Source organism: Winogradskyella poriferorum, from assembly GCF_036553625.1.
Taxonomy (GTDB): Bacteria; Bacteroidota; Bacteroidia; order Flavobacteriales; family Flavobacteriaceae; genus Winogradskyella; species Winogradskyella poriferorum.
The window spans coordinates 173,015-230,685 of sequence record NZ_JAZHOU010000003.1 but is presented as its reverse complement, the minus strand read 5'-3'; the positions used below and the strand labels follow the sequence as shown (position 1 = coordinate 230,685).

The following is a 57,671-nucleotide window of genomic DNA, read 5'->3' as shown; positions in this document are numbered from 1 at the left end:
AGAGACTTCTTAGCTGCAGCAATAGCACCTTTTTTATCTCCATTTGCCGCATGAATTAAGGACTGCTGTCTTAGAAACCAAAAACGAGGCTCATCTTTTGTCATTTCTACAGCCTTATCAATCCACTCCATTGCTTGCTCTAAATCTTTACCTTCAGATAAATTATACACAGCTGCAGAATAATAATCATTTGCAGAAGGGCCTGACATTACTTTATTTATGGAAGCTGCTACTTTTGCTTTTGTAGGCACATCAAACTTAACAGCTGCGTATGCTTTTTCCCACATAAAACCAATCATTGCAGAATCATTGGTTAAATCATCAAAAGAAATTGTGAACGTCTCAATATCAATAGGTAATTCATAAACTTCAGCCTTTACTTTAGCAGCAACTTTAGACTCATCCCATTTTTGTGGCGTTCCCCAATTATTAGTATCTGTATAAAAAACAACTTCCCAAGATTTCTCTGAAGGAGTGATAAAAATTGCATAGCTACCTGCCTTTAACTCATTATCGCCTACTGTAACATTATCACTAAAAGTAACAACAGTATTTTTGTTAGCTCCTGCTCTCCATAACTTTCCGAAAGGCACTAAATCTCCGAAGATTTTTCTGCCTCGCATGTTAGGTCTAGAATATTCTACTGTAACATCTGTTAATCCAACCTTCTGCTCTACCTTACTAAAAGGACTAGGTTGTGGTGTCTGTAATTGAGCATTTACAGAAACTGTAAGTGTCAATGCAAATACAAAAAGTATTAGTTTTTTCATTTTTGAAAAGTGTTGATTGTTATTAACGCTAAAATTACAATATAAGCCTACCTAAGAATGTTAATGAATCCTTAAAATGAAACTTTAACAAAAGAAATAACATCTATATAACGATATTAAATTTCTTTTATCGTAATATTGCAATATAATAATTAAAGAGAATAATGGGACTTACTAAATCTGAAATTTTTACAAATGAGCAAAACCAAATTGCCACAGTAGCAAAAGCGTTTGCACATCCTGCAAGAGTTGCTATTTTACAGCATATAATCAATTCTAATACCTGTATCTGTGGTGATTTGGTGGAGGAAATTGGTTTAGCACAAGCTACAATTTCTCAACATCTCAGAGAATTAAAAAATATTGGATTAATCAAAGGAAATATAGAAGGCACTAGTGTGTGCTATTGTATAGATGAAGATAATTGGACTAATGCAAAGGATCTTATCTCTCAGTTTCTGGATTATGAATCTAAAAAACCTAACTGTTGTTAAACCATAATGATTATACATCAATACAAAACATATAATTATGAAAACTGAACAAGAACTTAAAGACATCGTAAAAGAACAATATGCAAAAATTGCCGAGCAAGGTAAGATTGAAAATGCTTCATCTTGTTGTGGTGCCACTACTCCATCCAACAAAGTTTATAACATAATGATGGATGATTACTCCGAAACTAAAGGTTATGTCAGTGATGCTGATTTAGGTTTAGGTTGCGGGTTACCAACACAATTCGCTTTAATACAAAAAGGTGATACCGTTATAGATTTAGGCTCTGGTGCTGGTAACGATTGTTTTGTAGCGAGACATGAAACTGGTAGCAAAGGAAAAGTTATTGGTATAGACTTCACTCCTATTATGATACAAAAGGCACGCATTAATGCTGAAAAACTTGGCTACAACAATGTTGAATTCAGAGAAGGTGATATTGATAATATGCCTGTTTCTGATAATATTGCCGATGTCATTGTGAGCAATTGTGTACTTAATCTAGTGCCTAACAAACAAAAAGTTATCAGTGAAATTTTCAGAGTATTAAAACCTGGAGGTCATTTTAGTATTTCAGATATCGTTTTAGTTGGTGACCTACCTAAAGCTTTAAAAGAAGATGCCGAAATGTATGCAGGATGTGTTGCTGGAGCTATTCAGAAAGAAGAGTATCTCAAACATATTTCTGATCAAGGCTTTGTTAATGTTAATATTCAAAAAGAAAAGCCTATCACTATTCCTGAAGATATCTTAAGCAAGTATTTAGATGAGGAAATGATTAAACAGTTTAACTCTGATAATGTTGGTATTTTCAGTATTACAGTTTATGCTGAAAAACCAGGAAAAAAGGAAAAGAAACCAAAACTTCAATTAGCAGACATTACAAATGATGAGCCTTGTTGTTCACCTGATGGTAATTGTTGTTAAATCATATAAATTCCCCAACTAGGCATGTTATTCTCAAAATTATCAGAAAAAATAGATAGTCTTGATACATCTATAATTTCAGAAGAAAGGAAAGCTGTTTTACAACCTTTAATAGATTTTATTCAATCTAAAGTTGATACAAAGCAGATGATCAATCTCAATTTCATCTGCACGCACAATTCTAGAAGAAGTCACCTCTCACAAGCTTGGGCACAAGCGACTGCCTCTTATTTTGGCATAGAGAACTTGTTTTGCTATTCTGCAGGTACAGAGGCCACAGCATTATTTCCTGTGGCTGCAGAAACACTTTCTAATTCAGGTTTTAAAGTTGATAAACTTTCTAAAGGAAACAATCCGGTTTACAGTTTAAAATACGCTGAAAACGCACATCCTATCATCGGATTTTCAAAAACTATTAATTCAGAATTTAATCCTCAAAACGGTTTTGCAGCCATAATGACTTGCTCTTCGGCAGATCAAGGCTGTCCTTTTATTGCTGGTGCAGAAAAGCGTATTCCTATTACTTACGAAGATCCAAAAATAGCGGATGGCACACCACAACAAGCCGAAAAGTACTTGGAACGTAGCACTCAAATTGCCACTGAAATGAAGTTTGTTTTTTCTCAGATAAAGCACTAATCAAAAATGAAAAAGAAACTAAATTTTTTAGATAGCTACCTTACATTATGGATATTTTTAGCTATGATTTTGGGAATTGGGATAGGTTACTTCTTTCCAAAATTTCCAGAGCTAATTAACTCCTATAGTAGTGGCACTACAAACATTCCTATTGCCATCGGACTTATATTAATGATGTATCCTCCATTGGCAAAAGTTAATTATAGTTTACTACCTAAAGTTTTTAAGGATGTAAAAATATTATCCATTTCATTAGTGCTAAACTGGATTATTGGTCCTGTTTTAATGTTTGTTTTGGCTATACTATTTCTTCAAAATCACCCAGAATATATGGTAGGTCTTATTCTAATTGGTTTGGCACGTTGTATAGCTATGGTATTAGTATGGAACGATTTGGCAGAAGGTAGTAGTGAGTATGGTGCTGGTTTAGTGGCTTTAAATAGTATTTTTCAGGTGTTTGGCTATAGCTTTTATGCTTATCTGTTTATCACTGTGCTACCACCCTATTTTGGTTTTGAAGGTGCCATTGTAGATATATCTATTGCAACCATCGCACAGAGTGTTGCTATTTATTTAGGTATTCCTTTTTTACTTGGCATATTGTCGCGCGTAATACTGGTAAAACTTAAAGATGAAGCTTGGTATACACAAAAGTTTATCCCAACAATTTCACCATTAACACTTATTGCATTGTTATTTACAATTATTGTGATGTTTTCATTAAAAGGTGAACTGATTGTTGAGATTCCTGGTGATGTACTAATCATAGCCATACCTTTGTTAATCTATTTTACTGTAATGTTTCTTATTGGCTTTTTTGTGAGTAAAGTAATAGGCGCACCTTATGATAAAAATGCAGCGATTGCTTTTACAGCAGCTGGTAATAATTTTGAATTAGCTATAGCAGTTGCCATAGCAGTCTTTGGACTTAATTCTGGTCAGGCCTTTACTGGAGTAATTGGACCTTTAGTAGAAGTACCAGCATTAATTCTTTTGGTACGTGTCGCTTTTTGGTTACGCAAAAAGTACTATACCAAATCAAAAGTATAAGCCTAAAATCTGCTTGCTTTATATTGGGAGTTAAATTTTGTTTAACTTTTAATTTATATCGTTAAACATTTTGTATCTTTACATTGTAAATAAACTACAATGGCAAAGAAAAAAAATATAAAACAAGCAGATCTTATTTCTTATTATATGGATTATGTCCTTACACATAGCCAACAACCAAAATCGGTATATGTGTTTGCAAAGGACAATAATTTTGAAGAACAACAATTCTATCAGTTCTTTTCGTCATTTGATGTTTTAGAACAATCCATCTTCAAAATATTCTTTGATAATACAATTACAGTTTTAGAGAAAAGCAATGATTACGCTTCTTTCGACGCGCGAGACAAACTTTTAAGTTTTTATTTCACTTTTTTTGAAATTCTAACAGCAAATAGAAGTTACGTAACTTATGCCTTGGGCGAACATAAAACGTCATTAAAAACGCTACGCACTTTAGCACCTTTAAAACAGCGTTTTACAAATTTCATTGAATTGCTTAACATCAAGACCATTGATTTAAAACAAGAGCAGTTAACCAAACTACAGCAACGCAGCCTAAAAGAATCAGCATGGTTGCAATTGCTTCTAACGATGAAATTTTGGTTAGATGACAGTTCTCCGTCATTTGAAAAAACAGATGTCTTCATTGAAAAATCGGTACGTGCAAGTTTTGACCTAATAGACACAACACCACTGAAAAGTTTAATTGACTTTGGGAAGTTTATTTACAAAGAAAAAATACACAGCAATTAAATGAAGACCATAGATAGCATACCTATATCAAAAATATCTCGTGCCTCAAAACTGGTAACCACAGGTGCAAAAGTTGGTGTAAACTACTTAAAATATTATGGTGATAAGATTACCAAATCTGAAGCCGAAGCCAAAGAACGCCTAAATCAAAATAATGCGGAGGACATCTACGACAGCTTAAAACAACTTAAAGGCAGTGCACTTAAAGTAGCGCAAATGCTTAGCATGGAAAAGAGCATTTTACCACAAGCTTATGTAGAAAAATTTTCCCTGTCTCAATTTTCTGTGCCACCATTGTCACCTCCATTAGTTATAAAAACATTTAAAAAATACTTTGGGAAACATCCTGATGATTTATTTGATACTTTCAATGCAACTTCAGTCAATGCTGCCAGTATTGGCCAGGTCCATATTGCAGAAAAGGATGGGAAAAAATTTGCTGTGAAAATCCAATATCCTGGAGTTGCAGAGAGTATCGCATCAGATTTAGCACTGGTAAAACCAGTGGCTATAAAGATGTTTAATATAAAAGGAAAAGATTCCGACAAGTATTTCAAAGAAGTTGAAGACAAACTTACAGAAGAGACCAATTACAATCTCGAAATAGCACAAAGCAAAGCTGTTGTAGACGCTTGTAAACACATTCCAAATTTGAAGTTCCCAGAATATTATGAAGATTTATCTTCTGAACGTATTATAACCATGGATTATATGGAAGGTGAGCATCTTTCTGAATTCGCCAGTCATAATACAGATCAAGCGTTAGCAACTCAATTAGGTCAAGCTTTATGGGACTTCTATATGTTTCAAATTCATAACCTTAAAAAAGTGCATGCGGATCCGCATCCAGGTAATTTTTTAATTTCTAAAGACGGACAACTTATTGCCCTAGACTTTGGTTGTATGAAATCAATTCCTGAGGAGTTTTATAAACCTTACTTTGAACTTGCGGAAAAAGACACCATCAATAATCCTAAAAAATTCAAAGAAAAACTCTACGAACTTGAAATATTAAGAAAAGATGATTCCGAAGAAGAGATTATCTTTTTTACTGATATGTTTCACGAGCTATTAAGCTTATTTACACAACCATTTCACTCAGAAGAATTTGACTTTTCGGATGCTAATTTCTTTGGAAGAATTACAGAAATGGGTCAGAAATATTCTAAAAGTACAGAATTGCGCAACATGAATGGCAATCGTGGCTCTAAGCATTTTATTTACATTAACCGAACCTTCTTCGGACTGTACAACTTAATGTTTGACCTTAAGGCGAAAAACATCAAAATCAACAATTTTATAAATCTTTAATATGGCAACCTTTAGTATCCAAGACATAGACAACATGCATCATTTGTACCGCATCAACCTAATTAACAGTTGTAGTGGTTACAAATCTGCGAATCTAATTGGTACTAAAGACAATTTAGATGTTACAAATGTTGCGGTTTTTAGTTCCATTACGCATTTAGGTTCTAATCCTGCTTTATTAGGTTTTTTCCTAAGACCAACAACAGTTATTCGAAATACTTATGATAACATAAGGTCTACTGGGAAATTCACCATAAATCATATTCATGAAGATATTTTAGAAGACGCACATCATACCTCAGCGAAATACGATGCACAAATTTCAGAATTTGATACCACTAAATTAGAAGAAGAATATAAAGATAATTTTTTTGCACCTTTTGTAAAGGGTTGTCCGATACAAATGGCCATGAGCTATGTAGAGGAATATGCGATTGAAGCTAATAATACCATACTTTTAATAGGAAAAATCGAAAATCTTTACGTGCAAGACGATTTGTTAGAAAAGGATGGATTTATAAACTTATCTAAAGCCAAAGTAGCCACTATTAATGGTTTAAACGGTTATGCCATCCCAAATTTAAAACAGCGATTAGAATACCAACGACCAAAACCAGAATTTGCAATACCTAATGACTAATGCAAATACTAATTACAGGAACAACAGGCTACATAGCCAAAAGATTAGCACTTCAACTTCTTGAGGAAGGACATGAGTTGGTTTGTTGTGTTCGTGATTTAAATCGTATTCCAGATGAAATTGAAGAACATCCGCAATGTTCTTTTATAAAAATGGATTTTCTAAGTCCAGAACCTAATAAAATTCCAAAAACCATAGAAGCCGCTTATTACCTCATCCATTCCATGGCTACAAATGCCGACGATTTTGAAGATTTAGAACGTCAGTGTGCTCATAATTTTAAAAATCTTGTTGAAGCTACTGAATGTAAACAAGTCATCTATCTCAGTGGTATCGTTAACGATGATTCGCTTTCTAAACATCTAAAGTCTCGCTTACAAGTTGAAGAAACTTTAAAATCTGATAGCTATGCCCTAACAACATTTAGAGCAGGTATTATTGTAGGTAGTGGTAGTGCTTCCTTCGAAATTATAAGAGACATCGTAGAGAAGCTTCCGGTTATGGTTACACCAAAATGGTTGAATACAAAAACTCAACCGCTTGGTATTAGAGATGTACTCACCTACTTATCACAAGCCCTAGGTAAAGAAGTACTTTACAATAAATCCTATGACATTTTTGGTCCTGAAGTATTAACCTATAAGGAAATGCTTTTGCAATTTGCGGAAGTACGTGGTTTAAAACGGTATATCTACACGTTACCTGTTTTAAGTCCAAAACTGTCATCGTATTGGCTCTATTTTGTCACTTCAACATCATTTCAATTGGCACAAGCCTTGGTGGATAGCATGAAAGTAGAAGTCATTGGTAAACCAAGTGATATCAATACACATATAGACATTTCGCCGCTTTCTTATAAAGAGGCTGTTGAATTAGCTTTTCAAAGAATTGAGCAAAACAGTGTAATATCTAGTTGGAAAGACGCAGTTAGTAGTGGACGATTTAAAGACCAGCTTTCAAAACATATAGAATTACCACAGTATGGCTGTTTTAAAGATATACGCTCTAGAACTATAGAAAATGAAGATTATACACTGAATAAAATCTGGAGTATTGGAGGCCGAAACGGCTGGTATAGTTTCAATGGTTTATGGAAAATAAGAGGCTATGTAGATAAGCTCTTTGGTGGTGTTGGACTAAGAAGAGGACGCACGCACGACACTTATCTTGAGGCTGGAGATCCTTTGGATTTTTGGCGCGTACTTTTTGCAGACAAACAAGAAAAACGACTACTCTTATTTGCTGAAATGCGCCTACCTGGTGAAGCTTGGCTTGAGTTCAAAATTGTAAAAGACAAACTCTACCAACGTGCCGTATTTAGGCCAAAAGGACTTTGGGGACGTCTCTATTGGTATATGGTTTTACCATTTCATGCCTTTGTTTTTAAAGGAATGATTAATGCCCTAATAAAACCCGAATGAGAGGTGTAAAAAAGCAACATCTGCCCACAAAAATATGCCCAGTTTGTGAGCGACCTTTTACCTGGCGCAAAAAATGGGCAAAGAATTGGGACAACGTAAAATATTGTAGCGAAAAATGCAGAAAAACGACATAAAAAATCTGATTTGGTTTAGAAATGATCTTAGAACTGTAGATAATACTGTTTTAAGCGAAGCTACTAAAAATGGTAATACTGTTTTTGGTGTGTATTGTTTCGATCCCAAACAGTTTCAAATTGATGCTTTTGGTTTTAAAAAAACAGAAAAATTTAGAGCACAATTTTTAATTGAAACTATCCAAGATTTAAAAGTACAACTTAGTCAACTCAACATAGAATTACTAGTGTATAACGAGCATCCCGAAGTAATAATTCCGAAGCTTTGCAACACACTAAATGTTGAAGCCATTTACCTTCAAAAGGAATGGACACAAGAAGAAATTGACACTGAAAACGTAGTCAAAGCAAACATTGACAATGTGACTTGGCATCACATTTACAATCAATTTCTATTTCATCCTGAAGATATCAATTTTCAGATTTCAAAAACACCGCAAGTCTTTACGGTTTTTAGAAAGAAATTAGAAAAATACGTCAGAATTAGACCTGAGGTTGAAACACCAAAACTACCGGAGAGCAATCGTTTTGAAAATACCACAAACATTCCATCGCTTTCAGATTTAGGCTTTAATAATTTTGGAAGACATCCACACTCAGCATTTCCGTTTAAAGGTGGTGAAACTGCGGCCCAAAACCGATTGGATGATTATTTTTTCAACACCAAAAAATTAGGTTTTTATAAGAAAACCAGAAATGGTTTGGTAGGCAAAGATTACAGTTCAAAATTTTCGCCTTGGCTGGCTAATGGCAGTATATCTGCTCGAACAATCTATTGGAAAGTTAAGCAGTTTGAAAAAGAACATTACAAAAACCAATCCACCTACTGGTTAATTTTTGAATTGATTTGGCGCGACTATTTCAAATACATTTCTCTGAAGTACGGCAACCAGATTTTTAAACTCGAAGGTATACTAAACAAAGATTATAATTGGTCTACAAATCAAACGCAGATTCAACAATGGATAAATGGTGAAACACCGTCTGACTTTGTAAATGCCAATATGATAGAACTTAAAGAAACAGGATGGATGAGCAATAGAGGTCGCCAAAACGTAGCATCCTTTTTTGCTAAAGAGTTAGAGTTAGATTGGCGCATAGGTGCTGCATATTTTGAGTCACTCCTACTCGATTATGATGTGCACAGCAACTATGGCAATTGGATGTATGTAGCTGGAGTTGGTAACGATCCTCGTGATCGTAAATTCAATGTGCAATTGCAAGCCGAGCGTTACGATAGCAATGGAAAATTTAGAAGTTTATGGTTACAACCGAGTTTATTCCTGTGAAAACAGGAATCTCTCTATCGGTAGTAACATCTATCGTTTAAGCTGTATTAAAAGAATTAGACAACCTTCAAGTTTTAAAATTTTGTTGGTCTAAATAAGTAAAGAAATTATAAGACTAAAATAAGATTCCTGCATTCGCAGGAAGTAAACATGAAAAAAAACGACTACATATTACTATTTCCACATCAATTATTTCAGGATTCACCTATTCTTGAAATCGATTCTGCTATTTACCTCATTGAAGAATATCTGTTTTTCAAACACTATAAATTTCATAAACAGAAAATAGCGTTCCATAGATCATCTATGAAGGCTTATGAAGATTATTTAAAATCGAAAGGCAAGACAGTAAATTATATTGAAGCAACTTCAGACGATAGTGATATCAGAACATTGATACCTAAACTCATTGACAATGGTGCTAAAACACTTCATGTCATTGACCCAACAGATAATTGGTTAGAAAAGCGTATTAAATCAAATTCAAAAGACATATCAATTGAATGGTACGAAAGTCCTTTATTTATCAATACAAAAAAAGATCTCAGCTCGTTTTTTAAACCTTCAAAAAAGAAATTTTTTCAAACTTCATTTTATAAAGAACAACGAAAAAATCGAGACATTTTAATGGTTTCCAATGAACCTGAAGGAGGTAAATGGACTTACGATTCTGAAAACCGAAAGAAATATCCAAAAGACAAAACACCACCAAATATTCAGTTTCCTGAACGGTCTGAATACTATGAGGAAGCGAAAACGTACACAGAGAAACATTTTGATAATCACTATGGTGAATTGAATGACTTTATCAATTATCCTATAGATTTTGAATCCTCTGAAGTATGGTTGCAGCAGTTTTTTGAATACCGTTTTCATGAATTTGGTGTGTTTGAAGATGCCATTGTAAAGGAAGAACATTTTTTAAACCACAGTTTACTTTCACCTTTAATTAATGTTGGTTTACTAAACCCTTCAAGCATTATTGATAAAGCCATTGCTTATGCTAAAGACAATGACGTACCCATCAATTCAACAGAAGGTTTTGTTAGACAAATTTTGGGTTGGCGCGAATTTATAAGAGGTGTTTACGAGGTAAAAGGCACAGAAGAGCGCACTAAAAACTTCTGGAACTTTGATCGAAAAATTCCTGCATCATTTTACGATGGTTCTACAGGTATAAAACCCGTAGATGATGTGATAAAAAAAGCACTAAAAATAGGTTATGCACACCATATAGAACGCTTAATGATTCTTGGCAATTTTATGGTGCTTTGCGAGTTCGATCCAGATGAAGTTTACCAATGGTTTATGGAACTGTTTATAGACTCCTACGATTGGGTTATGGTGCCTAATGTGTATGGCATGAGTTTGTTTGCCGATGGTGGTTTAATGTCTACAAAACCATACATAAGCAGCAGCAACTACATTATGAAAATGAGCAACTACAGCAAAGGTGAATGGCAAGACACTTGGGATGGCTTGTTTTGGACCTTTGTGGATAAACATCGTGATTTTTTTGAGAGCAATCCTAGATTAGGTATGCTCTTGGGTAATCTAGATCGTATGAAAAAGGATACGCTAGAAAACCATTTTAATAACGCAGAAAAATTCCTCAAAACACTATAATGACAGACAAACCAAATATTAATGTTGTATGGCTAAAGCGCGATTTACGACTTCAGGATAATGAAGCCATTACTAATGCGCTCTATACTGGCAAACCTACGCTACTTCTTTATGTGTTTGAACATATCTTACTAAACGACAATCATTATAGTGAACGACATTTTAACTTTATTAAAGAATCAATCAATGACCTAAACAAGCAACTAGAGCCATATAACACTAAAGTATTAAGCGTTACAAGCGATATTCAAACAGCATTTAATTTAATTCAAGAGTTCTATAAAATAGATGCCATTTTCTCTCATGTAGAAACTGGCATTTTAGTGACATACAATAGAGATAAAGAATTTACACGTTACTGTCGTAATAACTTCATCCGCTGGAACCAAAGTAAAAACAATGGTGTAGAACGTGGACTAACCAATAGAGACAACTGGTTAGAACAATGGGAAGATTATATGAGTCAACCACTTCTAGAGTTTAATCCAGAAGAAAATCAGTTACTTCATCTTAATGCCATAACAAAATTAGAAAGTGTACTAACAGTTACAGACTTAGACACACCAAAAGACTCAATATTTCAAAAAGGTGGAAGTTCTACTGCTTGGAAATATGCTTCGTCATTTTTTGAGAATCGTCATAAAGACTATATGTTCAACATATCAAAACCAGAAGCATCACGTACAAGTTGCAGTAGGCTTTCGCCTTATATTGCTTGGGGAAATGTTTCTATCCGACAGATTTTTCAAAAAGCTCAAAACCTTAAAGAACAAAGCAACGATAAAAGACATATTGGCGGTTTTTTATCGCGATTACGATGGCAAGCCCATTTTATTCAAAAGTTTGAAATGGAACATACCATGGAAAACGAAAGCGTTAACAAAGGATATCAAAAATTAAAAAAGAGTATTTCCTTAAAATACCAACAAGCCTGGAAGGAAGGCCAAACAGGTTTCCCTCTAGTAGATGCAAGCATGCGTTGTTTAGTAGAGACTGGTTATGTAAACTTTAGAATGCGTGCCATGTTAGTATCCTTTTTTACACATATTTTGTGGCAGCCTTGGCAAAATGCCTCAGAACACTTATCGCAACAGTTTTTAGATTTTGAACCTGGTATTCATTTTCCGCAATTGCAAATGCAAGCAGGTGAAACCGGAATTAATAATCTAAGAATTTATAATCCAACATTAAACGGACTTAAACACGATCCTGATGCTGAGTTTATAAAAAAATGGGTACCAGAACTTGCACATTTAGATGTGCCTTTTATTCACGAACCTTATTTAATGACCGAATTAGAACAAGGGTTATACAACTTTAAATTAGGTGAAGACTACCCAGAACCAATTGTAGACATAAAGGAAAACAGAAAGCGTGCCAGCGATATTCTATGGAATATGAAAAACGATCCAGAAGTTGTAAAAGAAAGTTTTCGCATATTAAAACGACATACACTACAAGATAGAAACAGCCTTTTGCGTCACAACTAAGAAGCTCTCTTCTCATTGTAAAAATAGTACTATCATAATTCCTTGTTAATTTTTGTTTAACTTTTAAGAACAAAGATTAAACATTTTGTATATTTGAGTATGCTAATAGAAACTACACATTATAATTCTGAACACAAACAAATCATTGCAGACCTTGTTGGCAGTCCTTTTAGTTTGGTACAGAAATTGAAATTAAATGGTGTAGGCTCTAAGCGTATGATTATAGACGAAGTTAGTCCTAATTTACAGCAGGTGCTAAACATGGTATCAGATATTAACTATGGTAACATTGAATTACGCCCAAAAGGAATTCTAATTCATATTACAAAAGGCTTAAAAAACTTTACTTGGATTATACCTTATTACCATTTGGTTATTTATAAAATCAATGGTTCTAGCATACATGCGCAAGGAAAATTTGTGCACTTTAGAGCTAACAAAACTTTTAAAGAAAATAAGAAATTTTTTGACAAGTTAATCGACCAAAAAACAAAGTATGATATGCTTTATAAAATGCCCGACACCTTATGGATTTAACACAAAGACATATTGATCGGGTTATTGAAATGGCATGGGAAGACCGAACACCTTTTGAGGCCATAAAATTTCAATTTGATTTAAAAGAGCAAGAGGTTATAACCTTAATGCGAAGAGAATTAAAACCCAGTAGTTTTAGATTATGGAGAAAGCGCGTGCAAGGAAGAGCCACTAAACATATAAAGAAAAGAACGTTCGACAAGGGTAGATTTAAATGCTCACGACAAAAAACAATAACACACAACTCTATTTCAAAACGTTAACTCGTGCTTTGATTTAAGCTTGGAGTACTTAAAGACAGCACATTAAAAAGATGCTATGAAAACGAAAATTATTCCTAACAAAAATGGTCATCAACTTAATGGATTATCTATAGATGATATTGGAGATGACCATTTATTTACTGGTTTAGACACACCAATGAAAGCAAATGCTTTTGAAATGTCTAATGATGAAAAAAAGCAACGTATTTCTATTCTGTTTTCAGAAATAATGGATGTACTTGGTTTAGATCTTACAGATGATTCCCTTAAAGGAACACCAGATAGAGTCGCTAAAATGTATGTAGAAGAAATCTTTTCTGGGTTAGATCCAGAAAACAAACCTAAAGTTGCTCTTTTCGACAATAAATATCAATACAATCAAATGTTGGTTGAAAAGAATATTACATTTTATTCTAACTGCGAACATCACTTTGTACCAATTATAGGAAAAGCACACATTGCTTACAAATCTTCAGGTAAAGTTATTGGACTATCTAAGCTTAATAGAATTGTTCAATATTATGCCAAAAGGCCTCAGGTACAAGAACGATTAACAAATCAGATTGCTAACGAACTAAAAACGGTATTAGAAACCGAAGATGTTGCTGTAATCATCGATGCCAAACACCTTTGTGTATCTTCAAGAGGTGTAAAAGATGACACCTCTACCACAGTAACGACGTACTATGGCGGAATTTTTAATACGCCAGAAAAAATCAATGAAATTCAAAATTACATAAATAATTAAGTTATGGATATAATAGAGCAAGCCAAAGAATTCGAAAACAGAAAGTTTTCATTCAAAACAACAAGCGACAGAATTTTAGCTGCTAGAGAAGCAAAAGACATCATTCTTGGTGTTAATGAGATCTATAAAAAGAAGAAAGATCAAAAACTTATGGACCTTATGAAACGCCTTACAGTTATAAAGCAAAAGATTGAAAAGCGTCTAAAAGGTAAGCCATTAACTGCAGCATAATGAAGAGTATAATTGTTATAGGAGGAAGCAAAGGCATTGGTAAAGCCTTAATTTCGTCTTTGTTTTCTTCTTACGATAACATTATTAATATCAGTAGAACTGAACCAGAAATTTCTAGTGGTAATGTAACCCATTATACATGTGATATTCTCACAGATGATCTACCTGATATTGAAAGTGCAGACGGACTAGTTTATTGTCCTGGAAGTATTAATCTTAAACCTATTAATCGTTTAAGCATTGAAGATTTTCAAGATGATTTTAATATCAATGTTATTGGAGCGGTAAAGGCCGTTCAAAAATATTTACCAGCATTGAAAAAAGGAAATAATCCATCAATTGTAATGTTTAGTACCGTTGCGGCAAAATTAGGAATGCCTTTTCATGCGAGTGTTGCGGCTTCAAAATCTGCTATTGAAGGTTTAACAAAATCTTTGGGTGCTGAATTAGCACCAACTGTTCGTGTAAATGCTATTGCTCCAACTGTTACCAATACAGAATTAGCTTCAAAGCTATTAAGAAATGACAGTATGATTGAAAAAATGAACGAACGTCATCCTCTTAAAAAAATACTTCAACCAGAAGAGGTTGCTGACATGGCAGCATTCTTGTTATCTAATAAAGCAGCTTCGCTATCAGGACAAGTTTTTGAAATGGATTGCGGTATTGTAAGTTTTAAAATTTAGATTATGAATCCGATGAAAGCATTTGTTGGCACATTAAAAGTATCTGACAGGGATATAAAACAAAACGCATTACAACCATTGTATGCAATCAGAATTAATAGTTTACAAGGAAAGCCAGTAGACCTTTCAGATTTTAAGGGTAAAAAAATACTCTTTGTCAATGTAGCTTCTAAATGTGGATTTACACCTCAATACAGAGAACTACAAGAACTTGCAGATAACTATAAGGATCAATTGGTAGTTATTGGTGTGCCGTGTAATCAATTTGGTGCTCAGGAACCTGGTACAGCAGAAGATATTGAAGAATTTTGCCAAGTCAATTATGGTGTATCTTTTCTAATCACCGAAAAGATTAATGTAAAAGGAGATCACCAACACCCACTTTATGAATGGCTTACATCAAAACGCTTAAATGGCAAACAAAATTCTGTAGTAAAATGGAATTTTCAAAAATATCTTATTGATGAACAAGGTGAATTTTTAGATTATTTTTATTCTATTACAAAACCAACCAATTCCAGAATTACAAAATACTTGAAATAGTTATGTTTGGATTGTTTAAAAAAAGTACCGAAAAAGAAAAATTACAAAAGCAATATGAAAAACTTATGGCAGAATGGCATAAGTTATCAACGACTAACAGAGCGGCAAGTGACTTAAAATATACTGAAGCTCAAAAAGTTTTAGAACGATTAGAAGCGCTTAAATAATTTTGCATTGAACAAGAAAATCTTATATTTCATACTCTTTTTAGCTATTAATTTTGGTGGTTTAGCACTAGGTAGCTGGTTAATGAATAATGGTCCGACATCTGATTGGTACTTAGGTTTAAATAAGGCGCCATGGACACCCTCTGGTTGGGTATTTGGTGTGGCTTGGAGTACCATTATGGCTTGCTTTTCTTGGTATTTAGCAGAACTCTTTATACTTAGAGCTTCAAGATATTTATGGATAATTTATATTTTTCAGGTTATACTAAATGTTGGTTGGAACTACGTATTTTTCAACAAGCATTTAACAACAGTTGGACTTGGAATTATTATTCTTCTAACCTTAGTTATACTTTATTTTTTCATAACATTTAGAAGTGACAGGTTAAAATATGCAAAATATCTACTTCTACCCTACATTGTATGGCTATGCATTGCAACATCGCTTAATGCTTATATCGTTTTAAATAATTAAACATGAAAATTTATACCTTACATAAAAAGCAGAATTTACCAATTTCTGTAGACCAAGCATGGGATTTTCTATCTGATCCTAGAAACTTAAAAACCATCACACCAGACTATATGGGTTTTCATATACTTTCTGGTGCAGACAGGCCAATGTTTCCTGGGCAAATTATTCAATATATTGTCACACCTGTTTTAGGAATTAAAACAAAATGGGTAACAGAAATTACCCATGTTAAAGACAAAGAATATTTTGTGGATGAACAACGATTTGGACCTTATTCGCTCTGGCACCATAAACATTTTATAAAACCAATTGAAGGTGGTGTAGAAATGGAAGACATTGTAGATTATAAAATTCCTATGGGTATCTTAGGGCAATTGGCACACCCTATTTTGGTAAAACCAAAACTTGAAGAAATTTTTAATTACCGAACTAAAAAGTTAGAAGAACTTTTCGGAAAATATTAATATGAGCAAAACAGTAAATATATTTTGGTTTAGAAGAGACCTAAGATTAGACGACAACGTAGGTTTTTATGAAGCCTTAAAAGGAGAATATCCTGTTTTACCTTTATTTATTTTCGATTCTGAAATTTTAGATAAACTGCCTAAGGATGATGCTCGTGTTACTTTTATTCATGAAACGTTGCAAGAGATGCGAAATACGCTTCAGAATGAACATAATAGTAGCATAGCCATATATCATGGCAAACCATTAGATATCTATAAGCAACTTACTGAAGAATTTGAAATTAAAACAGTCTACACCAACCATGATTACGAACCTTACGCTAAGGAACGTGATGAAGCGGTTCAATCGTATTTAGAATCACAAAATATTGAATTTAAAACCTTTAAGGATCAGGTCATATTCGAAAAAGATGAAGTAGTAAAAAAAGATGGCGATCCTTATGTTGTGTACACTCCGTACATGCGAACTTGGAAAGAAAAATTCAAGAGTATTGATTTAAAGATTTACTATACCAATTCTTATTTAGATAATCTTATTGAGCATACAAGATTAGCAAATTTAAGTTTATCTGATATTGGATTTCAAAAATCAGATCAAGAAATAGCTCCGTATGATGTTACACCAACTTTAATACAAGACTATGAGGCTACTCGAAATTTTCCTGCCAAAGATGGAACCTCACGTTTAGGTCCTCACCTACGATTTGGTACAGTAAGCGTTCGTAAAATGGTAAAAAAAGCTATCGCTGAGGACAACGAAATATTTTGGCAAGAGTTAATTTGGCGCGAGTTTTTTATGCAAATTTTATGGCATTTTCCACATACAGTAGATAAGGCCTTTAAACCAAAATACGATAGGATTGAATGGAGAAATAACGAAGAAGAATTTAAAAAGTGGTGTGAAGGAAAAACGGGTTATCCTTTAGTTGATGCTGGAATGAGAGAGCTTAACGAAACTGGCTTTATGCACAACAGAGTACGTATGTTGGTTGGCAGCTTTTTGTGCAAGCATTTGCTTATAGATTGGCGTTGGGGCGAAGCCTACTTCGCAGAAAAGTTACACGATTACGAAATGGCAAGTAATGTTGGCAACTGGCAATGGGTTGCTGGTTCTGGTGTAGATGCTGCACCATATTTTAGAATTTTTAATCCTACTTCTCAGATTAAAAAGTTTGACAGTGATCATAAATACATTAAAAAATGGGTTCCAGAATATCAAGAGCTAACGTATCCTAAACCTATGGTAGATCATAAAGAGGCACGTGAGCGTTGTTTAGCTACATATAAGGCAGCATTAAATTAATTACAGCTTTACACAATAAACTGAAAATCTTAGCGTTACAAAAATTAAGACATAATGTCTTAACAGAAATAACCATTTCAATAAACAATTTTAAAACCCTGAAAGATTTTCAGGGTTTTGTTTTATAAAAAAAGCTTCAAATATTATTTGAAGCTTTTAATCTCTTATATTTTATAAGTCCTAATTACCAGAAACACGTTCTATCTTAGCTCCAATAGCTCTAAGACGTTCATCTATATCCTCGTAACCACGATCTATCTGTTCTATATTATGAATGACAGATGTTCCTTTTGCCGATAATGCCGCAATTAACAATGAAATACCAGCTCTAATATCTGGAGACGTCATTGTAGTTGCTTTTAATTGTGACTTAAAATCATGTCCTATAACAGTTGCTCTGTGTGGATCGCAAAGTATAATTTTTGCTCCCATATCTATCAGCTTATCTACAAAGAACAAACGGCTTTCAAACATTTTTTGATGTATTAAAACCTCACCTCTTGCCTGAGTCGCTATTACCAAAACAATACTTAGTAAATCTGGTGTAAAACCAGGCCAAGGCGCGTCTGCAATGGTTAATATAGAACCATCTATATAATTCTGAATTTGATAACCATCAGTATGTGCAGGAATATGAATATCATCTCCTTGCTGTTCTACCGTGATTCCTAATTTTCTAAATACAGATGGAATTTGTCCTAAATCATCCCAACTAACATCTTTTATGGTTAGCTCACTTTTAGTCATGGCAGCTAAACCAATCCAACTACCAATTTCTATCATATCTGGCAGCATTTTATGTTCTGTGCCACCTAAACGTTCTACACCGTCAATAATAAGCATATTAGAACCAATACCCGAAATTTTGGCACCCATTCTATTTAGCATTTTACACAACTGCTGTAAATACGGTTCGCAAGCAGCATTGTAAATTGTTGTTTGACCTTTTGCTAAAACAGCAGCCATAACAATATTTGCTGTTCCTGTGACAGAAGCTTCGTCTAAAAGCATATAGGTTCCTTGTAGTTCATCTGCCTCTACACCATAGAAATAATCTTCTCTGTTGTATCTAAACTTAGCGCCGAGATTTATAAAACCTTCAAAATGGGTATCTAAACGACGACGACCAATCTTATCACCTCCAGGTTTTGGAATATAACCTTTACCAAAACGACCTAATAATGGACCAACAATCATTATTGAACCTCTAAGACCTCTTCCGTCTTCTTTAAATTCAGCAGATTCTAAGTACTTTAAATTAACGTCGTCAGCCTTAAAACTGTATGAGCCTTTTCCGAGTTTTTCAACCTTTACACCTAATTTCTTTAATAAGGCAATCAGCTTATTAACATCGATAATATCTGGAATATTATTAATTGTAACAGTCTCTGAAGTTAACAATACTGCACAAAGGATTTGTAAGGCCTCGTTTTTGGCACCTTGTGGCTTAATTGCCCCTTTTAATTGGTGTCCGCCTTCGATTTTAAATGTACTCATCGTTATTAGTAACGTTTACGATTGTTAGAATATTTCTTTTTAGATTTTTTTCCTCCTTTATTACTATACTTAGATTTTGTACGCATAAGGCTAGATGAATCACTAAGGTCTTCTTCACTATTTTTCAGGTTAATTTTACCATTAGACAATTCATACAAATGATCAAAAATCACTGTATCCTCAACACTATCTTTATTCCAATTGAGGTAACATTTTTTCATATGATTTGCAATGGTATAAATCAATGCCTCCTTCATATCTCCTTCTTCCCAAGTACATGCAACGTCTATCATAGTTTTTATATTATTACCATAAAAACGATACTTTGGATGATTCTGTGGGTATTTTAGAGGATCTGGACCTGCCGTTAATTCTTCACGCGATGGCTTTGGATAGGGTGAATCAGCATCTAATTCAAAATCTGACATAATGAATAACTGATCCCATAACTTATGTTGAAAATCTGGCACATCTCTTAAATGTGGCTGTAGATTGCCCATTACAGAAATAATGGCTTTTGCTAATTTGTTACGTTCTTCTTTAGTTTCTCGCGTTTTAGCATGATTAATCATTTTTTGTAAATGACGACCATACTCAGGAATTATCAAATGTTCGCGTTCTGTGTTGTATTCTAAATTATCAATCAAAATGTAAAAATGTGTAGTAAATTATATAAACCTGAAGTTTCTCGGTTTTGTCGCAAAGTACAAAAAAATAGCTAGGTTCAAGGAAATTTTAAAGAGAAATTACGCCTTCAACTTTTTCACCTACTTCTTTATATTTTGCAATAACTGCATCAGGATTTTTCATTCTTACATAAACAGATACACTGGTGTATTTACCATTTTTAGATGGTCTTGTATTAATTACTGCTCCCAAATGATTAAATAATGCCTTTACTTCTTCTATTTTTGAAGCTTCAGAAGTAACTATAAACTTATATAAATATTCCGTTGGCCAAAGAGCTGTATCTTGTAATTGTGACTTTAACTTTTTGTAAAACTCTTCTGATTTTTTATTCTTGTCCATTATCAATTTTTATTAATGCAAAGATACATCTTACTTTACATTTTTGGTTTTAATATTTTATCACGATTTTTACTGCAAAAATACTGCCAATTTGAGTCCTAAGAAAATCGTTATCACAGGTGGTCCTGGTACCGGAAAATCATCAATAATCAATCATTTAAAACATCGTGGTTTTTTGTGCTATGATGAAATCTCTAGAGAAGTGACGCTACAAGCAAGGAAAGATGGGATAGAACAATTATTCCTAACAGAACCTTTGCTGTTTAGTGAAAAACTTTTAGAAGGTAGACTTAAACAATATAATGATGCTTCTAAAGAAACCGTAAGTGCTGTTTTTTTAGATAGAGGAATACCAGACATTTTGGCTTATATGGATTATATAGGTGACACGTATCCTCAATATTTTAATGATGCCTCACAAAATAATAATTACGATTTTGTTTTTGTGTTAGCGCCTTGGCAAGAAATTTTTACTAGCGATAGTGAGCGCTACGAGAATTTTGAACAAGCCATAGAAATTCATCATCATTTACTAAAAACATATATGAGATTTGGTTATCAATTAATTGATGTACCCTTTGAAACTATAGAAAAAAGGACTGATTTTATCTTAGAGGTCTTAAATTTGTAGTAATGCATGCTATTGAAGTTTTAGAACGTTACTGGAATTATACTTCTTTTAGACCCTTACAGGAAGACATTATCAATTCTGTATTAGCAAATGAAGATACCTTTGCTTTGCTACCAACTGGCGGAGGAAAATCAATTTGTTTTCAGGTTCCTGCAATGATGAAAGAAGGTATTTGCATTGTGGTTTCGCCACTTATTGCCTTAATGAAAGATCAGGTTAATACGCTAAAACAAAAAGGTATTAAAGCCATTGCATTAACATCTGGCATGTCTTACAAAGACTTGGACACACAACTAGATAATTGTATTTATGGCAATTACAAGTTCTTATACCTTTCACCAGAGCGCTTACAACAACCATTAGTACAAGAGCGTTTGCAACTTATGCAAGTAAATTTAATAGCTGTAGATGAAGCCCATTGTATTAGTCAATGGGGAAATGATTTTAGACCAGCTTATAAGCATATTTCAACTCTAAGAGAACTTCACCCTCAAGTTAATTGTATTGCATTAACCGCATCTGCCAAATACAGCATTATAGATGATATTGTTAACAATTTAGATTTTGTTGCACCAAAAATTTACAAAGCATCTTTTACACGAAAAAACATTGCATATCAGGTAGTTGAAACTGAAGACAAATTATTTCAGTTAAAACATACATTAGGTAAAAATCCAGGAAGTTCTATCATCTATGTTAGAAACAGACGTGCTACAAAAGACATTAGTAACTACTTGGAGGCACAAGGCTTTTCTTCAACTTTCTATCATAGCGGCATAACCAATAAAGAAAAAAATGAACGATTACAATTTTGGCTAAGTGAGCAGAAACTCATCATGGTAGCAACTACAGCTTTTGGTATGGGAATTGATAAACCTAACGTAAAAAATGTTATACATTATAATTTACCCGAAAGTTTAGAGAGTTACTATCAAGAAGCAGGTAGAGCTGGTAGAAATGGTCAGTCAGCAAATGCCATAATACTAAAACAAAATATTGATGAGGAACATTTAAAAAATCAATTTTTAAGCACTTTACCATCTACTGACTATGTAAAGAACATATACAAAAAGTTATGCAACTATTTTCAAATAGCTTATGGTGAAGGAGAAAACAGCACGTATCAATTCGATTTTAAAACATTTTGTAGCACCTATAAACTTAATCCTAGCATAACATATAATACACTCACAGTTTTAGATCGTAACTCAATCATAGCCCTAACGCAGCATTTTAACTTTAGGACTAAGATTCAGTTTTTAATTACCAGCAATGCTTTATTCCAATATTTAGAACGTCATTTAGAACTCAACACCTTGGTTAAAGTGTTACTCCGAACTTATGGTGGCATTTTTGATTACGATACTAAAGTGAATCTCAACTTGGTTATTGATAAAACTAGTTTACCTGAAAAAAAGGTGATTCAACAATTACAACTATTAGAAAAAGATGAAGTTATTAGTCTTGAAATGGCGAATACAGACTCTGAAATCACTTTTTTAAAACCTCGAGAAGATGATATTACTATAAATCCTATAATTAAAACTATAAAGCAACAATACCAATTGAAGCATCAACAGGTTGAAGCTGTTATAAATTACGTTAATAATGATACTGTCTGTAAAAACCGACAATTATTAGCATACTTTGGAGAAAAATCAAAAGATAATTGCGGAATCTGTTCGGTTTGTGTTAAGGATAAGTCAAACAATGAAATTAGTTCCTCTAACTTAACCCAACAAATACTTATGGCTTTAGCACAGGAAGATCTATCTTCGCGTCAATTAATAATGTCCATTAACTGTACAGAAAGCACATTAATAGCGGCTCTTAAAACCCTCATTGAAACAAAAAAAATTAAAATTACAGACTCAAACACTTACACATTAATATGACAGAAAAACGCGATTTAAGAATTGTTTTTATGGGAACGCCAGATTTTGCAGTTGCCACTTTAAAAGCACTATTAGAAAATGATTACAATGTGGTAGGAGTTATTACAGCACCAGATCGTAAAGCAGGTCGTGGTCAGAAATTAAAGGCTTCAGCAGTAAAAGAGTTTGCACTAAAACATAATCTGAATATTCTTCAACCTACAAACCTTAAGGCCGAATCTTTTATTGAAGAATTAAAAGCTCTTAATGCCAATCTGCAAATTATTGTTGCTTTTAGAATGTTACCTAAAGTTGTTTGGCAAATGCCAGAATATGGTACATTTAACCTACACGCATCTTTATTACCACAATACAGAGGAGCAGCACCAATACATTGGGCCATTATAAATGGTGAGAAGAAAACCGGAGTCACCACATTTTTTATAGATGAAAAAATTGATACAGGTGCCATAATACTAAGTGAGGAAACAGACATTAGTGAAAACACTACAGTCGGAGAGCTACACGATGAACTCATGACTATCGGAAGTAATCTTGTGATAAAAACAGTGCAACGCATTGAAGAAGGAGATATAACCACAACTATACAGCCAAAATCAGAAGATTTAAAAACAGCTTACAAACTCAATCGTGATAATTGTAAAATTGACTGGTCTAAAGATTTAGATACCATATATAATAAGATAAGAGGATTAAATCCTTTTCCAACAGCTTGGTGTTATCTAGATAATAATGAAGAAGACCTTTTATCCATTAAGCTTTATGGTGTAGAAAAAGAATATGAAACTCATAATTTTGAAGCAGGATTAATTTTTTCTGATAAAACAGAACTAAAAGTTTCATGCCAAGGAGGTTACGTAAAAGTTAAAGAAATGCAGTTACCTGGTAAGCGAAAAATGGATATAAAATCTCTTCTAAATGGTTTTGAATTCTCGAAAAACGCAAAACTTCTGTAAAGCCTTGTTATCATTGAGATAGTGAAAAATCCGATAAAATGCAGTGCTTTATTAACAAATGGGATGATTTATTAACAAAATCGCCGATTTCCCTTGCTATTACTTGCGTGGCTTAATATTACTGATAAATTTGTGTACGGATTTTTAAAAAACATTTTTTTAAAAACTGAATATTTAACAATTTAAATTTAAAATTTATGAACAAAACAGATTTAATCAATGGTATGGCAGAGAATGCTGGAATTACTAAAGCAGCTGCAAAAAAAGCATTAGATTCTATGTTAATTGACATCGAAGGAGCTTTACAAAAAGGAAACAGAGTTTCTTTAGTAGGATTTGGATCTTGGTCAGTTTCTAGAAGAGCTGCTAGAGATGGAAGAAACCCTCAAACTGGTAAAACTATCAAGATTAAAGCTAAAAATGTAGTGAAGTTTAAGGCTGGTTCTGACTTAAGCAACGCTGTAAACTAAGACATTTTTTTCTTAAAATATTAAGCCTGCTCAATGAGCAGGCTTTTTTTTGCCCTAATTTTAGTGCGTTTAAGTTGTTTAAGTGATAAAAAAATTCTAGATTTAGTTAAGATTTAAGAGAATTTTAAATATGAATAAACCCGAAAAAGGCAGTTTACTAATTGCAGAACCATCCATTATCGGAGATATTTCTTTTAACCGAGCAGTGATCCTATTAGCAGATCATAATGCTTTAGGTTCTGTTGGGTTTATATTAAACAAACCTTTAGAATATAACTTAAAAGATCTAATAGAAGGCACAGACTCAGATTTTACTGTTTACAATGGAGGTCCTGTTGAACAAGACAACTTGTATTTTATTCATAAATCACCCGAATTAATTCCTGATAGCATAGAGATATCTAATGGTATTTTTTGGGGAGGTGATTTTAATGTGGTTTTAGACCTTATTAATAGTAATAAAATAACTAAAAATGATATTCGATTCTTTTTAGGCTATTCTGGCTGGGCAGAACAGCAATTACACAATGAGCTAGAATCTAATGCTTGGCTTGTCTCCGAAAACATTTACAATAATGAGATTATATCTAAATCGTGCAATTCTTTTTGGCGCGAAAAAATGCTAGAGCTTGGTGGCGAATATAAAATATGGTCTAACGCACCAGAAAATCCTAGTTACAATTAAGCTCCTAAGCGTATCTTAGCATTTAATTTATTTGTTAGTGCTTTAGCAAGTTCGCATCCATAAGTTTTTTTACGATATTTTGTTATAGGTACTATACCCTTAATAACATTGGTAATAAACAATTCATCTGCTTTTTGAAGTTCAAAAGGACTAATTGAAGCTTCTTCAGTATAAAGATTAACATCTTTAGATAAAATTTCTAAAACTTGCTTACGCATCACACCCTTTAGACAACCATCTTCAAGTGGCGGAGTTTTAATTTTATCACCTTTAACTAAAAATAAATTCCCGTTTAAACCTTCTATTACAGATTTATTGGTATTCAGAACTAAACAATTTTCTAAATCATTCTCCTGTGCATATATGCTTCCCATAACCTGAACAGCTTTATTGTTATTCTTTAAACCAGAAAGCAAACCAGGTGCTATAAAAAAGTCTTTGTACAAATCTACTTCATAAGTTTGCTCATCTTTAACTGAATAAAAAGGCTCGTTAAAAGTATCTGCTACAATGTTGAAAGCTACTTTTGATGTTTTTCCCGGTAGATATTTACCACCTTCACCTCTGTCAACATTTAATCGTACTCGGGCTGAAGTATTTGATAGATTGTTGGCTTCTATTGTTTTTAGAATTTCAGCTTCTAAAAATTCCATTGTAAAATTCATAGGAATATCCATACGCATTATACGCATTGATGCCATGAGTCTAAAGTAATGATCTTCCCAAAAAAAGATTTTACCATTAACTACTTTAAGAGTTTCAAAAAGCGCATCTCCGTACTTATAACCTCTGTTTTCTGAAGTAAAAAAAGATTCTGCAGAGTCTATAAGGCTTCCATTAAAATTTACCATAAAAAAAGTCTCGATTTAGTGTTAAATTAAACCGAGACAAAGATATAATAGTTGAGTTAGTTACTTGTTATCTTGAGCCTAAAACTTGTTTAAGACTTGATATTTGATTATCCCAAAGCATTTTGCCTTCATCAATTTCATCTTCTTCAGCAAAATCAGTTATCATAAGAGAGACATCTTTGGTAATCTCATCCACTTGTATTCTAATTTCAAAATAGTAGCTTGCACCATCTTCTTCATCACTCACCCAACGAAACTTTACACGTTCACCACTCTTTTTAGTTAATAATTTAGCTTGTTCCTCAGAGCCATCCCAAATGAATGTAAATAGCTCACCACGTGAATTTACATTATCGGCAAACCACTCAGAGAGCCCAGAAGGTGTAGATATATATTGGTATATTAAAGAAGGAGATGCTTGAATTACAAACTCCATTTCGTATTTTTCTTTATCGTCCATAGAAGCATTTAATTATTTGCTCAATATATGCAATTATGATACAATTCAAAACTTTAGACAAAAAATATTTTTTTAGAATGTATTGTTTGTGGTACTAGATTTTGTTTATATATTTGCAACCGCAAAAATGGCGAGGTAGCTCAGTTGGTTAGAGCGTCGGATTCATAACCCGGAGGTCTCGAGTTCAAATCTCGATCTCGCTACAAAATCTTAAATTATATAAAATCAACGGTTTAGCTCAGGCTAAACCGTTTTTTAATTTAATTATTTAATTTTAAAATCTATGAAATTGCCCCTAACTATTATTTCGGCATAACAATAGCTTTTATTTTTCTAAGTATAATAAATACATATACTACACATAGTGTCAAAAGAATAGTGACACCAAAAACAGTTATATAACTACCTTCTTCAGAAAACTGAAACAACGTATCTATTTTTTCTAAGTATACGTTTCTTACATAAATCCCTAGGATAATGGCAGGAACTATAGCTAATACTGTTGCTACTGAAATAACTACTTGATAAAACTTTGATATTGATTTGTATGAATACCCAATAGCACCAAGATTTGAAATCATAGCTTTGTTTTTCTGTATTATTAAATTAAAACTTAATAAAATAAAAGCTACGGAAAGGACTAGTATTATTAGTGCTACTGCTATTACAAATACCAATGCAGAATTGAAGAAAAACGAAAGCTTACTGAATTCTAATTTATCTTTATTGATAGAATAATTGTTCTCATTAAAAAATTGTAAAATTCTTTCGTCGGTAGGATTATTAAATGTAACCAACAACCTACTAATCCTTGATTTTTTTGAACGGCCAAATTTGTTGTTTGCATATTCTAAAAACGTTTGTGGTACTAAAATAGAATTGATCTTATTAGAAAAGCCTACTATCCTACTCTTATACACTTCGCTATTAAAGTTTCCAATCACCTTTAAGTTAAAGGTTATTTGTGAAATAGTGTTCTTAGATAAGACTGGCAACCCTTGGCTTTCGGCAAAACCAAAATTGTATAATTTTAGATAATTCTCTGGAATTATAATAGGTACAACCTCATCATTTTCTCCCCAAATCCAATCTTCTGATTCTACATCTATGTAAGCATCTGGAATGCTTTCAAAAAATAAATCTGTTTGAAACAGCGGAATATTCTCTGACTGTTTAGAATATGCTTTAATCCTAAAATCAGCATTGTTAAAAATAGAAACGTCTTTTATAAAAGGTTGTTCTTTTAATTCATCTATCTCTTCTGAAGAAAAATAAATTCGGTCTTTATTTACACTTTTAAATACAGACACTTCTTTACTAATAACTGCAGATTTATCGTTAAAAACATCGGTTTGCTCAGATATTAGTGGCTTTACATCCTGATACAACTGAAGCGTTGTTAAAACAATAAAAACACCTATAAACAAGGTGAGTATATAACCTACTAATTGAACCTTGACGAGGGTCTTTTTTTGAAGTTTAGTTAGCATACTAGAGATTTATAGTTTTATCAAATTCAAAAAAAGGTAAATCATCTAATGCTGTTATAATAACAGATGCTTGTCGTTCTTCTAACTCTTTATTTAAAATACGCACTATAATTTTAATATTAGAGCTATCTAAATGGCTAAAAGGTTCATCTAACAATAAGAAATTAAAAGGTTGACAAAGTGCTCTAATGATTGCTACTCTTTGACGCTGACCAAGAGATAAAGTGGCTACCAAACTGTCGCGTCTATGAGATAATTGCATTTTTTCTATTAACTCATCTATCTGCTCGATAGATTTATAATGCGTTAGCTTATTTTTTAATTGAATATTTTCAAAGAGAGTTAAGCTTGGAAATAACTTAAAATCTTGAAAAACGTAGCTTATTTCTGTTTTGCGTAAATTAAAAATAGAGGCTTCAGTATTACTGTAATCAACCTTACCCGTATAATTATGATTACTGCCATAAATAAAGTTTAATACTGAAGACTTTCCATGGCCAGAATTTGCTTTGATTAGGTACTTTTTGCCTTTCTCAAAGACTACTTCTTTTTGTAAATAAATGTCAGAAGCAGCTAATTCTGCTTCTGACATGTATGTTGGTTTTAAATTATTTAAACGTATTTGCATAAGATTCTATAGAGAAGAATAGCTTTTGAAGCTTTCATCCATAAGCTCTAGTAGTTGTTGCAAACTGTTTTTATCATTGTCATTAGTTTCTAGATTAAACTCTAAGGTAAAGTTATCTATCATTTTTAATTCAATTCCTCTTGCAAAATCTGTCCAAATTTCAAACATCTCCTCTTCTCTATCATTTTGCTCCTCTTTTAGCATCTTTTTTATCTCTTTAGGATAATCATCATAGTTTAAGTTTAGATAAGCATAGTAACCACCTCCTGAAAAGTCTGATAATTTTGAAGAACCAGACAAACTGTTAGACCCTAAACCACCATCTTTAAATGCTCTAATACTCTTTTTGTCATTGGTGAACAAAAATGCATCATCATCAAAAGCAAAATATCCAGAGTATGAACCATCTAACTTAACTTCGTAATAATCGTCTTTTTCTTCAATCTCTCCTTCTGGTATTTTCTTTATCATTTTCTTAATATACTTATCAGAATTTAAGTCAAATACTAAAGACATTACTGGCAATGTCTTTGTTCTTGTTTCTGTAGTATCTCTATACTCATAACCTCCTTCATAATAATATTCATTAGTTGTTGCATCGTACAGCCTTGTTTTTTTATCGTTATATACCATTCTATAAGTATCATAAGAGTAACTCATTTCTTCGATATTAGATAAACTAAAAACCATAGATCCTTCTAGACTTTCTACAAGATCCTCGAGCTCAAAACCCATTTCTTTTTCAAACTCTTTTTCAACACTTTCTATTTCCCCTTGCTCCTTCATTATTTTATAGTTCTCTGAAGGATTAAAAGCAATTGCTAGGTTTGCAAAACTTTGTTCTGGTAAATATTTCAATAAATCATTGTCAAAATCATGATCCCATACATTATCCTTTACCATCAACTCTTTTACTTCTTTATTTGGGAACATTTTACCCTGAAGACTAATGCGATCATCTTCAAACTCTATAAATGCAGAAACATAGTTATCGGTTAGATCTACGTCTAATTCTTTTTCTAACTCTTCAAGATAAAAGCTAGAGGCAAATAAATTTGAAGACATCCAGAAGTTGATATCTTTTTTGTTGTGATAAAAAGTCATAAACTCTTTATTAGCTCTTATTTGTTTGTTTCCCTTAAGTTCAAATAAAGCTTCTACTTCTAAATCCAGGTTTTCTCTACTCGACCAGTTCTCAGCTGTTACAATAATTGCTTTGTCACTATCCCAAGCAAAAGCAACTTCATTTTGCACTATAAAATATTTATAGAGATCTTCCTTTTTTATGTCAAAATCTACACCTGCCTTATCAAACATATCTTCTAAAAACTCCTCAAACTTTTCTTCGTCACTAATATCTAATGACACACAAATAAACTTCTCATCAGATCCTTCATCTATATAATACATAAAGACATCTTTTGTAAAATCTACTCCTGTCATTCTAGGATCGTCCTTAAGGTCATCTAAAAAATTAGCCACTTTTTTATCTTCATTTCTTATTTCTTTTTGAAATGCCTTAAAAAATTCTAAATCTTCTAAATCTTCAAGATTCCCTTTTTTGTAGAGTGAATACACATCTATAACTGTAACAGCATTTGTATTGTCTGGTATAGTTTTAAGCCCTTCCGGTGAACTGCTACAAGATGCAAACAGCACTAATAAAAGGCAATAAATGATTGTTTTAAATTGTTGATTGATTGGCAATAGCTTCATTTTGATATTGGTTTATTTTAATTGAATTAATGTCTAAATATAAAATATAAATCTTTTTAAATTGAAATTACATAAAGCTATACAACCTATTTCTCTACAATTAAAAGAATTACAAAAAGTTTGAACCAGAAAATGTTCTAAGGGACATTAAAGATATGAAAAGAAAGTAACCTTAAAAGTTTTTAAATATAAAATAAAAGCTATATGTAGAGCAAACCTTTAGTTTTCAATGTTCATTCTACGCTTAGGTTTATTTTGAGTTACCAAGTAAACACCTATTACAACCAATAGCATTGCAAATGGTTTATCCCAAGTAAAGTAGTCCTGCCCTACTACAACAGCAACTATAGATGCAATAATAGGCTGTAGGTTCATAAAGATACTTACTGTACTTGCCTCTAATCGTTTTAGTGCATACGGCATTAAAAAAAATGCTAAAGTCGTAGAAAACAATAGTGCAAATGCTAAGAAAGAATAAGCCATGAGATTTGATTCTCCAGAAAAAATGACTTGATGGTCTAACTCAGAAAAACTAAAAGGAAACGCAATAAGAGCAGATACCAAAAACATCCATTTGGCAATAGTAACTGGTTGATATTTCATAGATACTTTTCTTGTCATAACCAAATAACCAGCATAACACAGCACACATAGAACTGAGAACAATAAGCCTAAAAATGCATTACCCGATTCGCTACCATCCGAATCACCTAAAACGATAATTAGAACAGCGCCTGTAATACTTGTGAGAATACCTATTATCTTTTTTGCTGACACTACTTCTTTCAAAAAAATAGTAGATAGTGCTAACACTACCACTGGAGTAAGCGCCATTAACAAAGAAAAAGTGACTGGTGATGTATATTGCAAAGCTTGGGAAAACAAAAATTGTGTTCCAATAAATCCCATTAATCCTCCAATAAAAATTATAGGAAAATCTTTTTTATCAACTTTTTCCTTTGATAAAAATAGACCTTTAAACCAAAAAATGAGGACACCGAAAAACATTCTGACTATGGTGTAACCCATAGGTGTCATCCAGGCATCCATCAAAGCTTTAGTTACAGGAATGTTTAATCCAAAAATTGTATTAGCTGTTAAAACCGCTAACAATCCTTGTTGTTTCTCCTTCATCTAAAAGACTTTCACTGTTGCTGCCTTTGCCCTATTGCTTATCATAGATTGCAAGTATGGACTACTATAATATTTTGCTTTATAAGCAGCATCTATTTCATCATTTATTTCACCTGAAACAGGTTGAAACTGAACCTTAAACTCAGTACCATTAGATTTAATTTTACCTGATTTTTGAGATAAAGCCGACTTGTACCATATCGAATTTACTCCATTGTAAGCTCTAACGTAAAGACTACCTTCTACCTCAACAACCCAAATCCAAGTTAGTGTTCCAAAAGTTTCTCCATCTTCTCTATAAGGTGCAATATGAAAATCATTCAGTTCAGAAATCATTTCTATTGCTTCTTTGTCTAATTCTTTCATCATTAATATTGTTTAAAACTTATATCCAGGCTTTTTGTAAAGCACTTTTTCCTTTGCCATTATTTCTTTAGGATAAATCTGTGTTTTCCATTGATTAAGCGAGTACTCTTCTATCGCTACCGAATAAGACTCTTCTCCAAAACCAATAACATTTTGTGCTGCTTTTATAACTTCTGCAGCTAGTTTTTGCTTTTGTTCTTCAGATTTTCCTTCAAGCAATTTTATTTGAAAATGTGGCATGGTTTATTTTTTATATTGATCATCTGTAACATGCTCTAACCACCTTACTACTTCGCCATTTACTTCTTCTTGAACAGCAATATGGCTCATTGCTTTTTCTGCTGAAGCTCCGTGCCAGTGTTTCTCGTTAGGTTCAAAATAAATGATGTCTCCTGGTTTGATTTCTTCAATTGGTCCGCCTTCTTTTTGTACCCAACCTAAACCTGACTGCACGATTAACGTTTGTCCTGCTGGATGTGTGTGCCATGCGGTTCTTGCGCCTGGTGCAAAGGTTACTAAAGATGCTGCTCCTTTTGTTACGTTTTCTACGTTTTGATATAGTGGATCTACGATGACATCTCCTGTAAACCAATCTTCTGGTCCTTTCATTGATGGCAATTCGCCATTTCTTGTAATTTTCATAATGTTTTCTTTTTAAGTTTTTTAATACTAAAAAATGCATCTTAAGAAGATGCATTTCAATTTATTTTGCGAATACTGGGAAGTTACTTGCTTCTCCGTAATCTTTGATTTCTTCTAGATTATTTAGCTTTTCCATATCTTCTGCAGAAATTTCAAAATCTACTTCTATATTAGATTTCATATGGTCTGGCGTTTGTGTTTTAGGTAATGGTAATAAGCCTAATTGTAAATCGTATCTAATTGCTAATTGCGGTACAGAAACTCCGTATTTTTCTGCTACTGCTTTTACGTCTTCATTTTTGAATAATTCGCCATGACCTAATGGTGAAAATGCTTCAATTAAAATGTCTTTAGATTTTGCATACTCAATCATATCTGTTGGCACATTTGTGATGTGCGCCAAAATTTGATTGACTTGTGGCTTTATTTTTGCATTTTCTAAAATGTTATCTAAATCTTCTTTTTTGAAGTTTGAAACTCCGATAGCTTTTAGTTTTCCTGCTTCGTAAGCTTCTTCTAAAGCTTTCCAAGCTTCTAAGTTTCCTTCAAAATATCTGTCTTCGTTTTGAAATTCTTGCCAAGGTTTTGGACTATGAATAATCATCATATCTATATACTCTAAGCCCATGGTTTTTAAAGATTCGTCTATCGATTTTACAGCTTCGTCATAAGATTTTACTTCTGCTGCTAACTTTGTTGTTACAAACAAATCTTCTCTTGCTACATCACTTTCTTTAATTGCTTTACCAACACCTTCTTCGTTTTGATAAGCTTGTGCTGTATCTATATGCGTGTAACCAACGTTAATTGCCGTTTTTACAGCATCAACAACAGCATCGTTGTCAATCATCCAAGTTCCGTAACCTATTTTAGGAATTTCTACTCCGTTATTTAATTTATATGTTTCTTTTGTAATCATTTCTTTTTCTTTTTTAATTATTTTAATTCTTTTTTAAAATGTTGAAGCGTCGATAACGTATCTGTATCTTGCTTCTTTGTTAACCACTTTATCCCAAGCATTGTTAATCTGGTTGGCATCAATAATTTCGATACTTGGCTTGATACCATTATCGGCACAATAGTGAACGACTTCCTGAGTTTCTGGAATACCACCAATTAATGATGAATTGAAATTAACTCGTGCAAACGCTAACATTAAGTTGTTGATCGTGATTTCTGATCCTTCTGGCATACCAACAAAAGTGAACGTTCCGCCAGGTTTTAAACACATGACGTAAGGCGTTACATTAAATTGATAAGGAATCGTAGAAATCATATAATCTAAAGTTTTATTGTAGGCTTGCATATTTTTAAATTCATCATCCACAACAATAACTTCTTTTACTCCCCAAGATTTGATGTCTTCTACTTTATCTGGTGTTGTTGTAAACGCATAAACTTCTGCACCTTTAGATACTGCAATTTTAACTGCTAAATGCCCTAATCCACCGATACCTGCAACACCAACTTTGTCTCCTACTTTAAATTGAGCTCTCATTAATGGCGAATATGTAGTAATACCAGCACATAAAAGTGGTGCAGCTTCTTCAAAAGTGATGTGATCTGGAATATGAACAGCAAAATGATCTCTAACAACTATTTTATCAGAATATCCACCTTGGGTAATTCCTGTTGGCTCCGCATCAGATGGTGCTCCGTAAGTGAATTTAGTTTCTCCTCTATCGCAAAAATGCTCTTCACCGTGTGTACAGCTTTCACATTCCATACAGCTATCTACCATACAACCAACACCTGCTCTATCTCCTACTTTAAACTTTGTTACATTTTTTCCTACAGCAGTAACGACACCAACAATTTCGTGTCCTGGAACTTGAGGATATTGTTGTTTTCCCCAATGTCCTTTTTCTTGATGTATATCGGAATGACAAATACTTGCAAATTTGATGTCGATTAAAATATCATCATCTCCAACTGGTCTTCTTTCAAATTCCCATGGACTTAATTTACCCGATTCATCTTTGGCTGCGTAGCCTTTTGTTTTTATATTTTTACTCATGTCTATAATTTCTTTTTCTTCTGATTTTTTTGAATTTGCAAATAGTGGAACTGATCCCATTAACATCATTCCTGCGCCAACAGCACCTGATTGTTTTATAAAATTTCTTCTAGATTGCCCTTTGTTTTCTTGGTTGTCTTGAGTTTTCATATCTAAAAATTTATAGGTTATTGTATTGCTCGTCTGTAACTGGTTCCATCCAATTGACTATACCTTTCTCAATATTTGGCACAATGTACATTTGCTGAAGAGCTTTATCCTTACTTGCTCCGTGCCAATGTCTTGTATTTGGTGGACAAGTAACAGCATCTCCTTTTTTAATGACTTGAATTGGTTCTCCTTCGATTTGATGATACCCAACTCCGTCAGTGATTACTAAAATTTGACCAGCTGGATGTGTATGCCAATTACTTCTTGCTCCAGGTTCAAAATATACATTACCAACTATTGTGGTTAATGTTGAATCCATAACTATTCCGTAATTATACGCGTTACCTGTAAAGTTTTTATCTGGTCCTTTTTGACCTTTTGGAAAAATGAAGTCTAAATCTTCTGAAGAGTTTTCGTTTTCAGTTTTTGCTGTGGTTACTTCTTTGGTTTCTTCTGTATTAGAATTGCTTTCTACTTTTTTACAACTTTGAAAGCAAAAAAATACTGAAGCAATTAATACAAGTGTAGTGTTTTTCATAATTTTTAGTTTTTTAAATCGATTTAATAATTTTTGCAGGAACACCAACAACTACGGTTCTATCGGGAACATCTTTTGATACTACAGCACCTGCTGCCACAATAGCATGCTCACCAACAGTTACACCTGGCAATATTGTTGATCCTGCGCCAATCCAAGCTCCTATTTTGATATGAATTGGTTTTCCTATCAATGCTTTTCTAGATTCTGACTCTATAGGATGAGTTTCGGATAAAAGATTAACTCTTGGACCTACCATTACATCATCATCAATGGTAACGCCACCTAAATCTAAGATTTGACAGTTTTGGTTTATAAAAATGTTCTTTCCGAGTTTTAGATTTTTACCATAGTTGATACTAAAAGGCGTATAAATAGTTGTACTTGAATCAACTTCATTTTGGATAAGTTTACCTAAATGCTGTCTGATTTCAACAATAGTTTTAGATGTATTTAAATCTGCTAAAATTGCTATAGCACGCTCTGACTGTTCAGGCAACTTATAATATTCTGGATCACTAAAAGGAACGACTTCACCAGATAGTATTCTTTCAAAAATGTTATTGTTGCTTTTTGCACTCATATCTTCAACTTCAAATCTATGGTACAAAGATACTTTCGCTAACCTATTACCGGATAACGAAATTCAAATCAAAAATTATAAAATTCAAACCAAATTAAACTCTAACCGTTTTTGGTGTTAATCCTGTTTGCTTTTTGAAGAAGTTATTGAAATACGTAGGATATTCAAATCCTAAAGCATAACCAACCTCGCTAACATTCCAGTTTGTATGTTGCAACAACGCTTTAGCTTCGTTAACTATTCGTTCTGTAATATGTGTAGAAGTAGACTTTCCTGTGACTGATTTTACTGCACGATTTAAATAGTTAACATGAACAGATAATTGATCAGCATAATGTTGCGCTGTAGTAAGTTTTAATGGTGAATCTGCAGTTTCAATAGGAAACTGACGTTCTAGAAGTTCTAAAAACACTGATGTTAAACGAGAAGCAGCATTTGCGTGTTTTTCATCTTGTTCTGAAGGCTGCATTTTCATAGCTTCATGTAGAATTAACTGAATATAATTTCTGATTAAATCATCTTTAAAAGAATAATCTGTTTGTTGTTCTTGCATCATTTTCTCGAAGATACCATTCAGAAATAAACGCTGTTCTTCAGTTATTTTTAAAACAGGTGTACCACCTAATTTAAACAAAGGTGACTGCAACAAACTATCGGTACGCTCAGACAATTGCAAAAATTCTTCAGAAAACAAGCATGTATAACCTATATAAGTTGTAGATATTGTTTCCCAAGAGTATGGCACATGGGGATTTCCAAAAAAGAGAATAGTCCCTTCCTGTTCGTAACTTCTGTCTGCATAGTGAATTATGCTCTTACCAGTAGTCAGACAAATTTTATAAAAATCTTTACGACTGTAAATTTTAGTTGCACTACTATCTTCCTCAATTCTAAAGACATTAAAGCCTTTTAACTTTAGCTCACTATTAAATGGTGATACCGAACGTTCTGTTTTTCCTTCCATAAGGCAAAATTAAGAAATTCAAACCTCAAATTCAGCATTCCTTTAACGGTCTTTTAACAATATTAGACAGTAAACTTATTTTAAATCTTTCCACCAAGCTTCAAAAACTTGCGTACTATCTTTTAGTTTTACTACTTCACCAATTTTTGGTGTTACCAAAGAAATTCTTTCCGTTTTATTAGCTAGCGCTTCATCTAATGGCTCATACCAAGGATGATCCGAAAGCGTAAACTTTGAGTTATGAACTGGAAACAGCTTTTGAGTATTCAACTCTTCTGCTACTTGATATAATTGTCTTGGTAATAAGTGAATCTGATTCCAATTTTCGCTATACTGACCTTGCTCAATAATAGACAAATCAAAAGGACCATATTTAGCCGCAATATCTTTATAAAACGTATCGTAACCACTATCACCACCAATGTAGATATTATTATTTTTTGTGTTTAACACATAAGATGCCCATAAACTTTTATTTCTTTTGATACCTCTTCCTGAAAAATGACGTGCTGGTGCTGCTGTCAATTTTACGCCTTCAAATTCGATAGCTTCGTACCAATCTAGCTCGTTAATTTTAGATGCTTCATAACCCCAATATTCAAAATGCTGACCAACACCTAACCCACAAACTACATGACCAACTTTAGACTTTAGTTTTAATATTGTTTCATAATCCAAATGATCCCAATGATCGTGAGAAATTATTAAATAATCAATATCAGGTAAATCTTCTACACCATAATTATTAGTTCCTTTAAATGCATTAGTCATAAAAGAAAATGGTGCTGCATAACCACAAAATACAGGGTCTACTAAAAACGTTTTTCCATCCAATCTCATAAAATAAGATGAATGTCCAAACCAAATTAACACATCTTCTTTCTCATCTAAACCTTTAATATCCGTTGAAACGAATGGCAAACTATCTTCAGGTTTTACTTTGTACTTTTTAGCAAATATAAAATCCCACATAGCGCCTATTGTACTTTTATCTGAGGTCATAACAGCAGTCTCACTTAAATTTTTAAATGATCCATCTTTATAGTTTGGGGATTTTTTTATACGTTCTAAACGTTCGCCTTTAGGATGTTGTCCAAATTTTGACTGGTTAAGTATCATAACAGTTATTAAAGATATAAGTAATACAATACCCAATAAGATTTTTAAAAAGCGTTTCATTTTATTTGGGTTAAGTTCATTACTACATATAAGAAATGTCTTTTCTAAAGTTTCTTAGAAACACAAAGTTAAATAGACAGTATTAAATTTAACTATTAGTCTTACTGATAATATTAGATAAAACTTAAAAATCAAACTTGGTTTAACCCGATTGATATAATTAATTTGTTAAAACATTGAATTAAAGGTGGTTTCATAAATAAAAAATTTAAAATGCCCACCATTCAAACCTACACAAAAATGCATTTCATCGATATTTTTTGCTTTTTATAGATTTTTTTTCAAAATAAATGATATATTAGCATCCGAAATAAATTCATTTAACCCCAAACAAAATGAAAAAAATTACATTAGTCCTCCTTTGGACTTTATTTACAACCACTATTTTTTCTCAAAATAGTCCAACAGGGAAACGGATTTCAATTTCTAATCCAACTCATGACCAACTTCATCTATTAAAAGATTCAGGTGTTGACCTCTCATGTGGTGCAAATTTCTCTAATAACGATCTAATTTTAGAATTATCTGATTCTATGATTGGTGTTTTAGATTCTAATAATGTTAGTTATACTATACTAATAAACGATTTAACTGCTCATTTTGAAAACGTTACTGCTGTTGAGCTACCTTTAGCAAAAGCTGAACTTGCTCAAAAAAAAATGAGTAATACACAAAATAGAGCTCTTAGTATTTCTACAGCAACAATTGACAACTTAGTTCAATACGAAGGCTGTTCTGAAATCAATTGGGATAATTCTGTGCCAAACAACTTTAACTTAGGAAGTATGGCTGGATGCCTTACATACAGTGAAGTATTAGCAGAATTAGATGAGATGAGAGCTTTATACCCAAACTTAATTTCGGTAAAAGCTCCAATTTCAACTGATCCCAATCATAAAACTCATGGAAATTCTTATACCAATGGAGGCCAATATGATACTTGGGCAGGCCAAGACGTATTATACGTAAGAATATCTGACAATCCAGATACTGATGAAACCAATGAACCAGAATCATTATACTCTGGTATGACCCATTCTCGTGAAGTTAGTAGTATGATGAATCTTATATACTACATGTGGTATCTTTTAGAAAACTACGATTCTGATCCTGGAATTAAAAACTTAGTAGATAATCATGAAATGTATTTTATTCCTGTAGCCAATCCTGACGGGTTAATGTGGAATGAACAAATTGCACCTTCTGGAGGTGGTCTACAAAGAAAAAATTTAGGCCCATATAACACAGGAAACAACAACGCAAGAGGTGTAGACCTTAACAGAAACTATGACTACTTTTGGGGTCCTAATGCTATATATGGTGGTTCTTCTGGCACAACTTCAAATCAAACATACAGAGGTCCATCTGCTTTTTCAGAGCCAGAGACTCAAGGTATAGAAGCTTTTGTAGCTTCAAGAAATTTTGTGACCGCGATGAATCATCATGCTACATCAAATTTAATTCCTCATGCCTATAATGGATATCCTAACGCTCCTTCTTCTGGTCGTGAGGATGACTTTGCAAAATTTTGTCATGACATGACAAGATACAATAGATATATATACGGTGAGGCACCAGATATTTTAACCATAGCCAATGGAGATATGAGTGACTGGATGCTAGGTGGTGTAGCAGACGTCAATGGTTCTACAGGTTCTGGAGAACAAATTTTAGCACTAGCACCCGAAAATGGTGCTTGGGATGGCAGCGAAGGTGGATTTTGGCCAAATCCTACTCAAATTGTTGATATCGCTCAAAGAGCAATGCGAATGAATTTTATGAATGCTTACTACAGTGGTAAGTTTGCTCAATTCCATGACTTAAATACATCAGACATTAATACAACCAGCGGAAATTTAAAATTTGGTATTGAATATTTAGGTCAAACACTGGGAGACATTACATTAAATGTAACTCCTGTATCTTCTAATATAATATCATTAACTGCTCCTGCTACGCAAACTAGCTGGACAAAATTAGAACAAAGAGAGCTTAATGTTCCTTTTACATTAGCCCCTTCCATTCAAGCAAATGATAAAATTGAATTTCAAATAACTTTAAGCAATGATGATGGATACGTTATGTACCAAACTAACATCATTAAATCTTACAACCCAACGATTCTTTTTGATGATGATGCAGATACCAATGGCCTTGCTAACTGGAACAATGGAGGAGGAACATGGAATGTTACCACAGATGCTTATTCAGGCTCTACTGCAATTACAGATAGCCCTTCTGGATCTTATAGTAATAACACCATTCAAACACTTACGCTAAGTAATGCTGCAGCAGTAGATTTAACTACTTCGGAAACTGCTGTAGTTCAGTTTTATGCAAAATGGGATTTAGAAAGAAACTTTGATTTTGTACAATTCCAAGCGTCTACAGATGGATCTAACTGGGTAGAATTATGCGGTAAATACACAAAACCTGGTTCTTATTATTTAACCACTAGATACAGTAGCGGTAACAGTTCTGACACAGGTCCTGGTAAAAACACATCTGATTTAAATCATCAACCAGATGGAGAAGCTATTTATGACGGTAACACACAAGATAAATGGGTTATGGAAGAGTTTGTGATTGACGCTTCTAACAATGCTTTTCTTTTGGGTGAAGGAAACGTTCAATTTAGGTTTGTGTTAGGCTCAGACTCATCAAACAGAGCTGACGGCTACTCAACAACTTTTGACGGCTTTACTTTTGACGACTTTAAGGTTATAGATATTAAATTACCTTGTGAAACTACAGTACCAACAAACTTGGCTGCAAATTCAATAACTGCTTCAACAGCAGAAATTACTTGGGATAATGTTCCTTCAGCCACTTATGATTTGAGATATAGAGAAACTGGAGCTCCAAGCTGGGTAGAAATTACAGATATTACTAGTACCAGTTATTCTCTAACAAGTTTAGATATTACAACAGAATATGAAGTACAAGTCAGAAGCCGATGCGTTTCTTCTACTTCGGCTTATTCTGCTTCAGAAAGCTTTACCACTGCCGATTTAGTATATTGTACCGCAGGAGGGTCAACAATTTCTGACGAATATATTGGAGGTATCTCTTTAAACGGTACTTTGAACGATACTTCTAGTAGCACTTCTTCTGGGTATTCCGACTTTACAGGCGCTTCAATATTTGAACCTATACAAGTCGGAAGTACAGGAAATAGTTTAGTTGTTACTAAAACGTGGACTGGCACACAATACGATGAAGCTGTGTCTGCTTGGATTGATTTTAACAAAGACGGTGATTTTGACGATACTGGAGAAAAAGTACTTGAAGTAGGTGCAAATCAGACTACATCTGTCTCTAGTTCTTTTACAGTGCCAGTTTCTGCAAGTACAGGAAATACCAGAATGAGGGTTATAATGGCATATTATAACTCATCAGGAACAATACAAAACGATCCTTGCGACAGTTTCCAATACGGTGAAGTAGAAGACTATGATATATACATATATGAAGGTTTGCTATATACAAGTGCTACTTGGTACCCAAACCCACCTTCAGACCTTACAGGATCCGATAATGTTACCATTTTAGATGGCACTTATAACACTACTTCTGATATAGCTGCAAATAATGTTATAGTAGCATCTGGCGCTACACTAAATGTGAGTAAAGAAAACGCTGTAACTGTTAATGGAAACATCACAAACAATGGAGAATTCGTAATGAATTCTGATTCAAATGAGTTTTCAAGTCTACTTTTATCAGGAAGTGCTTCAGATAATTTAAAATATAATAGACATGTCAATTCTAATACTAACAGAAATGATTTAATTTCACCTCCTTTTAGCGGAGAGAGTTTTGTGGATTTTCTTTCAAACAATTTAAATGTTGTTTCAAATGCTGAAGAAACTATTTACTTGTTTGGCCCTTTCGACAAATCTGTTAGCAATTACTTAACCTATTCTAATACAGATACGAGTACACTAGATGCTGGCAAAGGTTACAGAACGGCGTCTACGGACAATAGCACATTTACATTTACAGGTGCAGCAACAACAGGTGATCTAAATGTTCCTATACTAAAAACAGGTTCAGCTTACGAAATATGGAACTTAATTGGTAATCCTTATCCTTCTTATATAAAATTAGAAGATTTTCTAACAGCAAATGTATCTCAGTTAGATCCTTCAACTGCTGCTGTTTATGGTTATGACGCAGATAATTCTAACGGAAGTTATTGGACCATTTGGAACTTTGCCTATGCAACTGCTAATCCAAATACTTTAATTGCACCAGGACAAGGTTTCTTTGTATCTTCAAAGGATGGTGGTGGAACCATATCTTTTGCTTCATCAATGCAAACCTCTGGAAATTCTGATGATTTCATTACAGGTAGAAATAACAGCGCAATTGAATTTGGAAGTATAATATTAAGTTCAACAGATAGAAGCTTCAAAACTGATTTATATTTTACAGATAATGCTTCTCTAGGTTTAGACGTTGGTTATGATGCCAGTCATTTTAGCAATGTAACTTCAGATTTTGCTATCTACTCTGAATTGGTTAATGATAATACAGGAAAAGATATGGCTATACAAGCCATAGGCTTCAATGATATTAATAATAATACTATTATACCATTAGGCGTTAATGCAAACCAAGGTGAGCAAGTTACGATTAGTTTAACGGATTCTAATATTAACACGAATGTTTATCTTGAGGATGTAATTGCAAATACATTTACCCTTTTAAATACAACGGACTACACATTTACACCTTCATCTGATATTTTAGATACAGGTAGATTTTATTTAAGATTTGATACACCATCTTTATCAACTAATGAATCTAACTTAGATACTATACAAGTCTACAGCGATTATAATAATGAGCAAATTGTTATTAAAGGCTTACTGACTTCTAAGACACAAGTATCCTTATTTGATATTCAAGGTAGACAAATATTAAAAGATGATCTAAACATTAGAAACTCTTCAAATTCATTAAGCACAAAAGAGCTGAGCACTGGTGTTTATTTAGTAAAGATTTCTAATAATGTTTCAAGTATTTCTAAAAAAGTAATTATAAAATAATAATCTCAAATTTTAGTTAATGAACAAAAGCCGAAGATGAAATCTTCGGCTTTTTCCTTTTATCGTTTAAAAAGGTCTATTTAACTACAATTAACAACTACCCACCTACACTTAAATGCATTTTATCGGATAAATTTGCATTTTATAGATTTTTATTATATATTAGCCCTCGAATTTTAGTCCCAAACTAAACTTTAACCGCTTATGAAAACTATTACCCAAGCTTTAAGAAAGGGAAATCTTTTATTGTGGATGTTAATTATTAGCTCAAGTTTTGCTTATGCACAAACTTCCTATGTAGAAGTCTCCGTAAATTGGCCATCTTGGTCATCTGAAAATAGAGTTGAAATTTACAACCCTAGTGGCTCTGTCATTGCAACTATAGACAATGGCTATACAGGTAGTTCTGATAATAGCTATTCTACCACAGTATCGTTAGGTTGTATTGCAGATGACACCAATTATTATTTTATCATGTATGACACATATAATGATGGATGGAATGGCGCAGATAACATAACAATAACCTCAGGCGGTGTTAACGTAATTAATCAAGATGATGGAGATTTGGCAAGCCCTAGCGGTTCAGCACCAATATACTTTGATGTTTCTGGTGGTTGTTCTGCTACTTGTAGTTCTACTGTTGCGGCTTTTCCATACTCTGAAGGATTTGAATCAGGATTTGGTCTTTGGGTGCAATCAACTACCGATGACAGAGACTGGAGTAGAATAGGTGGAGGAACACCTTCTGGATCAACAGGTCCTTCTGGACCTAATGAAGGTTCGCGATACATTTTTACAGAAGCATCATCAAACTCTAATAGAACTTTCGTTTTAGAAAGTCCTTGCTTTAATTTATCGACAGCTTCTACCGCTAATTTCTCCTTTTATTACCATATGTATGGTTCTGACATGGGAGATTTGTATTTAGAAATGAGTACAGACAATGGTCTAACTTGGCCCACAACCTTATGGTCACAAAGTGGGCAAGTACAAACTAGCAATGGGCAAGCCTGGAATCAAGTCAATGTTAACCTAACTCCACACGTTGGTCAAACCATAATGATTAGGTTTAGAGGTGTAACCGGAAACAATTATAGAAGCGATATGTCTCTTGATAATTTTTCACTAACAGCTACAACATCTCCTTTGCCTGAAATAAATATAACAGGAAATGGGGTCACTATTGCTGATGGTGACACAACACCAGCAACTTCTGATGATACTGACTTTGGTAATGTATTAACTGCAGGTGGAACAGACGTGCACACCTTTACAATTGAAAATATTGGAACGTTAGACTTAAATTTAACTGGTAGTTCACCATATGTTACTATAAGTGGTACAAATGCCGCAGACTTTAGTATTACGGCAATACCTACTACTCCAATAAGTGCAAGTGGGTCTACGACATTTCAAATTACTTTTAATCCAAGTGCTAACGGTCTAAGAACTGCATCCATATCTATTGCAAATGATGATAGTGATGAAAACCCTTATACTTTTAATATCCAAGGAACAGGCTACACTCCTATTGCGGAAATAAACATTGAAGGCAACGGAAATACAATTACAGATGGAGATACAACACCATCAACAACTGATGGAACTGACTTTGGTAATGTTATCACACTTTCAGGAAATAGAGCTAATACCTTTACAATTCAAAATATAGGTACAGCAAATCTGAACTTAACTGGTACTTCACCTTATGTAAGTATTACAGGAGCTAACGCTGCTGATTTCAGTATAAGTACAGTTCCTAATGCTACAATCACAGCTGGTGGGTCTACGGTTTTTGAAATTAATTTTACACCTAGTGCAGATGGACTAAGAACGGCAACTGTATCTATTGCTAACGATGATAGTGATGAAAATCCTTATAACTTCAATATTCAAGGTAATGGCTTTACTCCACCAGAACACACAATTTACTACGAAAATTTTGATGAAACTAATGGTGGTTGGTCTGCTTCAGGCACAGGAACAACAGTATGGTCTAGAGGTACAGGACTAACATCAGTAAGTGAACTTGGAGAAGGCAACTACTGGTATACAGACAATTACAACAGTTATGCAAATAATATAAATATTGTTTTAACAAGTCCAATTATATCTACTTTAGGATTTGATGACTTGGTATTTAATGCAGATATACGTTATGATTTTAGTAATGATTCTGACGATGGTATGCGTATTGAGTACAGAAAGCGTACCGCTGCAGTCTGGTCTTCTTGGACAGTGTTGGGTGCGTTTGGAGATGGTACAAATTGGTATGATGGCAATGGTAATGTAAATGCTTTAGGTACAGGATCTGATGGTTGGACAGGAACAACTACAACTACCCAGGCAATTCCTAACCATTTTGAAACAGCAACAATAGAACTTCCTGTTACTCTACATAATTCTAATGAAATTCAATTTAGATTTGTTGTCGCTTCAGATGCAGCTGATGTAGACGCTGGTGCTGCAGTTGATAACATTATTATAAACGCTAACCCAATAACACCTTTCTCGGATCCCGTTTTAGGACCTGGATCTGTAAATGGTGATTTAAGACTTTGGTTAAAAGCAACTGAAGAATGGAATGTTTTATCTGACAACGATGATGTATTAACCTTAAATGATGCAGCTTTTGATAATGATGCCATTTCATTAACAACTAATAGCCCTGCATTTAAAGATAATGCTACCGACAATATTAACTACAATCCAGTTATTGAGTTCGATCGTAGTAATCTTGAATACTTAAGAGGTAAGGGAGGATTTTTCTCTCAAGATTATTTTGTAGTAATGAAATCTACTGGCACAATAGACTATACTGGTACTAACAGACAAGTTCCTATAGCTGGTAGAGTAGCACCAGTAAGCCCACAGGTAGATGGTACAGGTCTTGGACTAGGAAATATATCTGCTCGATTCACAGATGAAGTTGTAGCACATATGACTAGCTCAGTGCCAACAAACACGCCTACAGATTTATCCTATGGTAGAGCTTACTCAAGTAATACAGATAGTTTTGTAGACGAAGTAATTATTTATAATGTTAAAACTAATGCTGCAGGCACATTAACGGAAATTTACAAAAACGGTAAGCGTATTGATAATGTAACAGGCCAAACACAAGGTACACCTGTAGACTTAACCTTTTATGAATTTATTAATCAACAATATTACTTAGGTGTTGGTCGATTCAGCCTTAATGGTAATGTAGATGCTTATGTGAATGGTAGAATGACTGAAGTCATAAGCTATAAATCACGTAATAATGCTCTAGACAAACAGAAAATTGAGTCTTACCTTGCCTTAAAAAATGGTGTAACATTACATGCTGCAAATAGTACAACTGAAAATAGATTGAATGACATTGATTATATTGATACACAGGGCAACGTCATTTGGGACACCTCATTAAATGCAGGTTATAATTACGACATTGCTGGTATTGGTAGAGATGATGATTCTGGATTAATTCAAAAACAATCTGCAAGTGAAAATAAGTTTAGTGATGGTACAGGACTTACTAGTGGCTTCTTGTCCATGGGACTTACAGACCTATATGACACTAATAAAGACAATATTGACTCCAATGGCACCACTTTTAACGACCGTGAATTCTTAGTTTGGGGTAACAATAATGCAGACATTAATTCAGCAGCATCAACGATTACTGTTAATATGAGTTCTGGAATATCACCTGCTCTTACTACCAATGTTACATTTACAGCAATGCAACGTGTTTGGAAAGTGGTAGAAACTGGTGGAGATGTACCGACGGTTAAAGTGAGTATTCCACAAAATACTGTTAGAAATATATCACCTCCAGGTAACTATTACATGTTTATATCAAGTACAGGTGTTTTTGACCCAACTGCAGATTATAGAGTAATGACAGCTGATGGTAGTGGTAACTTAGAAGCTGAATACGACTTTGACGGCACAAAATATATTACATTTGGCTATGCACCACAGGTTGTAGTTGAGCGTTCTGTATACTTTGATGGTTCTGTAGATTATATTGATGTAGAAGACAATTTAGATTTAGATCCATCAGGATTTACTGTTTCAGCTTGGATAAAGCGTGACGCTGCAGATACAGGCACAAAATCAATCTTATCGAAAAGAGATTTATCTTTTACACAAGGTTATGATCTAAGAATTCTAAATGATAACAGAATTCAAATCACATGGATAAATGGTCTTACACAAACGCTAAGTTCTACTACATCCATACCTGATGATGAATGGCATCATGTAGCTGCTATATATAATGGCTCAACGGTATCAATATACATTGACGGTGTATTAGATAATTCTGGTGTAAGAACTGCGCCTGTTAGCACAACAGATTCATTTTTAATAGCTGCGGCAGGTAAAGGCACCACAACACAACATTTTAGAGGAAATATTGATGAAGTACGTGTATGGGATACCGATTTAACCGAAGACCAGTTAAGATTTGTAATGAATCAAGAGATTGAAGATAACGCTGGTCAGGTTATGGGAGTAGTTTTACCTGCATCAATAACTAAACACGATATTAATGCAGTCCCATGGAGTGATTTAGCAGGCTACTATCCTATGTCTGTGTACACTTACACAAATACAGATGATGCGTCAGGAAATGGCCATCAAGGAGCTTTAAGAAATCTTGACACTGTTGATAGACAAACAGCTCCATTACCATATGAGTCATCTCAAAATGGAGATTGGGACACAGGTACTACCTGGACTAACGGTAATGTACAATATATGCCAGGTACAGCTTCAATAGTTGACCCTACAATTACAGTAGATTGGAACATTGTAAGAACATCTCACAATGTAACTATGGATAACAGTACATTGCCTGCCGGAAATAACGAAAACAGAAATGTTCTTGGACTTTATGTAGATGCTAATGAATTAACTTTAAATGGTGATAATGCTACCAACACTGGTAGTGGTCTAACAGTATCGCACTACCTTAGTTTAACAGGTAAAATTGACTTAGAGGGAGATTCTCAATTAATTCAAACAGAAGATAGTGATTTGTTAGTAGCTGTTAACGGAGAGCTTGAAAAAGATCAACAAGGTACTGCTGACACCTATACCTATAACTACTGGTCTTCTCCTGTTGGTGATATAGATACTGCTGTTAACAACTATCGTTACTCTGTACAAGACGTAATGTTTGACGGCTCTAACCCTGTTAACTTTTCTAGTTCAGGTTATAATGGTGCAGCAACCAACCCTATTAGAATTGCAGATTATTGGATTTGGAAATTTGCAAACTTAACTAGTGACGATTATTCTGCATGGCAGCATGTTAGACGTACAGGAACAATATATGCTGGTGAAGGCTTTACTATGAAAGGTCCAAATACAGGAGGGATTTTAGACGATCAAAATTATGTTTTCTTAGGAAAGCCTAACAATGGAGATATTAGCTTAACTATAAACAATGGTAATGATTATTTAGTTGGTAATCCTTATGCCTCTTCCTTAGATGCTAATGAATTTATCCTAGATAACCCAAATACAACTGGAGCACTACAGTTCTGGGAGCATTGGGGAGGCGGATCTCATATATTACAACAATATCAAGGTGGTTATGCTGTATACAACCTTTCAGGTGGTGTTCCAGCACCTGCTCCAGACCCAGATGTGGCTCAAGTTGGTGTAGGTACTAAAACACCAGGAAGATATGTACCTGTTAGCCAAGGATTCTTTGTATCTGGAATTAGTAATGGAACAATAAACTTTGAAAATGATCAACGTGCTTTCACTAAAGAAGGTGGTTCTTCTTCAGTATTTATGCGAACTGCAAATTCTTCAGAAAGTCAAAACAACCAAGTTGTTGATGTAGATGATAGAATGAAGTTTAGAATTGGTTACAGAGCTAGTAACAACATGCACCTGCAAAGAGAAATTCTCTTAACTATTGATGAAAACGCAACTGAAGGTGTAGATTGGGCATACGACGCACACCTAAACGAGGACCAAACAGACGATATGTTCTGGATGATTGGAGATGAAAAATTCATCATTCAAGCTAATGATAATGCTAATCTAAACACTGTTTACCCGTTAGGAATTAAAACCAGTGCTGATGGTAACAGTAGATTTACAATTAATGCTTTAGAAAACGTACCAAACTCTGTAAATATTTATTTACGTGATAAAGATTTAAATATCTCCCATGATTTGAGAGTAAGTGATTACGAGATCTTCTTGACTGCTGGTGAATACTTAGATCGTTTTGAAATTACATTTAAAATTATGACTAATTCACTTGGATTAGATGATGAAAACATAAACAGTTTAGATGTATTATACTCCAATGATAAAGAGAAAATTGTATTAATTAATCCTAACCTAATAGAAGTAAAATCTATAGAATTATTTAATATGCTCGGACAATCTGTCCAAAAATTTGAAAGTATTTCAGAGAGCGGTTACTCTGAATATGAAGTTAAGAATTTAAGTACTGGAACTTATATTATTAAGTTATATACTGTAAGCGGTTCAGTATCGACTAAAAAAGTTTTAGTAAAGTAATTTTTGCCCCAAATCTTAAATCTTAACCACGAAAAAGCCCTGAATACTTCAGGGCTTTTTTAATTGTTATAATATATGTATTACTCTATTTCAATGAAGATAATAACTCCTGAAGTTTTAATTTCTCTTGCTCTCCGGTTTTCATGTTTTTAAGGGTGTATGTATCAGAGTTAAGCTCCTCCTCTCCTAATAAAACTACATAAGGAATATTACGACGATTGGCGTGCGTCATTTGCTTTTTCATTTTAGCATTATCAGGATATAATTCTGCTTTAACACCATTTTGCCTTAACTGAGTTACAGCTTGCAGACATGCCATTGCTTCTTTATCGCCAAAATTGATAAATAGTACTTTGGTTGCATCTGCAATAGTTTCCGGGAACAAGTTAAGCTCTTCTAACACCAAATAGATACGATCTAATCCAAAGCTAATACCTACTCCACTTGTATCTGGTTTTCCGAAAATGCTCGTTAAATCATCATAACGACCACCTCCACCAATAGAGCCCATTTTAACACCATCTGGTGCTGACACTTCAAAAATAGCACCTGTGTAATAATTAAGTCCTCTTGCTAAAGTAACATCTAATTGAAGGTTGGCTGTTTTTAATCCTAATTTAGAAATTGAAGCATCTATAAACTCTAACTCTTCAATACCTTTTAATCCTACTTCAGAGGTGTTTAAAATAGATTTTAAGCTTTCTACTTGCGTACCAAAATCTCCTTCTAAAGAAAATAAAGGCTGTAATTTAGAAATACCATCTTCTGACATACCTTTGCTACGCATTTCTTCTTTGACCTTCTCTTCTCCTATTTTATCAAGTTTGTCTAAAGCCACTGTGAAATCAATAAGTTTATCTTGTACTCCAATAACTTCAGCAATACCAGATAATATCTTACGATTATTAATTTTTATAGTTACACCTTTTAAATCTAAAGCTGTAAACACAGCATCATAAAGCTGAACAAACTCAACTTCCTGAAATAACGATTTAGAACCTACTACATCTGCATCACATTGGTAAAACTCTCTAAAACGGCCTTTTTGCGGACGATCTGCTCGCCAAACTGGCTGTATTTGATAGCGTTTAAATGGAAATTCTATCTCATTTTGGTGCTGCACTACGTAACGCGCAAATGGCACTGTAAGATCGTAACGAAGTGCCTTTTCAGAGATTTTATTTGCTACATCTTTAAAATTATCTTCAATGAAAACATTTTTGAAGTATGCTCTTTCAACAGCCTTAGAAAACCTTTGTGAGTTTTCAAAAAGACTGGTATTATCCTCAGCTATTCTCTTCATGTACCTAACTATAGCTGCCAATAAAAAAGGACTCATTTTTGAAAATTCCTTTTTAATTTTTTCAATTATGTTATCTGAGAAAGTATTTAAAAAAAGATTATTATTAAATAAACTGGTCTCATACAAACTTTCAATTTTGTCTACATCAGAAATATTGTCAATTTCTTCAATAGATTTATCTTCAAATTCTGCCTTATAAAGAATTATAAAAGCATCACCAAGATTCCTCCTAAATATTTCTTTGAGAAATTTTGACCCTAACTCTACATTTCTCAAAAAGTCTCCACTATTCAAAATCTTAAAAATCAAGCGATCTCCTTCATCTCCATACTTGCCCATTAAGGTGTCTGAGTTTTCAAAACTTGGCGTTTCAATTGGTTGAAATCCATATAACTCAAATTGCTCTTTTATAATGTTCATTATATATGAACGTTTTGCAACCTCTACTGCATTAAAATCTCTGGTACCTTTTGGAATACTTGGTTTTTGTGCCATAATATTTCCTGCAAAAGCAGGAATCTCTTTTAGTGAAACTTCATATTTAAGTCACAAAAATATTATAATTTTTAGAGGCATACCCAAGTAATTTTAAATTTATAGTAACTTTATGGTGTTTGGGACGTCTTATGGTTTTAAACAACCCAACTAACTACAGATACAACTATGTTTTCATTAGCTAGAGAGAATGTAAGAATTGCTTTTGGTTCTATAAAAAGCCAATTACTTCGTACTATTTTAACGGTTTTAATCATTGCTATAGGTATTATGGCATTGGTGGGCATTTTAAGTGGTGTTTCGGCCTTAGAGAATACAATGTCTAGTAACTTTTCTTCGATGGGTGCTAATACTTTTAATTTTCAACGCTACGAATTTAGAACACAACGCCAAAGTGGTAGAGAACGTCAAAAAGTTAATCCTATTATAAGCTACAGAAATGTTAAAGATTTTATTGACAGTTATGATTATCCTTACACCAAGGTTGCGGTTTCTTTTTATGGCTCCTCAACATCTGAAGTAAAATACGAAAACGAAAAAACCGACCCAGAAGTTGCTGTTATTGGCTCTAATGAAAATTACATTGAGAATTCTGGTTTAGAAATTGAAAATGGCAGATCCTTAAATTTTGCTGATGTAGAAAACAATAATGCAGTTTGTGTTATTGGTAGCGATTTGCAAAAAGCGCTTTTTCCTGATGACAACCCAATTGATAAAACCATAAGTGTAAGAGGGTCTAAATTTAAGGTTATTGGTGTTTTAAAAGAAAAAGGCTCTACGTTTGGTAACAATCAGGATTTAAGGGTGATTATGCCTATTCAAAAAGCGCGATCTATCTTCACCAATCCAAATATCAATTATACGCTTAGCGTTAAAGTGGATAAAACTGACATGTTAGAAGGTGCGCAAGATGATGCAATTATTACCTTTAGAAATGTGCGTGGACTCAACCCAGTAGAAGAAAATAATTTTGGTATAGAACGTAGTGAAGACCTTTTGAATCGTGTGGCAGAAAACACAAAGACTCTTAATTGGGCTGCTTGGATAATTAGTATTATTACCATTTTTGGTTCTACCATTGCTTTAATGAATATTATGTTGGTTTCTGTAAGCGAACGCACAAGGGAAATTGGTGTACGTAAAGCCTTGGGTGCTAAACGCAAAACTATAGCATTTCAATTCTTTATAGAAACCATTATTATTGGTCAGCTTGGAGGAATTTTAGGTATTATTTTAGGTATTTTGATTGGTTGGGGAGTAGCTTCTGCTTTTGAGCTTGTGTTTTCAACACCTTGGTTTGCTATGATTTGCGCTACAGCTATTGCATTTTTTGTAGCAATTTTATCTGGATTATATCCTGCAATTAAAGCCGCTGCACTAGACCCTGTTGAATCTCTTAGATACGAATAATTCCTGCGAAAGCAGGAATCTCCTAATCACGCTTAGAAATTATCATAGTAATTATGTAAGTTTTTGCCAATAAAGACCTTTAAGCAAGGTTTATTCCTTTTTTGCTGAGAGATACCTGCTTTTGCAGGTATTAGTTCCTAATCAACTTTTCAAAATACTGAAACAACTCACCTTTGGTAATATTAGCACCTTGTTGAATTAACTTAAATATATCCTGATGTTTATCCTCTGAGTAATCTTTCTTTGCGTTGAAAAATTCAATATCATCAGACAATAAGTTATCCCTTAACCACTGAAATCCTTCTTTTGTTGTTAAATCAGTTTTATCTTCCTTTAATTTAAGCGCTATTAAGTGCATGTCGTTTTCTCTACACTTAAAAAGATGAATCTGATTTGGTGAAATATGCTCCAAGTATTCTACTTTACTCAACACACCATACCAAACCAAGTCACTAAAAACATCTAGCTCTTGCTCTGCGGCTTCTGGTTTGTTTTTCTTAATGTCTTCCCATTCATCAGCAGTTATAGATTGTGTTGCCAAAAAATTAATAAATTCCTGGTGTAACTCTTCAAACTGCTCTTTTGTTAATCTTGCGTATTTCATAATATTTCCCACGAAAGTGGGAATCTCTTTTAATTATACTCTATTTTATATTTGTTTCTCATTTCCACTTCGACTGCGCTCAGTGTGACATCCTCATCTTTAAGATAGAGAATTTACATTTAATCAATCGCCTTGTAAGCCTCAAAAGGTCTATCTGTTGCTAAAATATCAACTCCCTGTTTTTTCCATCCTAGATATAACTCATCGCCTCTTGCTTCTGCTTGTTTATCTAAGTTGCCTAATGTACCCAAAATGCAAACTATATCTTCGTTGTGTAATCTCTGATATAACGATTTGTCAGACATACGTGTACCAGTAAAAGCAAGCATATTTTCTGTAGGTATTTTGGTTTTTAATAATCTATCAAACTCTTCATGATTTCTTGCTGAAACCGAAAGTAAAATATCTGGTGCTAATGCATAAGCAGATTGAGCTTGTTCAACATCATAAGTTATAATAATGCTTATGTCTTTTGCATCAGCTGCGTCTATAGCATTTATAACATCTTTTTGGCTAACGCTTCTCTTAATATCAATAGTTAAAATAACATTGTTTGCTTTACTCCATTCTAAAACTTCAGAAAATAGTGGGATTTTATAATTGGTCTGGTTTCCAAAATCGTCCACTAGATTAAAGTTCTTTAATTCTTTATATGTCAAATTCTTCACAGAGCCATTGCCTGTTGTGGTTCTGTCTATAGAATTATCATGCATTAAAATTAATTTTCCATCTTTTGTTTGGGCCACATCAATTTCAAAAATTGCAGAAATACTATCACTGACATATTGTATAGTTTCTAAACAATTTTCAGGATAATACTTTAAACCTTTCCCTCCGCGATGTACACTTATATTTGGATAATCGGATCTTGAAGGCTTAAAAAGCTCAATGAGTTTCGATTTTTGTACTTGAGCTTCCTGATCATTTGATTTAGCTTTTTTACATGCTACCAAGCTAATAATGGCAAGTAGTAGTAACAGTCTTTTCATGGAATATAACTGAATAAAAAAACCGCTTAGAATACTAAACGGCTTTTATTAATATTTGATTTGAAGATTGTTACGCCTCTGCAACAACTTCAAAAGTAAAATCAACATTTACAGATCTGTGTAAACGAATTACTGCTTCGTACTGACCTAAACGTTTAATGTTACCACCGTTGATAGAAATATATTTTTTATCAACTTCGTGACCTTCGTTTCTTAATGCTTCAGCTAAATCCATATTAGTTATAGAACCAAATAGTTTATCTCCAGCTGTTGCTCCTGTACCTGCTTTTGCAGTAATTTTAATATCTAATGCCTTTAAAGCTTCTGCTGTTTTTTCTGCTTCAGCTATAATAGATTTTTCTTTAAAAGCACGTTGCTTTAAAGTCTCTGCTAAAACTTTTTTAGCAGAAGCTGTAGCCATTACAGCGTGTCCTTGAGGAATTAAAAAGTTTCTACCATAACCGCTCTTTACTGTTACAATATCGTCTTTAAATCCTAAATTCTCAACGTCTTGTTTTAATATAAGTTCCATTGTTATGATATTTTATTTTAATAAATCAGCAACATATGGCATTAAAGCTAAATGTCTAGCTCTTTTTACTGCCACAGATACTTTTCTTTGGTATTTTAAAGAAGTTCCTGTTAAACGTCTTGGTAATAACTTACCTTGCTCGTTCACAAAGCTTAATAAGAAATCTGGATCTTTGTAATCTATATACTTAATACCAGACTTTTTAAAACGACAATACTTCTTTGTCTTTTGAGTCTCTATATTTAATGGTGTAAGATATCTAATCTCACCATCTTTTTTTCCTTTTGCTTGTTGTTCTATTGATGACATAATTAAGCTTTTTGTTTGTTTCTTTGTCTTCTCTTTTCAGCCCAAGCAATTGCGTGCTTGTCTAGCTTTACAGTTAAATAACGCATAAAACGCTCATCACGTCTAAACTCTAGCTCTAAAGTTTCAATAACTTCACCAGCTACTTGGTACTCAAATAAGTGATAAAAACCACTCTTTTTGTTTTGGATTGGGTAAGCTAATTTTTTTAAGCCCCAATCTTCTTTAGCTATCATCTTTGCACCTTTAGAAACAAGAAAATCCTCATATTTCTTAACTGTCTCCTTTATCTGTTCTTCAGATAAAACGGGATTCAAGATGAAAACAGTTTCATAATGATTCATAATAAATTATATTTGTTTATTGTTAAAACGGCTGCAAAAATACATATAATTTCTAATTCAGACAATGTTTTTAGATGTAAAGTTTCAAACATTTTTCTGCAATAAAGATTATGTTAAATTTTACAGTTTGTCGGTAAAATTTGTTTTTTAACCGAAATTATTGTACTATTGTCGATATCTTAACCTAATAAATTATTAATGTTATGACTTTAAACTGTGTAGTTGTTGATGATTCTGCGATTCAGCGCCTCTCTATAGTAAAGTTAATCGAGAATCATTCCTCGCTCAACCTTATTGCAGAGTACAGCAGTGCGTTAGAAACAAAAAACGGTCTTAATACTCATAAAGTAGATCTTATCTTTTTAGATATAGAAATGCCTGTATTAAACGGTTTTGAACTCTTAGATGTACTCAACAACAAACCCCAAATTATTTTTGTTACAGGTAAAACCGAATATGCTTTTAAAGCATTTAATTACGACGCTACCGACTATCTTCAAAAACCAATCACAAAAGAACGTTTTAACACTGCTGTAGAAAAAGCTATTGAGCAGCATAAGTTAAAATTAGACTTTAACGAAACTGATGGCGAGCACATCTTTGTGAAGAGTAACCTTAAAAAACGTAAAGTTTATATTAAGGATATTAAATGGATTGAAGCTTTAGGCGACTATGTAAAAGTTGTAACAGAAGAAAACAGCCTTGTAGTATTATCTACAATGAAAGCTTTTGAAAAGGAGCTACCGGAAGGGAAATTTTTGAGAATCCACAAATCTTATATTGTGAATTTAGATAAAATTGACCGCTTTAACAGTAAGAATGTTGAAGTAGGTGCTTATGAGATTCCTTTGAGTCGAAATAAGAAAACACAATTAGTAGATGCTTTGAATAATATGTAGAATGACTACCTTTTTCAGAATATCTCAATAATACACATTGAAATAAAAAATCCCAGCAGTACTGTTGGGATTTTTTTGTTTAAACGGTTGTATATTTTGACGTCAGTTCGAGTGATTTTGAGGAACGTAAAATTGTATCGAGAACTTTTTGATTTCTAAAATTCTAATTCTCGATACAAATTTTTCTCATTTCAATCGAAAAATCCACTCGAACTGACGAATTTCACCAAAATTTTCTATGGTTTGTTTTAATAGTTATCCACATTCAATACCACTCTCACAGACCTAAAATCCTTAACAGCATTAAAACTGTTATCTATTTTCATAATAGCTTCTTTGGTTTTAGAAAGCGATTGATTTTGCGGAATCTTGATTAAGATGTTTTTATTAAATAAATTCCGTATTCTGGAAATTGGCGGAAATTCTGGCCCTAAAACATTTGCTTTAAAGACTTGTCGCAAAGATTTAGCATACCAATCTGCTGCTAAATTTACTCTGTTATAATCTTTATGCCTTAACGTAATTTTAATTAAACGATAGATTGGTGGATATTTAAAGTTGTAACGATCGTTCATTTGCTCTGCATACATTTCCTTGTAAGCATTTGTAGACACCTGCTGTAAAATATTGTGGTGTGGATTATAAGTTTGAATTAGCACCTTTCCTCTTATATCAGTTCGGCCTGCTCTACCTGACACTTGTGTCATTAATTGATAGCTGCGCTCATGTGCTCTAAAATCTGGGAAATTGAGTAAGTTATCGGCATTCATAATACCCACCAGCTTTACATGTCTAAAATCCAAGCCTTTGGTAAGCATTTGTGTTCCTACCAAAATATCTATTTCACGCTGTTCAAACTTTGTGATGATTTTTTCAAAACCATGCTTTCCTCTTGTGGTATCTAAATCCATCCGAGCCACTTTGTTTTCTGGAAAAAGCACTTTTACCTCTTCTTCTATCTGCTCTGTACCAAATCCTTTGGTATCTAGAGTAGCATTTCCACAAGCCTGACATGTTTTTGGAGTTACTGTATGGTAACCACAATAATGACAGCGAAGTTGATCTCTGTATTGATGGTATGTTAAGCTTACATCGCAATTAGGACATTGTGGTGAGTTACCACAAGTTGTGCACTCTACGATTGGCGAAAATCCTCTTCTATTCTGAAACAATATAATTTGAAAACCTTCATCTAAGGTTTCTGTCATTTCTTCAATTAAACGGTCCGAAAAATGACCTTTCATACGTTTACGCTTGTACTTATCTGCCAAATCTACCAATTCTATATCTGGCATAAGTACATTGTTGAAACGTGTTTTTAATTCTACAAATCCATATTTACCTTG

General features: G+C 33.4%; 57 protein-coding genes and 1 tRNA gene (2 of these 58 running past the window's edge). 32 read left to right on the top strand and 26 right to left on the bottom strand.

Annotated features, from left to right (window positions below; all coding sequences use genetic code 11):
* Nucleotides 1–770, bottom strand: partial view of a DUF2911 domain-containing protein gene (locus V1468_RS10640; RefSeq protein WP_331810223.1) — the 5' portion only. 79 nt of this gene lie to the left of the window's left edge; only the first 770 of its 849 coding nucleotides appear in the window; the start codon lies at nt 768–770; its stop codon lies off the left edge, out of view.
* A gap of 164 nt (nt 771–934) precedes the next feature.
* Here V1468_RS10640 and V1468_RS10635 point away from each other — a divergent pair, with 164 nt between their 5' ends.
* From V1468_RS10635 to V1468_RS10530, 22 genes are all read left to right on the top strand, one after another.
* Nucleotides 935–1,264 (top strand): ArsR/SmtB family transcription factor, encoded by a 330-nt coding sequence (locus V1468_RS10635; protein WP_331810222.1) that lies wholly within the window; start codon nt 935–937, stop codon nt 1,262–1,264.
* A 37-nt stretch (nt 1,265–1,301) separates the two neighbouring features.
* Nucleotides 1,302–2,192, top strand: coding sequence for an arsenite methyltransferase (locus V1468_RS10630; RefSeq protein WP_331810221.1), 891 nt, complete (start codon nt 1,302–1,304; stop codon nt 2,190–2,192).
* A 24-nt stretch (nt 2,193–2,216) separates the two neighbouring features.
* On the top strand, nt 2,217–2,831 hold the full coding sequence (locus tag V1468_RS10625; protein WP_331810220.1) for an arsenate-mycothiol transferase ArsC: 615 nt from the start codon (nt 2,217–2,219) through the stop codon (nt 2,829–2,831).
* Between the two features lie 6 nt (nt 2,832–2,837).
* The gene (arsB, locus tag V1468_RS10620) at nt 2,838–3,881 is read left to right on the top strand and encodes an ACR3 family arsenite efflux transporter (protein ID WP_331810219.1); all 1,044 of its coding nucleotides are present in this window, start codon (nt 2,838–2,840) and stop codon (nt 3,879–3,881) included.
* Nucleotides 3,882–3,980: 99 nt separating this feature from the next.
* The gene (locus V1468_RS10615; RefSeq protein WP_331810218.1) at nt 3,981–4,637 is read left to right on the top strand and encodes a TetR family transcriptional regulator C-terminal domain-containing protein; all 657 of its coding nucleotides are present in this window, start codon (nt 3,981–3,983) and stop codon (nt 4,635–4,637) included.
* Nucleotides 4,638–5,948 carry an ABC1 kinase family protein gene (locus tag V1468_RS10610; RefSeq protein ID WP_331810217.1) on the top strand — a complete coding sequence of 437 codons (1,311 nt, stop codon included), beginning with the start codon at nt 4,638–4,640 and terminating at the stop codon, nt 5,946–5,948.
* A 1-nt stretch (nt 5,949) separates the two neighbouring features.
* Nucleotides 5,950–6,588 carry a flavin reductase family protein gene (locus tag V1468_RS10605; RefSeq protein WP_331810216.1) on the top strand — a complete coding sequence of 213 codons (639 nt, stop codon included), beginning with the start codon at nt 5,950–5,952 and terminating at the stop codon, nt 6,586–6,588.
* Entirely contained in the window at nt 6,588–8,009 is a 1,422-nt protein-coding gene (locus V1468_RS10600) for an SDR family oxidoreductase (RefSeq protein ID WP_331810215.1), read from the top strand. Before V1468_RS10605 ends, V1468_RS10600 begins: the two co-directional genes overlap by 1 nt.
* Entirely contained in the window at nt 8,006–8,143 is a 138-nt protein-coding gene (locus V1468_RS10595; protein WP_331810214.1) for a DUF2256 domain-containing protein, read from the top strand. The genes V1468_RS10600 and V1468_RS10595 overlap by 4 nt, the downstream gene beginning before the upstream one ends.
* Complete coding sequence (locus tag V1468_RS10590; RefSeq protein ID WP_331810213.1) at nt 8,125–9,432, top strand: DASH family cryptochrome; 1,308 nt, start codon at nt 8,125–8,127, stop codon at nt 9,430–9,432. Before V1468_RS10595 ends, V1468_RS10590 begins: the two co-directional genes overlap by 19 nt.
* 150 nt (nt 9,433–9,582) lie before the next feature.
* The gene (locus V1468_RS10585) at nt 9,583–11,058 is read left to right on the top strand and encodes a cryptochrome/photolyase family protein (protein WP_331810212.1); all 1,476 of its coding nucleotides are present in this window, start codon (nt 9,583–9,585) and stop codon (nt 11,056–11,058) included.
* Entirely contained in the window at nt 11,058–12,548 is a 1,491-nt protein-coding gene (locus V1468_RS10580) for a cryptochrome/deoxyribodipyrimidine photo-lyase family protein (RefSeq protein WP_331810211.1), read from the top strand. Before V1468_RS10585 ends, V1468_RS10580 begins: the two co-directional genes overlap by 1 nt.
* Before the next feature lie 99 nt (nt 12,549–12,647).
* A complete protein-coding gene (locus tag V1468_RS10575) occupies nt 12,648–13,085 on the top strand; it encodes a hypothetical protein (RefSeq protein WP_331810474.1) in 438 nt (145 codons plus the stop codon).
* On the top strand, nt 13,076–13,348 hold the full coding sequence (locus V1468_RS10570) for a TIGR03643 family protein (protein WP_331810210.1): 273 nt from the start codon (nt 13,076–13,078) through the stop codon (nt 13,346–13,348). Before V1468_RS10575 ends, V1468_RS10570 begins: the two co-directional genes overlap by 10 nt.
* Nucleotides 13,349–13,403: 55 nt before the next feature.
* Nucleotides 13,404–14,096 carry a GTP cyclohydrolase I FolE gene (gene folE / locus V1468_RS10565; protein ID WP_331810209.1) on the top strand — a complete coding sequence of 231 codons (693 nt, stop codon included), beginning with the start codon at nt 13,404–13,406 and terminating at the stop codon, nt 14,094–14,096.
* 3 nt (nt 14,097–14,099) lie between these two features.
* Nucleotides 14,100–14,327, top strand: a complete 228-nt coding sequence (locus V1468_RS10560; protein ID WP_331810208.1) for a hypothetical protein — start codon at nt 14,100–14,102, stop codon at nt 14,325–14,327.
* Nucleotides 14,327–15,013: an SDR family NAD(P)-dependent oxidoreductase gene (locus V1468_RS10555; protein ID WP_331810207.1), complete on the top strand. Its 687-nt coding sequence runs from the start codon at nt 14,327–14,329 to the stop codon at nt 15,011–15,013. The genes V1468_RS10560 and V1468_RS10555 overlap by 1 nt, the downstream gene beginning before the upstream one ends.
* Before the next feature lie 3 nt (nt 15,014–15,016).
* Nucleotides 15,017–15,556 carry a glutathione peroxidase gene (locus tag V1468_RS10550; RefSeq protein ID WP_331810206.1) on the top strand — a complete coding sequence of 180 codons (540 nt, stop codon included), beginning with the start codon at nt 15,017–15,019 and terminating at the stop codon, nt 15,554–15,556.
* 2 nt (nt 15,557–15,558) lie between these two features.
* The gene (locus V1468_RS10545) at nt 15,559–15,723 is read left to right on the top strand and encodes a Lacal_2735 family protein (protein ID WP_331810205.1); all 165 of its coding nucleotides are present in this window, start codon (nt 15,559–15,561) and stop codon (nt 15,721–15,723) included.
* 7 nt (nt 15,724–15,730) lie between these two features.
* Nucleotides 15,731–16,198, top strand: a complete 468-nt coding sequence (locus V1468_RS10540) for a TspO/MBR family protein (protein WP_331810204.1) — start codon at nt 15,731–15,733, stop codon at nt 16,196–16,198.
* 2 nt (nt 16,199–16,200) lie between these two features.
* Complete coding sequence (locus tag V1468_RS10535; protein ID WP_331810203.1) at nt 16,201–16,662, top strand: SRPBCC family protein; 462 nt, start codon at nt 16,201–16,203, stop codon at nt 16,660–16,662.
* A 1-nt stretch (nt 16,663) separates the two neighbouring features.
* A complete protein-coding gene (locus V1468_RS10530; protein WP_331810202.1) occupies nt 16,664–17,968 on the top strand; it encodes a cryptochrome/photolyase family protein in 1,305 nt (434 codons plus the stop codon).
* Nucleotides 17,969–18,148: 180 nt separating this feature from the next.
* Here V1468_RS10530 and murA read toward each other — a convergent pair whose 3' ends face one another.
* From murA to V1468_RS10515, 3 genes are all read right to left on the bottom strand, one after another.
* Entirely contained in the window at nt 18,149–19,465 is a 1,317-nt protein-coding gene (gene murA, locus V1468_RS10525; RefSeq protein WP_331810201.1) for a UDP-N-acetylglucosamine 1-carboxyvinyltransferase, read from the bottom strand.
* A gap of 5 nt (nt 19,466–19,470) precedes the next feature.
* Nucleotides 19,471–20,112 (bottom strand): DUF4290 domain-containing protein, encoded by a 642-nt coding sequence (locus tag V1468_RS10520; RefSeq protein ID WP_331810200.1) that lies wholly within the window; start codon nt 20,110–20,112, stop codon nt 19,471–19,473.
* A gap of 88 nt (nt 20,113–20,200) precedes the next feature.
* On the bottom strand, nt 20,201–20,494 hold the full coding sequence (locus tag V1468_RS10515; protein ID WP_331810199.1) for a DUF493 family protein: 294 nt from the start codon (nt 20,492–20,494) through the stop codon (nt 20,201–20,203).
* Nucleotides 20,495–20,585: 91 nt separating this feature from the next.
* On the opposite strand from V1468_RS10515, the gene V1468_RS10510 reads away from it, so the two are divergent.
* The 5 genes from V1468_RS10510 (at nt 20,586) to V1468_RS10490 (ending at nt 25,131) form a co-directional block, all read left to right on the top strand.
* Nucleotides 20,586–21,125, top strand: a complete 540-nt coding sequence (locus tag V1468_RS10510) for an ATP-binding protein (protein ID WP_331810198.1) — start codon at nt 20,586–20,588, stop codon at nt 21,123–21,125.
* A gap of 2 nt (nt 21,126–21,127) precedes the next feature.
* Nucleotides 21,128–23,020: a RecQ family ATP-dependent DNA helicase gene (locus tag V1468_RS10505; protein ID WP_331810197.1), complete on the top strand. Its 1,893-nt coding sequence runs from the start codon at nt 21,128–21,130 to the stop codon at nt 23,018–23,020.
* Nucleotides 23,017–23,976 carry a methionyl-tRNA formyltransferase gene (fmt, locus tag V1468_RS10500; protein WP_331810196.1) on the top strand — a complete coding sequence of 320 codons (960 nt, stop codon included), beginning with the start codon at nt 23,017–23,019 and terminating at the stop codon, nt 23,974–23,976. Before V1468_RS10505 ends, fmt begins: the two co-directional genes overlap by 4 nt.
* A gap of 197 nt (nt 23,977–24,173) precedes the next feature.
* Nucleotides 24,174–24,446 (top strand): HU family DNA-binding protein, encoded by a 273-nt coding sequence (locus V1468_RS10495; RefSeq protein WP_076620986.1) that lies wholly within the window; start codon nt 24,174–24,176, stop codon nt 24,444–24,446.
* Nucleotides 24,447–24,576: 130 nt separating this feature from the next.
* Complete coding sequence (locus V1468_RS10490) at nt 24,577–25,131, top strand: YqgE/AlgH family protein (protein ID WP_331810195.1); 555 nt, start codon at nt 24,577–24,579, stop codon at nt 25,129–25,131.
* Here V1468_RS10490 and V1468_RS10485 read toward each other — a convergent pair.
* Both V1468_RS10485 and V1468_RS10480 read right to left on the bottom strand, forming a co-directional pair.
* Nucleotides 25,128–25,982, bottom strand: a complete 855-nt coding sequence (locus tag V1468_RS10485; protein WP_331810194.1) for an aminotransferase class IV — start codon at nt 25,980–25,982, stop codon at nt 25,128–25,130. The genes V1468_RS10490 and V1468_RS10485 overlap by 4 nt on opposite strands.
* Before the next feature lie 67 nt (nt 25,983–26,049).
* Nucleotides 26,050–26,442 carry an START-like domain-containing protein gene (locus tag V1468_RS10480; RefSeq protein ID WP_331810193.1) on the bottom strand — a complete coding sequence of 131 codons (393 nt, stop codon included), beginning with the start codon at nt 26,440–26,442 and terminating at the stop codon, nt 26,050–26,052.
* Between the two features lie 129 nt (nt 26,443–26,571).
* Between V1468_RS10480 and V1468_RS10475 the strand changes: the two genes are divergently transcribed.
* Nucleotides 26,572–26,645 (top strand) — tRNA-Met (locus tag V1468_RS10475).
* Nucleotides 26,646–26,744: 99 nt separating this feature from the next.
* Here the strand turns inward: V1468_RS10475 and V1468_RS10470 are convergent.
* From V1468_RS10470 to V1468_RS10410, 13 genes are all read right to left on the bottom strand, one after another.
* On the bottom strand, nt 26,745–27,932 hold the full coding sequence (locus tag V1468_RS10470; RefSeq protein ID WP_331810192.1) for an FtsX-like permease family protein: 1,188 nt from the start codon (nt 27,930–27,932) through the stop codon (nt 26,745–26,747).
* A gap of 1 nt (nt 27,933) precedes the next feature.
* A complete protein-coding gene (locus tag V1468_RS10465) occupies nt 27,934–28,524 on the bottom strand; it encodes an ATP-binding cassette domain-containing protein (RefSeq protein ID WP_331810191.1) in 591 nt (196 codons plus the stop codon).
* 42 nt (nt 28,525–28,566) lie between these two features.
* On the bottom strand, nt 28,567–30,276 hold the full coding sequence (locus tag V1468_RS10460) for a DUF4836 family protein (RefSeq protein ID WP_331810190.1): 1,710 nt from the start codon (nt 30,274–30,276) through the stop codon (nt 28,567–28,569).
* Between the two features lie 219 nt (nt 30,277–30,495).
* A complete protein-coding gene (locus V1468_RS10455; protein WP_331810189.1) occupies nt 30,496–31,410 on the bottom strand; it encodes a DMT family transporter in 915 nt (304 codons plus the stop codon).
* The gene (locus tag V1468_RS10450; RefSeq protein WP_331810188.1) at nt 31,411–31,779 is read right to left on the bottom strand and encodes a DUF2255 family protein; all 369 of its coding nucleotides are present in this window, start codon (nt 31,777–31,779) and stop codon (nt 31,411–31,413) included.
* A 9-nt stretch (nt 31,780–31,788) separates the two neighbouring features.
* Nucleotides 31,789–32,016 carry a tautomerase family protein gene (locus V1468_RS10445; RefSeq protein WP_331810187.1) on the bottom strand — a complete coding sequence of 76 codons (228 nt, stop codon included), beginning with the start codon at nt 32,014–32,016 and terminating at the stop codon, nt 31,789–31,791.
* A gap of 3 nt (nt 32,017–32,019) precedes the next feature.
* Entirely contained in the window at nt 32,020–32,418 is a 399-nt protein-coding gene (locus V1468_RS10440; protein ID WP_331810186.1) for a (R)-mandelonitrile lyase, read from the bottom strand.
* 61 nt (nt 32,419–32,479) lie between these two features.
* Nucleotides 32,480–33,337: an aldo/keto reductase gene (locus tag V1468_RS10435; RefSeq protein WP_331810185.1), complete on the bottom strand. Its 858-nt coding sequence runs from the start codon at nt 33,335–33,337 to the stop codon at nt 32,480–32,482.
* A gap of 33 nt (nt 33,338–33,370) precedes the next feature.
* A complete protein-coding gene (locus tag V1468_RS10430) occupies nt 33,371–34,585 on the bottom strand; it encodes an alcohol dehydrogenase catalytic domain-containing protein (RefSeq protein ID WP_331810184.1) in 1,215 nt (404 codons plus the stop codon).
* Between the two features lie 10 nt (nt 34,586–34,595).
* On the bottom strand, nt 34,596–35,123 hold the full coding sequence (locus V1468_RS10425) for a cupin domain-containing protein (protein ID WP_331810183.1): 528 nt from the start codon (nt 35,121–35,123) through the stop codon (nt 34,596–34,598).
* A 13-nt stretch (nt 35,124–35,136) separates the two neighbouring features.
* Nucleotides 35,137–35,733 carry a sugar O-acetyltransferase gene (locus V1468_RS10420; RefSeq protein ID WP_331810182.1) on the bottom strand — a complete coding sequence of 199 codons (597 nt, stop codon included), beginning with the start codon at nt 35,731–35,733 and terminating at the stop codon, nt 35,137–35,139.
* A gap of 67 nt (nt 35,734–35,800) precedes the next feature.
* Nucleotides 35,801–36,670, bottom strand: coding sequence for a helix-turn-helix domain-containing protein (locus V1468_RS10415; protein ID WP_331810181.1), 870 nt, complete (start codon nt 36,668–36,670; stop codon nt 35,801–35,803).
* Nucleotides 36,671–36,745: 75 nt separating this feature from the next.
* Nucleotides 36,746–37,849 carry an MBL fold metallo-hydrolase gene (locus V1468_RS10410; protein WP_331810180.1) on the bottom strand — a complete coding sequence of 368 codons (1,104 nt, stop codon included), beginning with the start codon at nt 37,847–37,849 and terminating at the stop codon, nt 36,746–36,748.
* A 335-nt stretch (nt 37,850–38,184) separates the two neighbouring features.
* On the opposite strand from V1468_RS10410, the gene V1468_RS10405 reads away from it, so the two are divergent.
* Both V1468_RS10405 and V1468_RS10400 read left to right on the top strand, forming a co-directional pair.
* A complete protein-coding gene (locus V1468_RS10405) occupies nt 38,185–42,903 on the top strand; it encodes a M14 family zinc carboxypeptidase (protein WP_331810179.1) in 4,719 nt (1,572 codons plus the stop codon).
* Between the two features lie 204 nt (nt 42,904–43,107).
* Nucleotides 43,108–49,443: a choice-of-anchor D domain-containing protein gene (locus V1468_RS10400; RefSeq protein ID WP_331810178.1), complete on the top strand. Its 6,336-nt coding sequence runs from the start codon at nt 43,108–43,110 to the stop codon at nt 49,441–49,443.
* 85 nt (nt 49,444–49,528) lie between these two features.
* Here the strand turns inward: V1468_RS10400 and hisS are convergent, their stop codons facing one another.
* Nucleotides 49,529–51,241: a histidine--tRNA ligase gene (hisS, locus tag V1468_RS10395; protein WP_331810177.1), complete on the bottom strand. Its 1,713-nt coding sequence runs from the start codon at nt 51,239–51,241 to the stop codon at nt 49,529–49,531.
* A gap of 168 nt (nt 51,242–51,409) precedes the next feature.
* On the opposite strand from hisS, the gene V1468_RS10390 reads away from it, so the two are divergent.
* The gene (locus tag V1468_RS10390) at nt 51,410–52,651 is read left to right on the top strand and encodes an ABC transporter permease (protein WP_331810176.1); all 1,242 of its coding nucleotides are present in this window, start codon (nt 51,410–51,412) and stop codon (nt 52,649–52,651) included.
* 130 nt (nt 52,652–52,781) lie between these two features.
* On the opposite strand, the gene V1468_RS10385 is transcribed toward V1468_RS10390, so the two are convergent.
* The 5 genes from V1468_RS10385 to rpsF form a co-directional block, all read right to left on the bottom strand.
* Nucleotides 52,782–53,255, bottom strand: coding sequence for a DUF6495 family protein (locus V1468_RS10385; RefSeq protein WP_331810175.1), 474 nt, complete (start codon nt 53,253–53,255; stop codon nt 52,782–52,784).
* 119 nt (nt 53,256–53,374) lie between these two features.
* The gene (locus V1468_RS10380) at nt 53,375–54,244 is read right to left on the bottom strand and encodes a glycerophosphodiester phosphodiesterase family protein (RefSeq protein ID WP_331810174.1); all 870 of its coding nucleotides are present in this window, start codon (nt 54,242–54,244) and stop codon (nt 53,375–53,377) included.
* A gap of 70 nt (nt 54,245–54,314) precedes the next feature.
* Nucleotides 54,315–54,776 (bottom strand): 50S ribosomal protein L9, encoded by a 462-nt coding sequence (rplI, locus tag V1468_RS10375; RefSeq protein ID WP_331810173.1) that lies wholly within the window; start codon nt 54,774–54,776, stop codon nt 54,315–54,317.
* A gap of 12 nt (nt 54,777–54,788) precedes the next feature.
* Complete coding sequence (gene rpsR, locus V1468_RS10370) at nt 54,789–55,088, bottom strand: 30S ribosomal protein S18 (protein ID WP_171032511.1); 300 nt, start codon at nt 55,086–55,088, stop codon at nt 54,789–54,791.
* Nucleotides 55,088–55,426 carry a 30S ribosomal protein S6 gene (rpsF, locus tag V1468_RS10365; RefSeq protein WP_331810172.1) on the bottom strand — a complete coding sequence of 113 codons (339 nt, stop codon included), beginning with the start codon at nt 55,424–55,426 and terminating at the stop codon, nt 55,088–55,090. Before rpsF ends, rpsR begins: the two co-directional genes overlap by 1 nt.
* 203 nt (nt 55,427–55,629) lie before the next feature.
* On the opposite strand from rpsF, the gene V1468_RS10360 reads away from it, so the two are divergent.
* On the top strand, nt 55,630–56,325 hold the full coding sequence (locus V1468_RS10360) for a LytR/AlgR family response regulator transcription factor (RefSeq protein WP_076620930.1): 696 nt from the start codon (nt 55,630–55,632) through the stop codon (nt 56,323–56,325).
* Nucleotides 56,326–56,573: 248 nt separating this feature from the next.
* Here the strand turns inward: V1468_RS10360 and priA are convergent, their stop codons facing one another.
* Nucleotides 56,574–57,671: the 3' end of a replication restart helicase PriA gene (priA, locus tag V1468_RS10355; RefSeq protein WP_331810171.1), read on the bottom strand. 1,356 nt of this gene lie beyond the right edge of the window; 1,098 of the gene's 2,454 nt are visible here — the last part of the coding sequence; its start codon lies off the right edge, out of view — the gene reads right to left on this strand; it ends in the stop codon at nt 56,574–56,576.

Coding starts and splice junctions, on each gene's coding strand:
- V1468_RS10635 (WP_331810222.1), top strand. CDS start 935: ATGGGACTTACTAAATCTGAAATTTTTACAAATGAGCAAAACCAAATT.
- V1468_RS10630 (WP_331810221.1), top strand. CDS start 1,302: ATGAAAACTGAACAAGAACTTAAAGACATCGTAAAAGAACAATATGCA.
- V1468_RS10625 (WP_331810220.1), top strand. CDS start 2,217: ATGTTATTCTCAAAATTATCAGAAAAAATAGATAGTCTTGATACATCT.
- arsB (WP_331810219.1), top strand. CDS start 2,838: ATGAAAAAGAAACTAAATTTTTTAGATAGCTACCTTACATTATGGATA.
- V1468_RS10615 (WP_331810218.1), top strand. CDS start 3,981: ATGGCAAAGAAAAAAAATATAAAACAAGCAGATCTTATTTCTTATTAT.
- V1468_RS10610 (WP_331810217.1), top strand. CDS start 4,638: ATGAAGACCATAGATAGCATACCTATATCAAAAATATCTCGTGCCTCA.
- V1468_RS10605 (WP_331810216.1), top strand. CDS start 5,950: ATGGCAACCTTTAGTATCCAAGACATAGACAACATGCATCATTTGTAC.
- V1468_RS10600 (WP_331810215.1), top strand. CDS start 6,588: ATGCAAATACTAATTACAGGAACAACAGGCTACATAGCCAAAAGATTA.
- V1468_RS10595 (WP_331810214.1), top strand. CDS start 8,006: ATGAGAGGTGTAAAAAAGCAACATCTGCCCACAAAAATATGCCCAGTT.
- V1468_RS10590 (WP_331810213.1), top strand. CDS start 8,125: ATGCAGAAAAACGACATAAAAAATCTGATTTGGTTTAGAAATGATCTT.
- V1468_RS10585 (WP_331810212.1), top strand. CDS start 9,583: ATGAAAAAAAACGACTACATATTACTATTTCCACATCAATTATTTCAG.
- V1468_RS10580 (WP_331810211.1), top strand. CDS start 11,058: ATGACAGACAAACCAAATATTAATGTTGTATGGCTAAAGCGCGATTTA.
- V1468_RS10575 (WP_331810474.1), top strand. CDS start 12,648: ATGCTAATAGAAACTACACATTATAATTCTGAACACAAACAAATCATT.
- V1468_RS10570 (WP_331810210.1), top strand. CDS start 13,076: ATGGATTTAACACAAAGACATATTGATCGGGTTATTGAAATGGCATGG.
- folE (WP_331810209.1), top strand. CDS start 13,404: ATGAAAACGAAAATTATTCCTAACAAAAATGGTCATCAACTTAATGGA.
- V1468_RS10560 (WP_331810208.1), top strand. CDS start 14,100: ATGGATATAATAGAGCAAGCCAAAGAATTCGAAAACAGAAAGTTTTCA.
- V1468_RS10555 (WP_331810207.1), top strand. CDS start 14,327: ATGAAGAGTATAATTGTTATAGGAGGAAGCAAAGGCATTGGTAAAGCC.
- V1468_RS10550 (WP_331810206.1), top strand. CDS start 15,017: ATGAATCCGATGAAAGCATTTGTTGGCACATTAAAAGTATCTGACAGG.
- V1468_RS10545 (WP_331810205.1), top strand. CDS start 15,559: ATGTTTGGATTGTTTAAAAAAAGTACCGAAAAAGAAAAATTACAAAAG.
- V1468_RS10535 (WP_331810203.1), top strand. CDS start 16,201: ATGAAAATTTATACCTTACATAAAAAGCAGAATTTACCAATTTCTGTA.
- V1468_RS10530 (WP_331810202.1), top strand. CDS start 16,664: ATGAGCAAAACAGTAAATATATTTTGGTTTAGAAGAGACCTAAGATTA.
- murA (WP_331810201.1), bottom strand. CDS start 19,465: ATGAGTACATTTAAAATCGAAGGCGGACACCAATTAAAAGGGGCAATT.
- V1468_RS10515 (WP_331810199.1), bottom strand. CDS start 20,494: ATGGACAAGAATAAAAAATCAGAAGAGTTTTACAAAAAGTTAAAGTCA.
- V1468_RS10505 (WP_331810197.1), top strand. CDS start 21,128: ATGCATGCTATTGAAGTTTTAGAACGTTACTGGAATTATACTTCTTTT.
- fmt (WP_331810196.1), top strand. CDS start 23,017: ATGACAGAAAAACGCGATTTAAGAATTGTTTTTATGGGAACGCCAGAT.
- V1468_RS10495 (WP_076620986.1), top strand. CDS start 24,174: ATGAACAAAACAGATTTAATCAATGGTATGGCAGAGAATGCTGGAATT.
- V1468_RS10490 (WP_331810195.1), top strand. CDS start 24,577: ATGAATAAACCCGAAAAAGGCAGTTTACTAATTGCAGAACCATCCATT.
- V1468_RS10485 (WP_331810194.1), bottom strand. CDS start 25,982: ATGGTAAATTTTAATGGAAGCCTTATAGACTCTGCAGAATCTTTTTTT.
- V1468_RS10480 (WP_331810193.1), bottom strand. CDS start 26,442: ATGGACGATAAAGAAAAATACGAAATGGAGTTTGTAATTCAAGCATCT.
- V1468_RS10470 (WP_331810192.1), bottom strand. CDS start 27,932: ATGCTAACTAAACTTCAAAAAAAGACCCTCGTCAAGGTTCAATTAGTA.
- V1468_RS10465 (WP_331810191.1), bottom strand. CDS start 28,524: ATGTCAGAAGCAGAATTAGCTGCTTCTGACATTTATTTACAAAAAGAA.
- V1468_RS10460 (WP_331810190.1), bottom strand. CDS start 30,276: ATGAAGCTATTGCCAATCAATCAACAATTTAAAACAATCATTTATTGC.
- V1468_RS10455 (WP_331810189.1), bottom strand. CDS start 31,410: ATGAAGGAGAAACAACAAGGATTGTTAGCGGTTTTAACAGCTAATACA.
- V1468_RS10450 (WP_331810188.1), bottom strand. CDS start 31,779: ATGATGAAAGAATTAGACAAAGAAGCAATAGAAATGATTTCTGAACTG.
- V1468_RS10445 (WP_331810187.1), bottom strand. CDS start 32,016: ATGCCACATTTTCAAATAAAATTGCTTGAAGGAAAATCTGAAGAACAA.
- V1468_RS10440 (WP_331810186.1), bottom strand. CDS start 32,418: ATGAAAATTACAAGAAATGGCGAATTGCCATCAATGAAAGGACCAGAA.
- V1468_RS10435 (WP_331810185.1), bottom strand. CDS start 33,337: ATGATTACAAAAGAAACATATAAATTAAATAACGGAGTAGAAATTCCT.
- V1468_RS10430 (WP_331810184.1), bottom strand. CDS start 34,585: ATGAAAACTCAAGACAACCAAGAAAACAAAGGGCAATCTAGAAGAAAT.
- V1468_RS10425 (WP_331810183.1), bottom strand. CDS start 35,123: ATGAAAAACACTACACTTGTATTAATTGCTTCAGTATTTTTTTGCTTT.
- V1468_RS10415 (WP_331810181.1), bottom strand. CDS start 36,670: ATGGAAGGAAAAACAGAACGTTCGGTATCACCATTTAATAGTGAGCTA.
- V1468_RS10410 (WP_331810180.1), bottom strand. CDS start 37,849: ATGAAACGCTTTTTAAAAATCTTATTGGGTATTGTATTACTTATATCT.
- V1468_RS10405 (WP_331810179.1), top strand. CDS start 38,185: ATGAAAAAAATTACATTAGTCCTCCTTTGGACTTTATTTACAACCACT.
- V1468_RS10400 (WP_331810178.1), top strand. CDS start 43,108: ATGAAAACTATTACCCAAGCTTTAAGAAAGGGAAATCTTTTATTGTGG.
- hisS (WP_331810177.1), bottom strand. CDS start 51,241: ATGGCACAAAAACCAAGTATTCCAAAAGGTACCAGAGATTTTAATGCA.
- V1468_RS10390 (WP_331810176.1), top strand. CDS start 51,410: ATGTTTTCATTAGCTAGAGAGAATGTAAGAATTGCTTTTGGTTCTATA.
- V1468_RS10385 (WP_331810175.1), bottom strand. CDS start 53,255: ATGAAATACGCAAGATTAACAAAAGAGCAGTTTGAAGAGTTACACCAG.
- V1468_RS10380 (WP_331810174.1), bottom strand. CDS start 54,244: ATGAAAAGACTGTTACTACTACTTGCCATTATTAGCTTGGTAGCATGT.
- rplI (WP_331810173.1), bottom strand. CDS start 54,776: ATGGAACTTATATTAAAACAAGACGTTGAGAATTTAGGATTTAAAGAC.
- rpsF (WP_331810172.1), bottom strand. CDS start 55,426: ATGAATCATTATGAAACTGTTTTCATCTTGAATCCCGTTTTATCTGAA.
- V1468_RS10360 (WP_076620930.1), top strand. CDS start 55,630: ATGACTTTAAACTGTGTAGTTGTTGATGATTCTGCGATTCAGCGCCTC.